52 protein-coding genes, 1 tRNA gene and 1 other RNA gene (1 of these 54 running past the window's edge) are annotated in these 57671 nt (G+C 62.2%); 33 read left to right on the top strand and 21 right to left on the bottom strand.

Annotated features, from left to right (window positions below):
• Positions 1-267 precede the first annotated feature (267 nt).
• The 3 genes from E0H22_RS13890 (at position 268) to E0H22_RS13900 (ending at position 2704) form a co-directional block, all read left to right on the top strand.
• Positions 268-342, top strand: a tRNA-Asn gene (locus E0H22_RS13890).
• Between the two features lie 150 nt (positions 343-492).
• Positions 493-1074: a protein-L-isoaspartate O-methyltransferase family protein gene (locus tag E0H22_RS13895; RefSeq protein ID WP_233021601.1), complete on the top strand. Its 582-nt coding sequence runs from the start codon at positions 493-495 to the stop codon at positions 1072-1074.
• Positions 1075-1312: 238 nt separating this feature from the next.
• Positions 1313-2704, top strand: coding sequence for a TolC family outer membrane protein (locus tag E0H22_RS13900; RefSeq protein ID WP_233021602.1), 1392 nt, complete (start codon positions 1313-1315; stop codon positions 2702-2704).
• Between the two features lie 28 nt (positions 2705-2732).
• Here E0H22_RS13900 and E0H22_RS13905 read toward each other — a convergent pair whose 3' ends face one another.
• On the bottom strand, positions 2733-2957 hold the full coding sequence (locus E0H22_RS13905) for a hypothetical protein (protein WP_233021603.1): 225 nt from the start codon (positions 2955-2957) through the stop codon (positions 2733-2735).
• A gap of 59 nt (positions 2958-3016) precedes the next feature.
• On the opposite strand from E0H22_RS13905, the gene E0H22_RS13910 reads away from it, so the two are divergent.
• Together E0H22_RS13910 and E0H22_RS13915 are read left to right on the top strand one after the other, a co-directional pair.
• Positions 3017-3718 carry a PopZ family protein gene (locus tag E0H22_RS13910; protein WP_233021604.1) on the top strand — a complete coding sequence of 234 codons (702 nt, stop codon included), beginning with the start codon at positions 3017-3019 and terminating at the stop codon, positions 3716-3718.
• Between the two features lie 167 nt (positions 3719-3885).
• Positions 3886-6762: a valine--tRNA ligase gene (locus E0H22_RS13915; RefSeq protein WP_233021605.1), complete on the top strand. Its 2877-nt coding sequence runs from the start codon at positions 3886-3888 to the stop codon at positions 6760-6762.
• 76 nt (positions 6763-6838) lie between these two features.
• Here E0H22_RS13915 and E0H22_RS13920 read toward each other — a convergent pair whose 3' ends face one another.
• Positions 6839-7501: a DNA-3-methyladenine glycosylase gene (locus E0H22_RS13920; protein ID WP_233026367.1), complete on the bottom strand. Its 663-nt coding sequence runs from the start codon at positions 7499-7501 to the stop codon at positions 6839-6841.
• A 101-nt stretch (positions 7502-7602) separates the two neighbouring features.
• Between E0H22_RS13920 and lipA the strand changes: the two genes are divergently transcribed.
• Both lipA and E0H22_RS13930 read left to right on the top strand, forming a co-directional pair.
• Positions 7603-8562 (top strand): lipoyl synthase, encoded by a 960-nt coding sequence (lipA, locus tag E0H22_RS13925; RefSeq protein ID WP_233021606.1) that lies wholly within the window; start codon positions 7603-7605, stop codon positions 8560-8562.
• A gap of 10 nt (positions 8563-8572) precedes the next feature.
• Positions 8573-9034 carry a type II toxin-antitoxin system RatA family toxin gene (locus tag E0H22_RS13930; protein ID WP_233021607.1) on the top strand — a complete coding sequence of 154 codons (462 nt, stop codon included), beginning with the start codon at positions 8573-8575 and terminating at the stop codon, positions 9032-9034.
• A 139-nt stretch (positions 9035-9173) separates the two neighbouring features.
• Here E0H22_RS13930 and E0H22_RS13935 read toward each other — a convergent pair whose 3' ends face one another.
• Positions 9174-9794 carry a CinA family protein gene (locus E0H22_RS13935; RefSeq protein ID WP_233021608.1) on the bottom strand — a complete coding sequence of 207 codons (621 nt, stop codon included), beginning with the start codon at positions 9792-9794 and terminating at the stop codon, positions 9174-9176.
• Position 9795: 1 nt separating this feature from the next.
• Positions 9796-10977, bottom strand: a complete 1182-nt coding sequence (locus E0H22_RS13940; protein ID WP_233021609.1) for a bifunctional 2-C-methyl-D-erythritol 4-phosphate cytidylyltransferase/2-C-methyl-D-erythritol 2,4-cyclodiphosphate synthase — start codon at positions 10975-10977, stop codon at positions 9796-9798.
• Between the two features lie 220 nt (positions 10978-11197).
• Here E0H22_RS13940 and dusB point away from each other — a divergent pair, with 220 nt between their 5' ends.
• The 8 genes from dusB (at position 11198) to hflX (ending at position 21721) form a co-directional block, all read left to right on the top strand.
• The gene (dusB, locus tag E0H22_RS13945; RefSeq protein ID WP_233021610.1) at positions 11198-12241 is read left to right on the top strand and encodes a tRNA dihydrouridine synthase DusB; all 1044 of its coding nucleotides are present in this window, start codon (positions 11198-11200) and stop codon (positions 12239-12241) included.
• On the top strand, positions 12238-13395 hold the full coding sequence (locus E0H22_RS13950) for a two-component system sensor histidine kinase NtrB (RefSeq protein ID WP_233021611.1): 1158 nt from the start codon (positions 12238-12240) through the stop codon (positions 13393-13395). Before dusB ends, E0H22_RS13950 begins: the two co-directional genes overlap by 4 nt.
• A gap of 14 nt (positions 13396-13409) precedes the next feature.
• Positions 13410-14852, top strand: coding sequence for a nitrogen regulation protein NR(I) (gene ntrC, locus E0H22_RS13955; protein WP_233021612.1), 1443 nt, complete (start codon positions 13410-13412; stop codon positions 14850-14852).
• A gap of 341 nt (positions 14853-15193) precedes the next feature.
• Positions 15194-17476 (top strand): sensor histidine kinase NtrY-like, encoded by a 2283-nt coding sequence (locus E0H22_RS13960; protein WP_233021613.1) that lies wholly within the window; start codon positions 15194-15196, stop codon positions 17474-17476.
• A gap of 32 nt (positions 17477-17508) precedes the next feature.
• The gene (gene ntrX / locus E0H22_RS13965) at positions 17509-18879 is read left to right on the top strand and encodes a nitrogen assimilation response regulator NtrX (protein WP_233021614.1); all 1371 of its coding nucleotides are present in this window, start codon (positions 17509-17511) and stop codon (positions 18877-18879) included.
• 142 nt (positions 18880-19021) lie between these two features.
• Entirely contained in the window at positions 19022-19879 is an 858-nt protein-coding gene (locus tag E0H22_RS13970) for a D-amino-acid transaminase (RefSeq protein WP_233021615.1), read from the top strand.
• Between the two features lie 196 nt (positions 19880-20075).
• Complete coding sequence (hfq, locus tag E0H22_RS13975) at positions 20076-20318, top strand: RNA chaperone Hfq (protein ID WP_211908183.1); 243 nt, start codon at positions 20076-20078, stop codon at positions 20316-20318.
• 23 nt (positions 20319-20341) lie between these two features.
• A complete protein-coding gene (gene hflX / locus E0H22_RS13980) occupies positions 20342-21721 on the top strand; it encodes a GTPase HflX (RefSeq protein ID WP_233021616.1) in 1380 nt (459 codons plus the stop codon).
• Positions 21722-21861: 140 nt separating this feature from the next.
• Here the strand turns inward: hflX and mazG are convergent, their stop codons facing one another.
• Positions 21862-22674: a nucleoside triphosphate pyrophosphohydrolase gene (mazG, locus tag E0H22_RS13985; protein WP_233021617.1), complete on the bottom strand. Its 813-nt coding sequence runs from the start codon at positions 22672-22674 to the stop codon at positions 21862-21864.
• Positions 22675-22791: 117 nt separating this feature from the next.
• On the opposite strand from mazG, the gene queC reads away from it, so the two are divergent.
• The gene (queC, locus tag E0H22_RS13990; RefSeq protein ID WP_233021618.1) at positions 22792-23508 is read left to right on the top strand and encodes a 7-cyano-7-deazaguanine synthase QueC; all 717 of its coding nucleotides are present in this window, start codon (positions 22792-22794) and stop codon (positions 23506-23508) included.
• Between the two features lie 141 nt (positions 23509-23649).
• Here the strand turns inward: queC and E0H22_RS13995 are convergent, their stop codons facing one another.
• The gene (locus E0H22_RS13995; protein WP_233021619.1) at positions 23650-24549 is read right to left on the bottom strand and encodes a dihydrodipicolinate synthase family protein; all 900 of its coding nucleotides are present in this window, start codon (positions 24547-24549) and stop codon (positions 23650-23652) included.
• A gap of 256 nt (positions 24550-24805) precedes the next feature.
• Complete coding sequence (locus E0H22_RS14000) at positions 24806-25588, bottom strand: SDR family NAD(P)-dependent oxidoreductase (protein ID WP_430715149.1); 783 nt, start codon at positions 25586-25588, stop codon at positions 24806-24808.
• A 282-nt stretch (positions 25589-25870) separates the two neighbouring features.
• On the opposite strand from E0H22_RS14000, the gene E0H22_RS14005 reads away from it, so the two are divergent.
• The 5 genes from E0H22_RS14005 (at position 25871) to E0H22_RS14025 (ending at position 31754) form a co-directional block, all read left to right on the top strand.
• Entirely contained in the window at positions 25871-26620 is a 750-nt protein-coding gene (locus tag E0H22_RS14005; protein WP_233021621.1) for a FadR/GntR family transcriptional regulator, read from the top strand.
• 14 nt (positions 26621-26634) lie between these two features.
• Positions 26635-28065, top strand: a complete 1431-nt coding sequence (locus tag E0H22_RS14010) for an FAD-binding oxidoreductase (protein WP_233021622.1) — start codon at positions 26635-26637, stop codon at positions 28063-28065.
• 52 nt (positions 28066-28117) lie between these two features.
• Positions 28118-29095, top strand: coding sequence for a Bug family tripartite tricarboxylate transporter substrate binding protein (locus E0H22_RS14015; protein WP_233021623.1), 978 nt, complete (start codon positions 28118-28120; stop codon positions 29093-29095).
• Positions 29096-29320: 225 nt separating this feature from the next.
• On the top strand, positions 29321-30298 hold the full coding sequence (locus tag E0H22_RS14020) for a Bug family tripartite tricarboxylate transporter substrate binding protein (protein WP_233021624.1): 978 nt from the start codon (positions 29321-29323) through the stop codon (positions 30296-30298).
• Between the two features lie 214 nt (positions 30299-30512).
• Entirely contained in the window at positions 30513-31754 is a 1242-nt protein-coding gene (locus tag E0H22_RS14025) for a serine hydrolase domain-containing protein (RefSeq protein WP_233021625.1), read from the top strand.
• Positions 31755-31907: 153 nt separating this feature from the next.
• Here the strand turns inward: E0H22_RS14025 and E0H22_RS14030 are convergent, their stop codons facing one another.
• On the bottom strand, positions 31908-32681 hold the full coding sequence (locus E0H22_RS14030) for an SDR family NAD(P)-dependent oxidoreductase (RefSeq protein WP_233021626.1): 774 nt from the start codon (positions 32679-32681) through the stop codon (positions 31908-31910).
• Positions 32682-32905: 224 nt separating this feature from the next.
• Here E0H22_RS14030 and E0H22_RS14035 point away from each other — a divergent pair, with 224 nt between their 5' ends.
• From E0H22_RS14035 to E0H22_RS14050, 4 genes are all read left to right on the top strand, one after another.
• Entirely contained in the window at positions 32906-33925 is a 1020-nt protein-coding gene (locus E0H22_RS14035; RefSeq protein WP_233021627.1) for a TRAP transporter substrate-binding protein, read from the top strand.
• An 11-nt stretch (positions 33926-33936) separates the two neighbouring features.
• On the top strand, positions 33937-35832 hold the full coding sequence (locus tag E0H22_RS14040) for a TRAP transporter large permease (protein WP_233021628.1): 1896 nt from the start codon (positions 33937-33939) through the stop codon (positions 35830-35832).
• Between the two features lie 227 nt (positions 35833-36059).
• Positions 36060-37709 (top strand): acyl-CoA synthetase, encoded by a 1650-nt coding sequence (locus tag E0H22_RS14045; RefSeq protein ID WP_233021629.1) that lies wholly within the window; start codon positions 36060-36062, stop codon positions 37707-37709.
• 236 nt (positions 37710-37945) lie between these two features.
• Positions 37946-38620 (top strand): Rossmann-fold NAD(P)-binding domain-containing protein, encoded by a 675-nt coding sequence (locus tag E0H22_RS14050; protein ID WP_233021630.1) that lies wholly within the window; start codon positions 37946-37948, stop codon positions 38618-38620.
• Positions 38621-38626: 6 nt separating this feature from the next.
• Here the strand turns inward: E0H22_RS14050 and E0H22_RS14055 are convergent, their stop codons facing one another.
• From E0H22_RS14055 to E0H22_RS14100, 11 genes are all read right to left on the bottom strand, one after another.
• Entirely contained in the window at positions 38627-39010 is a 384-nt protein-coding gene (locus E0H22_RS14055) for a nuclear transport factor 2 family protein (RefSeq protein WP_233021631.1), read from the bottom strand.
• A 4-nt stretch (positions 39011-39014) separates the two neighbouring features.
• The gene (locus E0H22_RS14060; protein WP_233021632.1) at positions 39015-39848 is read right to left on the bottom strand and encodes an MBL fold metallo-hydrolase; all 834 of its coding nucleotides are present in this window, start codon (positions 39846-39848) and stop codon (positions 39015-39017) included.
• Positions 39845-40636, bottom strand: a complete 792-nt coding sequence (locus E0H22_RS14065) for a TatD family hydrolase (RefSeq protein ID WP_233021633.1) — start codon at positions 40634-40636, stop codon at positions 39845-39847. The genes E0H22_RS14060 and E0H22_RS14065 overlap by 4 nt, the downstream gene beginning before the upstream one ends.
• A gap of 6 nt (positions 40637-40642) precedes the next feature.
• The gene (gene metG, locus E0H22_RS14070; protein ID WP_233021634.1) at positions 40643-42190 is read right to left on the bottom strand and encodes a methionine--tRNA ligase; all 1548 of its coding nucleotides are present in this window, start codon (positions 42188-42190) and stop codon (positions 40643-40645) included.
• A gap of 49 nt (positions 42191-42239) precedes the next feature.
• Positions 42240-43280, bottom strand: coding sequence for a DNA polymerase III subunit delta' (locus E0H22_RS14075; protein ID WP_233021635.1), 1041 nt, complete (start codon positions 43278-43280; stop codon positions 42240-42242).
• Complete coding sequence (gene tmk / locus E0H22_RS14080; RefSeq protein ID WP_233021636.1) at positions 43277-43951, bottom strand: dTMP kinase; 675 nt, start codon at positions 43949-43951, stop codon at positions 43277-43279. Before tmk ends, E0H22_RS14075 begins: the two co-directional genes overlap by 4 nt.
• Before the next feature lie 2 nt (positions 43952-43953).
• The gene (locus E0H22_RS14085) at positions 43954-45198 is read right to left on the bottom strand and encodes a D-alanyl-D-alanine carboxypeptidase family protein (RefSeq protein ID WP_430715150.1); all 1245 of its coding nucleotides are present in this window, start codon (positions 45196-45198) and stop codon (positions 43954-43956) included.
• Between the two features lie 104 nt (positions 45199-45302).
• Positions 45303-46220, bottom strand: coding sequence for a septal ring lytic transglycosylase RlpA family protein (locus E0H22_RS14090; protein WP_233026369.1), 918 nt, complete (start codon positions 46218-46220; stop codon positions 45303-45305).
• Between the two features lie 294 nt (positions 46221-46514).
• Complete coding sequence (locus E0H22_RS25940) at positions 46515-46643, bottom strand: hypothetical protein (protein WP_283818725.1); 129 nt, start codon at positions 46641-46643, stop codon at positions 46515-46517.
• A gap of 186 nt (positions 46644-46829) precedes the next feature.
• Positions 46830-47168: a transfer-messenger RNA gene (gene ssrA, locus E0H22_RS14095) on the bottom strand.
• Positions 47169-47212: 44 nt separating this feature from the next.
• Entirely contained in the window at positions 47213-47914 is a 702-nt protein-coding gene (locus E0H22_RS14100; protein ID WP_233021637.1) for a GntR family transcriptional regulator, read from the bottom strand.
• Positions 47915-48023: 109 nt separating this feature from the next.
• Between E0H22_RS14100 and E0H22_RS14105 the strand changes: the two genes are divergently transcribed.
• From E0H22_RS14105 to E0H22_RS14135, 7 genes are all read left to right on the top strand, one after another.
• Complete coding sequence (locus E0H22_RS14105; protein ID WP_233021638.1) at positions 48024-49007, top strand: Bug family tripartite tricarboxylate transporter substrate binding protein; 984 nt, start codon at positions 48024-48026, stop codon at positions 49005-49007.
• Positions 49008-49067: 60 nt separating this feature from the next.
• Complete coding sequence (locus tag E0H22_RS14110; RefSeq protein ID WP_233021639.1) at positions 49068-50207, top strand: mandelate racemase/muconate lactonizing enzyme family protein; 1140 nt, start codon at positions 49068-49070, stop codon at positions 50205-50207.
• A 16-nt stretch (positions 50208-50223) separates the two neighbouring features.
• Positions 50224-51129, top strand: a complete 906-nt coding sequence (locus tag E0H22_RS14115) for a fumarylacetoacetate hydrolase family protein (protein WP_233021640.1) — start codon at positions 50224-50226, stop codon at positions 51127-51129.
• Positions 51122-52084, top strand: coding sequence for a hydroxyacid dehydrogenase (locus tag E0H22_RS14120; protein WP_233021641.1), 963 nt, complete (start codon positions 51122-51124; stop codon positions 52082-52084). Before E0H22_RS14115 ends, E0H22_RS14120 begins: the two co-directional genes overlap by 8 nt.
• 7 nt (positions 52085-52091) lie before the next feature.
• Positions 52092-53231, top strand: coding sequence for a mandelate racemase/muconate lactonizing enzyme family protein (locus E0H22_RS14125; RefSeq protein WP_233021642.1), 1140 nt, complete (start codon positions 52092-52094; stop codon positions 53229-53231).
• A complete protein-coding gene (locus E0H22_RS14130) occupies positions 53224-54252 on the top strand; it encodes a Bug family tripartite tricarboxylate transporter substrate binding protein (RefSeq protein ID WP_233021643.1) in 1029 nt (342 codons plus the stop codon). The genes E0H22_RS14125 and E0H22_RS14130 overlap by 8 nt, the downstream gene beginning before the upstream one ends.
• A 198-nt stretch (positions 54253-54450) precedes the next feature.
• Entirely contained in the window at positions 54451-55914 is a 1464-nt protein-coding gene (locus E0H22_RS14135) for an L-lactate permease (RefSeq protein WP_233021644.1), read from the top strand.
• A 111-nt stretch (positions 55915-56025) separates the two neighbouring features.
• Here the strand turns inward: E0H22_RS14135 and E0H22_RS14140 are convergent, their stop codons facing one another.
• Positions 56026-56385 (bottom strand): hypothetical protein, encoded by a 360-nt coding sequence (locus E0H22_RS14140; RefSeq protein WP_233021645.1) that lies wholly within the window; start codon positions 56383-56385, stop codon positions 56026-56028.
• Positions 56386-56693: 308 nt separating this feature from the next.
• Complete coding sequence (locus tag E0H22_RS14145) at positions 56694-57188, bottom strand: MarR family winged helix-turn-helix transcriptional regulator (RefSeq protein ID WP_430715151.1); 495 nt, start codon at positions 57186-57188, stop codon at positions 56694-56696.
• Between the two features lie 152 nt (positions 57189-57340).
• Between E0H22_RS14145 and E0H22_RS14150 the strand changes: the two genes are divergently transcribed.
• Positions 57341-57671: the beginning of an amidohydrolase/deacetylase family metallohydrolase gene (locus E0H22_RS14150; protein WP_233021646.1), read on the top strand. Its footprint extends 947 nt past the window's final position; the window shows 331 of its 1278 coding nt (coding positions 1-331); the start codon lies at positions 57341-57343; its stop codon lies beyond the right edge, outside the window.

Consider the following 57671-nt stretch of genomic DNA (forward strand, 5'->3'; position numbering starts at 1 on the left):
TTCGATTCTGAATGGATGCCTGTTGTCAGGAACTCGAATTTTGCGATGCAATAGGTCGAAATGGCGACAGAGCGGGCCGATATGGCGGCTCGATCCGTCGTCAATATCGATGCAAGAACGAAGCCAGATTGCAAAAGATTTCGCGATTTCAGTAGTTTCCGAGAGTTTTCCCCGGCGATGACGATGAGATGAAACATTCCGCATTTCCCGCTTTCCAAGCCGGGATCGCTTTGTTATACGCTGCGCCACGCGACACGGTTCGCGTTTTCCCTGGTAGCTCAGCGGTAGAGCATTCGACTGTTAATCGAATGGTCGCTGGTTCGAATCCAGCCCGGGGAGCCATTCATATTCATCCCAGAAATCGATGCTTCCAGGACGATTTGCGAGCCAGTGCTCGCGTGTCATCTGTGCTTTTCCGCACCTTGCCCGCGGCATCGCGTTGCCGTAATTCCTGAACTTCGAGACCTTCCAGACTCACGCCAAGGGATTGCCATGTCCGATTTCTCCGCCGCTCGCCAGAAAATGGTCGATGGCCAGATCCGTCCGAGCGACGTCACCGATCTGCGCATCATCGACGCCATGCTGTCGGTGCCACGGGAGGAGTATGTGCCGGCGCATCTGCGCCCGATGGCCTATCTCGACCTGGATCTCGACATCAGTGCAGCCGGTGAAGCCGGTCGATTCCTGATCAAGCCGGTGGTCCTGGCGAAGATGCTGCAGGCCGCCGAACTCAAGGCCAGCGACAAGGTTCTCGTGGTCGGCTGCACTAGCGGCTATTCCGCGGCCGTGATCGGTAAGATCGTCGGCTCGGTGACCAATGCCGGCGTGGCAGGCAACGCCGCCAGTGGTCCCTATGACGTTATCGTGGTGGCCGGCGCAACGGAAGTCGCTCCGACCGGCCTCTATGGCCAGCTCGCCCCAGGCGGACGCCTGCTCGGCGTGTTCGCCCAGAGCAAGCCGCAGCGCGCCACCTTGGTGACCCATTCCCACGACGATTTCGGCTCCCGGCCGCTTTTCGATGCCGCAGCACCGGTGCTCCCGGGTCTCGAGCGGAAGGCTGAGTTCGTTTTCTGAGCCGACCGCCTGCGCGTTGGATCGTGTGTCCGGCCAAACGCGCATAGGGATGGCAATGGAAACTGCAAGTGTGGCTTGTATGTCCCAGCCGCCAAGTTTCCACCGCCAACTCGCCACGAGAGGTTCCGTCTCGCGCATGCGAGGCATATGGTGAGTGGAGACTCGCTAACGGACCTTACCCCTCCGGCCCCATCATCATGCGGCCGGAAAGGTGAGTGGCAAGAATGGATTACCAAGAATGGGCCGCGTAAAAGTTTCCACCGGCGCTGCTGTTGCGGCCTTGTTGTTGTCGCTCGCCGGCACGACACCGAGCCTCGCCGACACGATCGAGGCGGCACTTGTTCGCGCGTATCAGAACAATCCGCAGCTGAACGCCCAGCGAGCCTCTGTCCGCGCGACCGATGAAAACGTTCCGCAGGCGCTGTCCGGCTATCGTCCGAAGGTCGCGATCACCGCGAGCGGCGGCTACCAATACACGGATGCAGTGAGCTCGCTCGCCGGCCAGGCTGTTCCGCTTCACGGCGTGCAAGTGCCGCGTTCGGTCGGAGCGACGGTGACGCAGAGCCTGTATAACGGCAATCAGACGGCCAACCGCACCCGCGCAGCCGAAGGTCAGGTCTCGGCTGCACGCGAAGGTCTGCGCGTACTCGAGCAGACAGTGCTGCTGTCGGCTGCCACCATCTACATGGACTATCTGCGCGATGCGGCCGCGGTCGAGGTGCAGAAGAGCAACGTTCGCGTGCTCGAGCAGACGCTCAAACAGACCCGCGACCGCTTCAACGTCGGTGAAGTCACGCGCACCGACGTGGCGCAGTCCGAAGCCCAGCTGGCGGCAGGCCGCACGCAGCTACTGACTGCCGAATCGACGCTTACCACGACGCGCTCGAACTTCCGCCGCATCATCGGCAACGATCCGTCCGCATTGCAGGCCGGCTCGCCCGTCGATCGCTTCCTGCCGGCGTCGTTGCCGGCTGCCGTCGATCTGTCGCTGACTGAAAACCCAAACGTGACTTCGGCCATGTACGGCATCGACGTCAGCTTCCTGAACGTCAAGATCAACGAAGGCGCACTGTTCCCGTCGGTGACGCTGCAGGCCAGCGCGCAGCAGGGTTGGGAACAGTCGATCTCGCAGCCGCGCGGCTTCACGGCTGCTGCCATCGCCCAGGTCTCGGTGCCTGTCTATCAGGGCGGCGCAGAATACTCCCTGATCCGCCAATCCAAGGAAACGCTGGCGCAGCAGCGCCTCGCGCTCGAGCAGGTGCGCGACCAGACCCGAGCCAGCGTTGCACAGGCCTGGGGGCAGCTGCTCGCGGGCAGGGCGCAGGTCGCTTCGGCCCAGGCACAGGTGCAGGCTTCGGAAATCGCGCTGAATGGCGTGCGCGAGGAAGCCAAGGCCGGTCAGCGCACCACGCTTGACGTCCTCAACGCGCAGCAGGCGCTGGTGAATGCGCGCATCGCACTCGTCAACGCACAGCATGACCGCGTGGTGGCATCATATTCGGTGCTTAGCGCAGTCGGCCGGCTGTCACCGTCGGTGCTGAAGCTCAACACCAACGTCTATGATCCGAGTGTCCACTATCATCAGGTGCGCGATAGCTGGGCTGGCGTGCGCACGCCGGACGGTCGCTGAGTCGCTCGCGACGCAAATCCTCAGGTATTTACTTCATCCCGCCTGCATCAAGGGCCGCCTCGCGCGGCCCTTTCGCTTTTCGCCTTTGCTTGCAATCATTTGATGCAATGACGTAGCGTTCAACGCAGTAGCGGCGCGATTCGGAATGCATCACGCAGGTTTCGCGAAAGCTGGTGGTCAGGCGTCGCTTGATCTGGGGACAAGTCAGGCTTGCGCGATGAATGGTCAGCCCGATGCAACCGGGCGCCGCCAAATTCAGCCTCGTCTGATGTAGAATATAGTGGCGAGAGCTTTGACGATGCGGAGTCGGACATGACGCAACCTGCAAAGGTCCAGGAACCCTCCATGGAGGAGATTCTGGCGTCGATCCGTCGCATTATCGCCGACGACGAAGCCAAGCCCGCCGAACCGGCCCCGGCGCCCGCTGCTCCGCCGGCGAAACCTGCTGTCGTCACCAGCGCTCCGCCACCAGCTCCCAAGCCGGCCCCGGTACCCAAGGCGCCTGAAAAAGCCCCCGAGCCTGCAGCCACCAACAGCCAGGACGATATCGACGCGATGCTCGCGAGTTTCGACGCCGCGACGCCCGAACCGGAGACTTCTGCAGTGCCGTCGGCTGACGACGTGTTCGAACTCACCGACGAAATGGTGATTGCGGAGGACCCCGAGCCAGCGTTCCGGCGCGTGGAGCCTGCCGACGATCTCGAATTCGCCGAGGCTGCTGCAGCCAACACGCAGCCGCCGCGGTTCGACCCGCCGTCTTACGAGCCGCCGCCGCACGAACAGCCGGTGACGGCGCCGCAGATGATGTCGCCGTCCACTGCCTCGGCGGTGGAATCGGCCTTCCACTCGCTCGCGAATACCGTACTGAGCAACAATGCCCGTACCCTTGAGGATCTGGTCAAGGAGATGCTGCGGCCGATGCTGAAGTCTTGGCTCGACGATAATTTGCCGGGCCTCGTGGAGCGCATCGTGAAGGCCGAGATCGAGCGCGTCTCGCGCGGTGGAGGCCGCTAGGCCCCGTCGTTTGGACGGAAACAGGCCTTCGTTTGGCCCATTCCGGGCTTATATACCTGCCATCTGTTGACTTGCGCGTGCCCTGCGGGTTTTTAGCCCACAGGCATATTGATGGCATTTCCCGCGCCCAGCCTGATCTGCAAACCTCTGACTTGATTGCATCCGTCATGATCGAAAAGACCTATCAGCCCGCCGATATCGAAGCCCGCATCGCGGCTGCGTGGGAGAGCGAAGGCGCCTTCAAGGCCGGCCGGCCGGATCGCGCGAAGGCCGAACCCTATACGATCGTGATTCCGCCGCCGAACGTGACTGGCTCGCTGCATATGGGCCACGCACTCAACAACACGCTGCAGGACGTGCTCTGTCGTTTCGAACGTATGCGCGGCCGCGACGTGCTGTGGCAGCCCGGCACCGATCATGCCGGCATCGCGACGCAGATGGTCGTCGAACGGCAGCTGATGGAACGGCAGGAGCCCGGCCGTCGCGACATGGGGCGTGAGGCGTTCCTTGAGCGTGTCTGGAGGTGGAAGGCCGAGAGTGGCGGCACCATCGTCAACCAGCTGAAGCGCCTCGGTGCCTCCTGCGATTGGTCGCGTGAGCGTTTCACCATGGACGAAGGACTCTCCGAAGCCGTCATCAAGGTGTTCGTTCAGCTCTACCGAGAGGGCCTGATCTACAAGGACAAGCGCCTCGTCAATTGGGACCCGAAACTGCTCACTGCGATCTCCGATCTCGAAGTGCAGCAGGTCGAGGTCAAGGGCCATCTCTGGCATCTGCGCTATCCGATCGAGGGCAAGATCTTCAATCCGGAAGATCCGTCGAGCTTCATCGTTGTTGCGACCACGCGCCCAGAGACAATGTTGGGTGACAGCGGCGTGGCCGTGAATCCGGAAGACGAGCGCTACACCAGGCTGATCGGCAAGAAGGTCGTGCTGCCCCTGGTCGGCCGCCTAATCCCCATCGTCGGCGACGAATATTCCGACCCTGAGAAGGGTTCGGGCGCAGTGAAGATCACGCCGGCGCACGACTTCAACGACTTCGAAGTCGGCAACCGTCACGGCCTCGCGCGCATCAATATCCTCGATATCGAAGGCAAGCTCGCGCTCGCCGACAACGAGGACTATCTGCGCGGACTTCCCGAGGGATCGTCGCAGCTCGTCGAGGAACTGCACGGCATGGAGCGCTTCGCGGCCCGCAAAGCCATCGTGCAGCGGCTCGAAGATTTCGGCTTCCTCGAAAAGATCGAGCCGAACGTCCACATGGTCCCGCATGGCGACCGTTCGAACGTCGTCATCGAGCCATTTCTCACCGATCAATGGTATGTCGACGCCAAGACCATGGCGCAGCCGGCGATCGCCGCAGTGCGCACCGGCGCAACCGAGTTCGTGCCGAAGAACTGGGAAAAGACCTACTACGAATGGATGGAGAACATCCAGCCATGGTGTATCTCGCGCCAGCTGTGGTGGGGCCATCAGATCCCGGCGTGGTACGGTCCGGACGGCAAGGTGTTCGTCGCCGAGACCGAAGAGGAAGCCGTTGCGAATGCGCTCGGCTACTACGTCGAGCAGGAAGTCATTACGGAAGAGCAGGGCCATGACATGGCGCTCGATCCGGATCTGCGCGCCGGCTTCATCACCCGCGATGAGGACGTGCTCGACACCTGGTTCTCGTCGGCGCTGTGGCCGTTCTCGACGCTCGGCTGGCCGCAGACCGACGAAGACGTGAAGCGCTACTATCCGACCAACGTGCTCGTCACCGGTTTCGACATCATCTTCTTCTGGGTCGCCCGCATGATGATGATGGGCATGCACTTCATGAAAGAAGTGCCGTTCCCGACCGTCTACATCCACGCCCTCGTTCGTGACGAGAAGGGTGCCAAGATGTCGAAGTCGAAGGGCAACGTCATCGATCCCTTGAACCTGATCGACCAGTTCGGCGCCGACGCGCTGCGCTTCACGCTGGCGGCGATGGCCGCTCAGGGCCGCGACATCAAGCTCGCAACCTCACGCGTCGAAGGCTATCGCAATTTCGCAACCAAGCTGTGGAACGCCTGCCGCTTCGCAGAAATGAACGAATGCGTGCTGCCGGCCGGCTTCGATCCGACCGCGGCGAAGGAAGTGCTCAACCGCTGGATCGCCCACGAGACCGTGAAGGCGACGCGGGAAGTGACCGAGGCCATCGAGGCCTATCGCTTCAACGATGCGGCCGGCGCTGCCTATCGGTTCGTCTGGAATGTGTATTGCGACTGGTATCTCGAACTCGCAAAGCCCTTTATGATGGGCGAGGACGGACCGGCCAAGGCCGAGACCCGTGCCATGGTCGCCTGGGCGCGGGACGAGATTCTAAAACTGCTGCACCCGTTCATGCCCTTCATCACCGAAGAGCTGTGGGCGGTCACCGCCAAGCGCGACAGCCTGCTGGTGCTGACGCCGTGGTCGCGCAAGGCGCGGGGCATCACCCGCGAGCAGGAAGCTCTGATCGTCGCCACCGCAGCCAGCGATCCGATGGTTGCGCCGATCCTGCTCAGCGATCCCAAGGAAGCCCCGGTCGATTTTGAGGACGATGCCGCCGAAGCGGAGATCGGCTGGGTTGTCGATCTCATCACTGTCGTGCGTTCACTGCGCGCCGAGATGAATATTGCCCCGGCCACGCTGACACCGCTGGTGCTGGTCGCGGCTTCTGCCGAGACGCAGGCTCGCGCGCAGCGCTGGAATGACGTCATCAAGCGCCTCGCTCGCCTTGGCGATATCTCGTTTGCGGACAAGGCACCGGAAGGCACTGTTCAGCTCATCGTCCGCGGTGAAGTCGCCGGTCTGCCGCTCAAGGGCCTGATCGATGTCGTCGCCGAACAGGCGCGGCTGGAAAAGGAACTCACCAAGGCGGAAGGTGACATCAAGCGCGCGGATGCGAAGCTGTCCAACGAGAAGTTCGTGGCCAATGCGGCGGAAGAGGTCGTCGAGGAAGAGCGCGAGAAGCGCGCGGCGGCCGAAGCGCGCAAGGCCAAAGTGCTGGAAGCGATCGAGCGGCTGAAGGTGATGTCGTAACGGTCGTCAAACTCTCAATGTCATCCCCGCGAAAGCGGGGATCCAGTCAACACCGGCGCCTGTGTTCTACGCGCCGTCAGCGTTTACTGGATCGCTCGGTCAAGCCGGGCGATGACAACGGAGAGAAGTGCGCTTCCTGCTTTCCGAATGGCTTGCTCAAATACTTCGACCCCCGCAAGCCATAGCGCCACGGCAGTTCTACAGCTTTGGTAATCCCGATCCTGATCCCCGCGACCACATCCGGCACTTCCGTCCGCGCATGTAGCGCGATCGGTGGTTTGTCCAGCGCCAGACCGTTATGCGCGATGCTGATCCCGAGCGCCTGGCACAGTTTGCCCGGCCCGGAGCACAGCATCCGTTCATCCTCCAGTCCGCGCCGCTTGCGCATCTCGTCCAGTCGGAATGTCGGCCGCAATGCCCGGATCAGCACGGCGCTTGCCGAGCCTTCGGCCTCGCAGACGAAATTCACACACCAGTGGATGCCATAGGAACGATAGACATAGGCATAGCCCGCCGGCCCGAACATGATCCGGTTGCGCGGTGTCGGGCCATTGAATGAATGCGCCGCCGGGTCGGTGTGGTGATAGGCCTCGACCTCGACGATCTCACCGCCGATGCTGTCCACCAGCAGAGTCGCCCCGATCAGGTCCGGTGCGACCTCGTGGACGCTGCGGTCAAAGAACGTACGATTCAGTGCTTTGCCTAGTTTGTGGACGTTTTGGTCGGATTTTCGGGCCATTCTCATGCGATATGCTTGAATGCAGAGCCGGGACGGGCGAGGGCGGGTTGCGGGCACGCGCCCGGCGGATTACCTAGGACATTGTACAGAACGGACAATTCATGGTCGTCGTCCTCGATACCGTATCATCATCCCAGGTTCGCCCGCGCCACCCGGAAAAGGTGAATCGGCCGGATAATTTTTCGCCGCAGAAGCCGGACTGGATCCGCGTGCGCGCGCCGACCAGCCGTGGCTATAGCGATACCCGCAAGATCGTCAAAGAGAACGGTCTCGTCACCGTCTGCGAGGAAGCCGGCTGCCCGAATATCGGCGAGTGCTGGCAGAAGAAGCACGCCACCTTCATGATCATGGGTGACACCTGCACCCGTGCCTGTGCCTTCTGCAACGTCAAGACCGGCATGCCGAATGCGCTCGATGCCAACGAGCCCGCCCATGTCGCCGAAGCCGTGCGCAAGCTCGGCCTCGAGCATGTGGTCATCACCTCGGTGGACCGCGACGATCTCGCCGATGGCGGTGCCGAGCACTTTGCCCAGGTCATCCGCGCCATCCGCGCGGCATGCCCGACCACCACGATCGAGATCCTGACGCCGGACTTCCTCCGCAAGCCGGGCGCGCTCGAAGTCGTCGTCGCGGCAAAACCCGACGTGTTCAACCACAATCTCGAAACCGTGCCGTCGCGCTATCTCACGGTTCGGCCGGGCGCGCGCTACTTCCATTCGCTGCGCCTGCTGCAGCGGGTGAAGGAGCTCGATCCGACCATCTTCACGAAGTCCGGCATCATGGTTGGCCTCGGCGAGGAGCGGCCGGAAGTGCTGCAGGTGATGGACGACATGCGGTCGGCCGAGATCGACTTCCTCACCATCGGCCAATATCTGCAGCCCACGCGAAAACATCATGTGGTGTCGCGCTATGTGACCCCGGATGAATTCGCGGGCTATGAAAAGGTCGCCTACACCAAGGGATTCCTGATGGTATCGGCCAGCCCGCTGACGCGCTCGTCGCATCATGCCGGCGAGGATTTTGCCAAGCTCAAGGCAGCGCGCGAAGCCATCGCGCGCTGAGTGATCGAGAATGCCGAGATTTGCCAATAAGCGCCGGGTGCGCCACAGCGCACCGCAGATGTTCGACCTTGTGGCCGATGTCGAGCGCTACCCGGAATTCGTCCCGCTCTGCAAGGCGCTGAAAATCCGCCAGCGCACGCAAAATGCCGATGGCACCGAAGTCATCGTTGCCGACATGACGGTGTCGTTCAAGCTGGTGCAGGAAAGCTTTACGAGCAAGGTCACGCTCGACCGCGCCAATCTGAAGATCCTGGTCGAATATCTGCGCGGCCCGTTCAGCAATCTCGAGAACCGCTGGACCTTCGAGCCGAAGGGCGAGGCCGAATGCGATGTCGGCTTCTTCATCAGCTACGAATTTAAAAGCCGCATGCTCGCGATGCTGATGGGCTCGATGTTCGACGCGGCGTTCCAGCGCTTTGCTGCGGCGTTTGAGAAGCGGGCGGACGAAGTTTATAAACCGCAGCGCGCTTAACTCCGTCCCTCATGGTGAGGAGGCCTAGCGGCGCAATTGCGCCGCTGACAGCACCGTCTCGAACCATGAGATGTTGGAGCTCCGTTGCCATCCTTCGAGACGCTGCTACGCGGCTCCTCAGGATGAGGGTGGAGTTGGACTATTCTGCTTTCGGTTTCGGCTTAACTGGCTTTTTCACCGGCCTTGTCGCCGCCTTGCGTCGTGGCGAGCGCGCCACGCGCGTACGCACGCTGCTCGCGAGCTCACGTTTCTTCGCTGGCTGCTGCGGCCCGCGGGCCAACTCCATCAGCATGCGCAGCGCTTCCAGCACCGAGCGTTGCCGGACGGCGCTACGACCGATCGCGCCGAACCGGCATTCCTTGTTGACGATCCGTCCGTCGCGCGCAGCCACCGCGAAATGCACGAGACCCACAGGCTTGCCTGGCGTCGCACCGCCGGGACCGGCGATGCCGGTGATCGACACAGCGAGGTCGACATCGGCTTCTTCCAGCGCGCCGACCGCCATCTGGATCGCGGTCTCCTTGCTGACCGCGCCAAAGCTTTCCAGCGTCGTCGCCTTGACGCCAAGCATCTTGCGCTTGGCATCGTTGGAATAGGTGACGAAGCCGCGGTCGATCACATCGGACGAGCCGGGGATTTCCGTTAGTGCGCCAGCGACGAGACCGCCGGTACAGGATTCTGCTGTCGCGATGGTGAGCTTGCGGCTGCGGCAAAGATCGAGCAGCGCGCGGGAGAGGGCTCGTGCGTCGCTGCCGGCCATGTCAATCCACCCAGGGCAAGCGGATCGTAGCAGCAGCGGTCGCTGCGATGCCTTCCTCGCGGCCGGTGAATCCGAGCTTCTCGCTGGTCGTCGCCTTCACGGCCACGCGCGACACCGGCGCGCCGGAGATTTCGCTGATGCGCGTGCGCATCGCGTCGCGCAGCGGACCGATCTTCGGCCGCTCGCAGATCAGCGTCACTTCGAGATTGGCGATCTTGCCGCCACGCGCGGTGACGCGGCCGACAGCGTATTCCAGAAACTTGTCGGACGCTGCCCCCTTCCATTGCGGATCGCTCGGCGGGAAGTGCGAGCCGATATCCCCGTCAGCCAGCGCGCCGAGGATCGCATCCACCAGCGCATGCAGGCCGACATCGCCGTCGGAGTGAGCAAGGAAGCCGCGCGTATGCGGCACGCGGACGCCGCAGATCATCAGGTGATCGCCATCGCCGAACGCGTGCACGTCATAGCCCGTGCCCATGCGTATATCACCGAGCGAGGCGGCAAGGCGGGCTTCTTCGCGGGAAAAATCTTCGGGAGTCGTAAGCTTCATATTTGCAGGATCGCCTTCAAAGGTCGCCACGGTCAATCCCGCCCATTCGGCGAGCGCGGCATCGTCGGTGAAATCGTCACGTCCCTCAGCTGCGGCACGACGATGCGCCGCGAGGATGACATCGAAACGAAAGGCTTGTGGCGTCTGTGCGATGCGCAGCTTCGCACGTTCCGGCGTCGCTTCCACATGGCCGTCGCCGTTTACGACCTTGATCGTATCGACCACCGGCGCTGTGGGTACCGCAGCCCCAGTGATCTGGGCGGCGGCAATCGCGCGTTCGATAACACCGGCGGTGACGAACGGTCGGGCCGCGTCATGAATCAGCACAATGTCCGGCGCCAGGTCGGCCAGCGCTTCGAGGCCAGCATGGACGGATGCCTGGCGAGTCGCGCCGCCATTGGCGGGAGGCCGATACTCAAGACCTGAGACCGCCTCGTTGAACAGGGCGACATCGTCGGGGTTGGTAATCGGTTGTACCGCGAACACCTGTGAATGCCCGCAAAACGGCTCCATGGCGCGGGCAATCACCGGACGACCGCCGATGGTGCGATACTGCTTCGGACCGCCACCTCCGGCGCGCAATCCGCGGCCGGCGGCGACGATGATGGCAGCGGTTTTCGGTGATTTTGTCATCAGACTCAGGTGATTAAGGGGTAAGCGTTTGTCGCACAGCCCTTAGCACCGGCCATGCCGAAAAACAGTAGGTTTGGGTGGGCATGACGCATAAACGTGCATTGCTGCGCTGCACTTGCAAAGTTGTTGGCTTTGGCTAATGTGTAGGCATGACGATTGACTGCACAACAAATGTGCGCATACTGCGCTCGGTCGCCGCAACGCTGCGGGGACGAGCATCATGAGCAGGCCTGTGAAGCCGGACGCATCATACAGCAAGCGATTGAAGATTGGTGAGGTGGAAATCGCCAACCGGGTCGTTCTTGCGCCGATGTCAGGCGTTACGGATGCCCCGTTTCGCCGCCTGACCGCCGAGCTTGGCGCCGGCCTCGTGGTTTCTGAAATGACCGCCAGTGACGATCTGGTCAATGGCCGCCCGATGTCGGTACTCCGCTGCGAGGCCACCGGGATCGGCCCGCATGTGGTCCAGCTCGCCGGATGCGAGGCGCATTGGATGGCTGAAGGGGCCCGCATTGCCGAGGGCGGCGGGGCCGATGTCATCGACATCAATATGGGCTGCCCGGCGCGGCATGTGACCGGTGGTCAGTCCGGTTCGGCGCTGATGCGCGATCTCGATCATGCACTGAAGCTGATCGAAGCCACCATCTCAGCGGTCAAAGTCCCCGTGACGCTGAAGATGCGCCTCGGCTGGGACGATCGCTCGATGAATGCTCCTGAACTCGCGCGCCGTGCGGAGGAGGCGGGTGTACAGCTCATCACCGTGCACGGCCGCACGCGCTGCCAGTTCTACAAGGGGGACGCCAATTGGGACGCCGTGCGTCCGGTGAAGGACGCGGTGAGCGTTCCGGTCGTCGTCAATGGCGACATCACCTCCTACGACAAGGCCGTCTGCGCATTGGAGGCCTCCGGTGCCGATGCGGTGATGGTGGGCCGCGGCGCCTATGGGCAGCCCTGGCTGCCCGGACAGATCGGTCGCCAGCTCCAGACCGGCGTTGCGGAAACAGCGCCGACTCTCCAGCAGCAACTCGGTTACATCTGCGCGCTCTACGATCACATCTGTCGTCACTACGGTTTGCGCATAGGCCTTCGCCATGCGCGGAAACATCTCGGCTGGGCGCTCGATGCAGCCGCCGCCACCTCAGGTGCCTCGGTTGAAAAGCTGAAGCTTTGGCGTCGGGCTATCCTTACCTCTGAAGATCCGATCGGTGTTCAGCGTGCCTTGAACGAGGCTTTCGACGATTTCGCATGGAGTGCCGCCGCATGAGCGCCGCAGAGTATCGCCGCCCGGCTCCGGCCGACAGTGAGGCCATTCTCAATGCACTGCCGCACCCGATCATCGTGATCGCGCCGGACGGCAAGATCGTCGATGCCAACATGGCGGCGGAATCTTTTTTCGACATTTCCGCCCAGTTCCTGCGCCGGCAATCTCTGAAAGAGCTGGTGCCGTTCGGCAGCCCCCTGCTGGCGCTGATCGATCAGGTTCGAACAGCCAATTCGCCGGTGAACGAATACAAGGTCGATCTTGGTACGCCGCGCATCGGTGGCGATCGCCAGGTCGATCTGCATGTGGCTCCGCTCACCGAGCGGCCCGGTCATATCGTTGTCATGCTGCAGGAACGGACCATCGCCGACAAGATGGATCGCCAGCTCACCCATCGCAGCGCCGCACGTTCGGTGATCGCACTTGCCGCCATGCTGGCGCATGAGATCAAAAATCCGCTCTCGGGCATCCGCGGCGCGGCGCAACTGCTTGAACAACAGGCTTCCACCGAAGACCGCATGCTGACGCGACTGATCACCGACGAGGCGGATCGTATCGTCACCTTGGTGGATCGCATGGAAGTGTTCGGTGACGAGCGCCCGGTGGCGCGCGGACCGGTCAACATCCACTCCGTGCTGGATCACGTGAAGCGCCTCGCGCAGTCCGGGTTCGCGCGAAATATTCGTTTCATCGAGGATTACGATCCCTCGTTGCCGCCGGTGCTCGCCAACCAGGATCAACTGATCCAGGTCTTCCTCAACCTGGTGAAGAACGCTGCCGAAGCCATTGTCGATCTCGGCTCCGACGGCGAGATCCAGTTGACCACCGCATTCCGTCCCGGCGTACGCCTCTCGGTGCCCGGCAAGAAGTCACGCGTGTCGTTGCCGCTGGAATTCTGCGTGAAGGACAACGGCCCCGGCGTTCCCGAAGATCTGCTGCCGAATCTGTTCGATCCCTTCGTCACAACCAAACCGACCGGAAGCGGCCTGGGTCTTGCATTGGTGGCGAAGATCATTGGCGATCACGGCGGGATCATCGAGTGTGAATCCCAACCACGAAAGACGACCTTCCGCGTGCTGCTGCCGATGTTCAATCCAGCAAAGACCTTAGACCCGGGCAGTGACGATGAGAGCGCATCGTCCGGCTCGCAGAATTAAGACGAGGACTAACGATGCCTGCAGGAAGTATTCTGGTTGCGGATGACGATACGGCGATCCGCACGGTCCTCAATCAGGCGCTGTCGCGCGCGGGATACGAGGTGCGCCTTACCGGCAACGCCGCCACGCTGTGGCGCTGGGTGAGTCAGGGCGAGGGCGATCTCGTCATCACCGACGTGGTGATGCCGGACGAGAACGCGTTCGATCTGCTCCCGCGTATCAAGAAGATGCGGCCCAATCTGCCCGTCATCGTCATGAGCGCGCAGAATACCTTCATGACCGCCATCCGCGCGTCGGAGCGGGGCGCCTATGAATATCTGCCGAAACCGTTCGACCTGAAGGAACTGATCGCCATCGTCGGCCGCGCGCTCGCCGAACCAAAGGAACGCGTCGCCAGCAATGACGACGATGGCGAGTTCGACTCGATCCCGCTGGTTGGCCGTTCGCCGGCAATGCAGGAAATCTACCGCGTTCTCGCCCGCCTGATGCAGACCGACCTCACGGTGATGATTTCCGGCGAGTCCGGCACCGGCAAGGAGCTTGTCGCCCGCGCGCTGCACGACTACGGCAAGCGTCGCAACGGCCCCTTCGTTGCGGTCAATATGGCGGCGATCCCGCGCGACCTCATCGAGTCCGAGCTGTTCGGTCACGAGCGCGGCGCGTTCACCGGCGCCAATGCCCGTGCTACCGGCCGGTTCGAACAGGCTGAAGGCGGCACGCTGTTTCTCGACGAAATCGGCGACATGCCGATGGAGGCGCAGACGCGTCTTCTCCGCGTGCTGCAGCAGGGCGAATACACCACGGTCGGCGGTCGGACCCCGATCAAGACCGACGTCCGCATCGTTGCCGCGTCGAACAAGGACCTGCGCATCCTGATCCAGCAGGGGCTGTTCCGCGAAGACCTGTTCTTCCGCCTCAACGTCGTGCCGCTGCGTCTGCCGCCGCTGCGCGAGCGCATCGAGGATCTGCCGGACCTGATCCGTCATTTCTTCGCGCTGGCCGAGAAGGATGGCCTGCCGCCCAAGAAGCTCGACGCCCTCGCGCTCGAACGCATGAAGCAGCATCGCTGGCCGGGCAATGTCCGCGAACTCGAGAACCTCGCTCGCCGTCTGGCCGCGCTCTATCCGCAGGACGTCATCACCGGTCCGGTCATCGATGGCGAGCTTGCGCCGCCCGCTGTGGTCTCGGGTGGTAACGCGCCGACCACCGTGGATAACCTGGGTGGAGCCGTGGAGGTCTATCTGTCCTCGCACTTCTCCAGCTTCCCGAACGGCGTGCCGCCACCGGGTCTCTATCACCGCATCCTGCGCGAGATCGAAGTGCCGCTGCTCACTGCCGCGCTGGCGGCCACCCGCGGCAACCAGATCCGCGCCGCCGATCTGCTCGGCCTCAACCGCAACACGCTGCGAAAGAAGATTCGGGATCTCGATATCCAAGTCTATCGGACGGGGGGGTAGCAAAGCTCTCCGGCCCTCATCTTGAGGAGCCGCGCAGCGGCATCTCGAGGATGGCTGCGGGCTCAGGAGCTCGGCCATCTTCATGGCTGGAGACAGCGCTCCGCGCCTCTTCACCATGGGGCGGAGGTTGGTGGCACCAAAATCTGCCGGCGAGACACCCGATCAAACCCATTCTCGACTTTTCACTGCTGAAACGGTGAATTTATCCGACTTGCGCAATCCGCGGCTGTTCTACGCCGCGGATTTGTCGTAATTGGGCAACATTGTTGTATGATTGCATCACTGCGCGGCAGGTACCACCCGAGCCCGTGCAATCGCGGCTTGCTCAGCAAAATCCCGGAATGACGAACGCAGAGACGTCGGCTCCAGTCTTCGAACCATCGGTATTCGAGTCGCGCAGACCTCTGCGCCGGCTGTTCGTGCCCGTGGCCGTGGGAATGGCGCTGCTGTCGGCCTGCCTTACCTTCCTCGTCCTCAACGGCCTGACGCCGATCGCTCCGACCCACCTGGTGGTCGTCTCCTTCCTGCTGATCAACGCCGCCACCGTCTTGCTGCTGGTGCTGATCATCGCTCGGGAAATCTGGAAAGTCGTGCAGGCGCGGCGCCGGGGCAGGGCGGCTGCCCGCCTGCATGTCCAGATCGTCAGCCTGTTCTCGGTCATTGCCGTCCTCCCGGCTGTGCTGGTCTCGATCGTCGCCAATGTCACCCTGGACCGCGGCCTCGACCGGCTGTTCTCCGGCCCGACCAAGGCCGTCATTGGTAATTCCATGACGGTGGCGCGCGCCTATGTGAACGAGCACGCGCAACTCATCGGCGGTGACATTCTCGGCATGGCCGATGATCTCGCCCGCATCCAGCCGCTGTTCTATCAGGACCGCGGTACCTTCCGCTCGCTGATGCTGGCCAATGCCAAGGCGCGCAACCTTCCTGGCGCGATGCTGATTGACAAGGATCGCAACGTCATCGAGCCCGATCTGCCCGGGGTGAGGCCGGAATTCGAGCCGCCGCCCGCAGACTTTCTGGTCAATGTCGGCAATAGCGAGCCGGCGATTACCATCATCCCCGATGGCAATTATGTCGCTGCCGTCATCAAGCTGCGCGCGTTCGAGAACATGTATCTCTATGTCGCGCGCAAACTCGATCCGCGCGTGGTCGCACAGATGGCGCAGACCCAGGCCAGCGTAGCCGACTATACCGAGCTGGAATCCCGTCGCCTCGGCATCCAGATCGCCTTCGGCCTGATGTTCACCGTCATCGCATTGACGGTGCTGATGTCCGCGGTGCTGATCGGCCTCAATTTCTCGAACTGGCTGGTGGCCCCGATCCGCCGTCTGGTCAGCGCGGCCAATATGGTCTCCACGGGCGACCTCCATGTGCAGGTGCCGGTGATCCAGTCGGAAGGCGATCTCGCGCATCTCGGCGAGACGTTCAACAAGATGACCTCCGAGCTGCGCAGCCAGCGCGACGAACTCGTTTCGGCGTCCGATGTCATCGACAGCCGCCGTCGTTTCATCGAGGCGGTGCTGTCTTCCGCCAGTGCCGGCATCATCGGCGTCGATGGCTCAAATGTTATCGGCATTCTCAACCGCTCGGCGGAGAAGCTGGTCGGCCACTCGGAGTCCGAAGTCCTCGGCCATCCCCTGCACGAGATCATTCCCGAGCTCGACGAACTCATGCAGAATGCCCGAGAGAGTTCGCAGCGGCTGGTACAGGGACAGATCACCATCGATCGCGAGGGGCGCGAGCGCAATCTGTCGGTTCGCATCTCGGCCGAACAGACCAGCCAATCACGCGACAGCTACATCATTACCCTCGACGATATCACGGAACTCGTTTCTGCGCAGCGCACCTCGGCCTGGGCCGACGTCGCGCGCCGTATCGCGCATGAGATCAAGAACCCGCTGACGCCGATCCAGCTTTCGGCCGAACGCATCAAGCGCAAGTTCGGCAAGGTCATCACCGATGACAAACAGATCTTCGAGCAGTGCACCGACACCATCGTGCGTCAGGTCGAGGACATTCGTCGCATGGTGGATGAATTCTCGCGCTTTGCCCGTATGCCAAAGCCAGTGATCGAAGGCGAGGACGTTGCCGACACGGTGCGTCAGGCCGTGTTCCTGATGCGCGTCGGTCATCCGGAACTCGATATCAATGCCGAGATCAAGGAAGAGCCGCTGAAGGCACAGTTCGATCGTCGTCTGATCTCGCAAGCTCTTACCAACATCATCAAGAATGCGACCGAGGCTATCGAAGCAGTGCCTTCGGAAGAGCTCGGCAAAGGCCGCATTGATGTCACAGCGTTCAGCGAGAATGGCCAGATCGTGATCGACGTGGTCGATAATGGCATCGGTTTGCCGACCACCAATCGTTCGCGTCTGCTCGAGCCCTATGTAACGACACGCGAGAAAGGCACGGGCCTGGGCCTCGCCATTGTCGGCAAGGTGCTCGAGGACCACGGTGGCGGCATCGAACTTGGCGATGCATCCGCTATCCGGCCTGGCCAGCGCGGCGCCTGGATGCGGCTGCGTTTCGCTATCGCCGGACACAAGCCCGATATGGAGAAGGGCGACGCGAAAGCAGCGCTCGCTAAAGATTCGAAGATCGAAGCCGTCACCGGCAGTTGACCATAAGAAACGTGACCAGGATTTTTTGACCCATGGCAAATGATATTCTGATCGTCGACGACGAAGCCGACATTCGTGATCTCGTTGCAGGCATTCTGGAGGATGAGGGTTTCACGACGCGGACTGCGCGCGACAGCGACAGTGCGCTCAATGAAATCTCCAACCGGCGTCCCAATCTCGTCTTTCTCGACATCTGGCTGCAGGGCAGCAAGCTCGATGGTTTGCAACTGCTCGAGCAGGTGAAGAAGGACAATCCGGATCTGCCGGTGGTGATGATCTCTGGTCACGGCAATATCGAAACCGCCGTCGCTGCCATCAAGCGCGGCGCCTATGACTTCATCGAGAAGCCATTCAAGGCGGATCGCCTGATCCTTGTCGCGACGCGCGCGCTGGAGACTTCGCGTCTCAAACGCGAGGTCCGCGAGCTCAAGCAGATGGCGCCGATCGCCAGCAAGCTCACCGGCCGTTCCGCGGCGATGAACCAGCTCCGCCAGACCATCGACCGCGCCGCCAAGGCCAACAGCCGCATCCTTATCGTCGGTCCCTCCGGCGCCGGCAAGGAGCTCGCAGCACGCACGCTGCACGCCTCGTCGTCCCGCGCCAATGGTCCCTTCGTGGTGATCAATGCTGCGGCCATCACGCCGGAACGCATGGAGCTGGAGCTGTTCGGCACCGAACAGAGCAATGGCGAGCAGCAGCGCAAGGCCGGCGCGCTTGAGGAGGCCCATGGCGGCACGCTGTTTATCGACGAGATCGGCGATCTCCCGCGCGAGACCCAGAACAAGATTCTTCGCGTGCTTGTCGATCAAACCTTTATGCGGGCAGGGGGCACGACCAAAGTCAGCGTCGACGTCCGCATCATTTCGTCGACGGCGCGGAATCTTGAAGAGGAGATCGCTGCCGGCACCTTCCGCGAAGATCTCTATCACCGCCTGTCGGTCGTGCCGATCCGCGTCCCGCCGCTGTCCGAGCATCGCGAGGACATTCCGGAGTTGATCGAGTTCTTCATGGAGCAGATCTCGGCCAATACCGGTTTGCCCAAGCGTCAGATCGGTCAGGACGCCATGGCCGTGCTGCAGTCCCACGTCTGGCCCGGGAATGTCCGCCAGCTCCGCAACAATGTCGAGCGTGTGATGATCCTCGCCGGCGGCGGGCCGGAGGTCATCATCACGGCCGACATGCTTCCGCAGGATGTGGGCTCCATGGTGCCGTCGATGCCGACTTCGAACAACGGCGAGCACATCATGGGCCTGCCGCTGCGCGAGGCCCGCGAGGTGTTCGAACGCGATTACCTGATTGCGCAGATCAGCCGTTTCTCGGGTAACATCTCGCGCACCGCCGAATTCGTCGGCATGGAGCGCTCGGCTCTGCATCGCAAACTGAAAGCGCTCGGCGTGGGGTAAAACGCCGAGCCCATGCTGATCGTCGCCCGTGGCAGGCTCCGCCGAGGGGTTGCTCCGGCGCTTTGCGCCTTCGCTCTACCCATCCTGCGGGATGGTGTTTGTGTTATAGATCCCACGAAACAACAAACCGGAATCCGCCACCATGTCGCGCATCGCCTATGTCAACGGCCTCTACCAGCACCTCAGCGATGCCGCTGTGAACGTCGAGGACCGCGGCTACCAATTCGCCGACGGCGTCTATGAGGTTTGCGAGATCATCGGCGGCAAAATGGTCGATTTTCCCCGCCATATGGCGAGGCTGGAACGCTCGCTGGGCGAACTGCGCATCGCCATGCCGATGGCGCTGACCTCGCTCAAGGTCATCATGCAGGAGGTCGTTCGCCGTAACCGCATCAATTACGGTATCGTCTATCTGCAGGTCACCCGCGGCGTTGCCCATCGCGACCATGGCTTCCCGTCGCCCGAGGTAAAGCCGAGCGTGGTCGTCACCGCCAAGTCGCTGAACTTCGCGAAGAACCAGGCGGCTGCCGAACGCGGCGTAAAAGTCATCACCACGGCCGAGAACCGCTGGCCGCGCGTGGATATCAAGAGCGTCGGTCTGCTGCCCAACGTGCTTGCTCGCCAGGAGGCTCGCGACAAAGGGGCCTATGAGGCCTGGTATGTCGACGCGGACGGCTTCGTGACCGAAGGCGCATCCTGCAATGCCTGGATCATCACCAAGGACGGCAAGGTGGTCACCAAGAGTGCCGAGCGTGGCATCCTGTCTGGCATCACCCGTGCGGTTCTGGTCGAGGTTCTGGCCTCTCTCCAGCTCAAGCTCGAGGAGCGGAACTTTACGCCGGAGGAGGCGGCCAATGCCGCAGAAGCCTTCGTATCCTCGGCGAGTCAGATCGTCATGCCGGTGATCGCCATTGATGGAAAGAGCATTGGCGACGGTAAACCGGGACCGACTGCACTCCGTCTGCGCCAGGAATTCCATAAATTTGCGGACATTGGCTGAGGTTTGCTGCCTTTCTAGGCAGGTTTTCCGTGTGGCGGCTTGCCTTCACACGCCGTCTGCCGTCTAATTGCAGCGCTGTGCGCCCCGAGGGGGATCTTTGGGCGATGCAGCGGCCAGGCAATAACCCGGAAAAGAGGGCAGGCCCGGCGCAATAAAAGCAACAAAACAGACACAACAGACTGCGGGATTAAGAAAAATGGCGGCAGACCGCGCACAAAATCTACAGGACACCTTCCTCAACCACGTTCGCAAGACCAAGACCCCCCTGACGATCTTCCTCGTGAACGGCGTCAAATTGCAGGGTATCGTCACCTGGTTCGACAATTTCTGTCTTCTGCTCCGCCGCGACGGTCACTCGCAGCTGGTGTATAAGCATGCGATCTCGACCATCATGCCGGGCGCGCCGATCCAGTTGTTCGAAGGCGGCGAAGAGGCCTGAGCGAACGCTTAAGAGACGCTTGATTGGAATTTCGTAGCTTCGAAGGCAATGCTGCCGACCGTCCCACGGCCGGCAGCGAATCGACCGGCCGCGTTCTCGTGGTCGGCCCTTATTTGCGCGAGCGCCGCGGTGATGCCGAGGCGGCAGCCTATGCGCACATCCGCGACACCGATGCGCGCCTCGAAGAGGCGGTGGGACTCGCGCGCGCCATCGATCTCGATGTGATCGAGGCCGTCGCCGCGCCGCTCAGCCAGATCCGCCCGGCCACCTATCTCGGCAAGGGCAAGGTCGAGGAGATCGCCGGCCTCATCGCCGCGAACGAGATCGGCATCGTGGTGATGGACTGCGCGCTGTCGCCGATCCAGCAGCGCAATCTGGAAAAGGAGTTGAAGGCCAAGGTGCTCGACCGCACCGGCCTCATTCTCGAAATCTTCGGCCGCCGTGCAAAAACGAAAGAGGGCACGCTGCAGGTCGAGCTCGCGCATCTCAACTATCAGCGCAGTCGTCTGGTGCGGTCGTGGACCCATCTGGAGCGTCAGCGCGGCGGCTTCGGCTTCATGGGCGGTCCCGGCGAAACGCAAATTGAAGCGGACCGCCGCATGATCGGCGAGCGCATCACGCGGCTCGAAAACGATCTCAAGAAAGTGCAGGCGACACGCCGGCTGCATCGCGCCGGCCGCCGGCGCGTGCCGTATCGTGTCGTCGCGCTGGTTGGTTACACCAATGCCGGCAAGTCCACGCTGTTCAATCGCCTGACGCGCGCCGATGTGCAAGCCGAGGACATGCTGTTCGCGACCCTCGATCCGACGTTGCGTGCGCTGACGCTGCCCCATGGCGGCAAGGCGATGCTGTCCGACACTGTCGGCTTCATCTCCAATCTGCCAACCCAGCTCGTGGCAGCGTTTCGCGCCACACTGGAAGAGGTGCTCGAAGCTGATATCATCCTGCACGTGCGCGACATCTCGCATGAAGATGCTGAAGCGCAGCAGAGCGATGTCGACAATGTGTTGCGCCAGCTCGGTATCGACATCGATGCCGGCGCGCGTATCCTCGAAGTCTGGAACAAGATCGACCGTTTTGACGCGGAGCAGCGGGAGAACCTCGCGAACATTGCCGCGCGAAAACCGGCGGACAATCCGGTCTTCATGGTCTCGGCCGTGACGGGCGAGGGCGTCACTGAACTCCTCACCGCCATCGAGGACCGTCTTGCATCGACCCGTGTCACCCTCGACCTCTCCGTCGACGCATCGGACGGTGCCGGCGTCAGCTGGCTGCATCGCAACGCCGAGGTGCTTGCGAAGGAACTGCATGACGGCCATTTCGACATGACCGTCCGCGTGGATGAGACCAAGCGCGATGTGGTGATCAGCAAATTCGGAGCGGTTCTGCACGAGGCGGAGTAAAGCTACGCCCCTCATCCTGAGGAGCCGCGCAGCGGCATCTCGAAGGATGGCGGCAAACTCAGAAGCCCGGCCAATTCATGGTTCGAGACGGCGCTTCGCGCCTCCTCACCATGCGGGATGGAGTTGTTTGAAGGACGGCGTTACTTCCCCTTCGCCTCGTTCCAAAGCGCGTCCATCTCCTCCAGCGATGCCTCCCCCAGCGTACGCCCCTTCGCCCGCAGCGCCTGCTCGATATACGCAAATCGCCTCTCGAATTTCACATTGGTCCCGCGCAGCGCCATTTCTGGATCGGCCTTCACATGCCGTGCGAGGTTCACCAGCGCGAACATCAGGTCGCCGGTCTCTTCCGCGATGTGATCCTGATCGCCGCGCTCCAGCGCCGCCTCAATCTCGTCGGCCTCCTCGCGGATCTTCGCCAGCACCGCGCGCGGATCGTTCCAGTCGAAGCCGACCGTGGAGGCCTTGGCCTGCAGCGCCATAGCCTGCGCCAGCGCCGGTTGGCTAGCCTTGACGCTCGCCAGCAGCGAGAGGGGGGCGGCGGCATCCTCGCCGCGCCGCGCCGCGCGCTCGGCCTTCTCCTCGGCCTTGATGCGGTCCCAGACGCCTTTCACGTGGCTAGAAGTGACGTTTCCATCTGCATCCGCAAAGACATGCGGATGCCGACGGATCATCTTCTTGGTGATCGTCATCACCACATCGCCGAAATCGAAGGCGCCACGTTCGGAGGCCATCTGCGCGTGGAACACCACCTGCAGCAGGAGATCGCCGAGCTCCTCGCAGAGATCGTCGAGATCGTTCCGCGCGATGGCGTCGACGACCTCATAGGCCTCCTCGATCGTATACGGCGCGATCGATGCAAAATCCTGTTCCAGGTCCCAGGGACAGCCCGTCACCGGGGTCCGCAATGCGGCCATGATCTCGAGCAAGCGGACGATGTCGCGGGAAGGGGTCATGCAGGGCTCCGATATCGGCAGGCGGATTACGGCTTCCGCCGTCGCTCTTCGAGCTATGCCGACAAGTCGCCTAACCCGCCCTACAAAACGGTGCAACTTCCGTGCTATTCCGACCGCATGACCGAGACACATTCCACCTCCACAGCCCTTGTCCTGTTCTCCGGCGGCCAGGATTCCGCGACCTGTCTCGCCTGGGCGCTGGACCGTTTCGCCCGCGTCGAAACGATCGGTTTCAGCTATGGCCAGCGCCACGCCGTTGAACTCGATAGCCGTGTCAAACTGATCGACGGCATGAAGGCGATTGATCCCGCCTGGGCCGCGAAAATCGGCGACAGCCACACTCTCGATATCCCGACGCTCTCGGCCATCTCCGAGACCGCGCTGACCCGCGATGTCGCCATCGAGATGGGCGCCGACGGCTTGCCCAACACCTTCGTACCGGGCCGGAATCTCGTTTTCCTGACCTTCGCCGCCGCCTTGGCCTATCGTCGCGGGATCACCGACATTGTCGGCGGTATGTGCGAGACCGACTATTCCGGCTATCCCGACTGCCGCGACGACACCATCAAGGCGCTGCAGCGGGCGCTCAATCTCGGCATGGCGAAGAATTTCAAGCTGCATACCCCGCTGATGTGGCTGGACAAGGCCGCAACCTGGGGTCTCGCCAATCAGCTCGGCGGCGAGGCGCTCACGGACCTCATCCGCGAGCATTCCCACACCTGCTATCTCGGCGAACGCGGTGCATTGCATGACTGGGGTTATGGCTGCGGCAAATGTCCCGCCTGCGAACTACGCGCGAAGGGCTGGCGGGAGTTCAAGGCGACCGCGGTTTAATCGGCCCGTTTCCCGGACGCGATGCGGCATGCTTATGCCGCTTCGCAGGGCCGGGACCGTTACGAACGCCGGCGTGTGATACGGTCCCGGCTCTGCGGAGCAGCGTAAGAACGCTGCACCGCGTCCGGGACAAATAAGGACTTACCCCGCAAACGACTTCCGCACGGCATCCGCCTCCGCGGCGCTCAACCCGACCAACGGCGGGCGGACACGCATCCAGCCGTCATTGCCATATTGCCGCGCCAGCAGCACCTTCAACGACGGCAGCTGCGCATAGGTCGAGACCGCGTTGCGGCCCGAGACGATACGTTCCTGCGCCGCCGCGACTTCGGCCGCTTTGGACGGATCGTTGAAACCGTTGAACACGGTGGCGAGATCGCCGCCGACAAGATTCGATGTCGCGGTGATACAGCCGGCGCCGCCCATCGGCAGCAGCTTGAGCATCAGGGGATCGGCGCCGACCAGTACCGAGAAGCCTGGGAAACGCTCGACGATGGCGCTCATGTTTGAAAAGTCGCCCGACGAGTCCTTGATGCCGACCACGATCTCCGGAAACCGCTTGATCAGGCGATCGATCACGTCGAGCGAGATCGGCACCGCCGACATCTGCGGGATGTGATACAGCACCACGCGCAGGCGCGGATCGTTGATGCGCTCGATGATCGCCGTGTAGGCATCGACGATGCCGTCATCGGACACGCCCTTGTAATAATAGGGCGGCAACATCACCACGGTGTTCACGCCGTTCGCCAGCGCATGCTGGGTCAGCTCCACCGTTTCCATGATCGAGGCGACGCCGGTGCCCGGCAGCAGCTTCTTCGGTGCGATGCCCGATTTCACCACGGCTTCGAGCAGCGACTTGCGCTCGGCCAACGAAAGCGAATTAGCCTCGCCCGTGGTACCGAGCATGGCAATGCCCGTGCAGCCATCGTCCAGCAGCCGCTGGCAATGCGCGGTGAACAGGCCCTGATCGACGCTGAGGTCGGCATTGAACGGCGTGGTCGCGGCGCAGAACACGCCGGTGGGGAAGGTGGCTGTCATGGGCGTCTCTCTCGTATGCATGTTGCAGGCTGTTGTTTCATGCGGCTAGCAGAAGGGCGTCACATCTCATGGTTCGAGACGCGGCCAAGGGGCCGCTCCTCACCATGAGGGCCTTGTTTTATGGCCCTAAAGTCAGCCCTCATCCTGAGGAGCCGCGAAGCGGCGTCTCGAAGGATGGCGGCAGGCTCTGAGCCAGACCAGCTCGTGGTTCCAGACGTGCGCAAAGGCACGCTCCTCACCATGAGGGGCAGAGATCTCACGGCATGATCTGGCCGCCATTCACCTCGATCACTTGACCGGTGATGTAGCCGCTCATGGTTTCGTCGGCGAGGAATTGATAGGCGCCGACACAATCCTCCGGCGTGCCGATGCGGCCGAGCGGAATGCCCTGGCGCGCGCCTTCGAGCTGCTCTTCGGTGGAATAGCGCTGGTGAAACGGCGTCATGATCACGCCCGGTGCCACCGCATTGGCGCGCACGTTGAACGGCGCCAGTTCCTTCGCCAGCACGCGGGTGATGGTGCTCACAAAGCCCTTCGCCGAGCCGTACAGGCCGGCGCCGCCACTGCCGCCATTGCGCGCCGCGACCGAAGTGGTGTTGATGATCGAGCCCGAGCGCTGCGCCTCCATGATCTTGGCGGCCTTGCGACAGGCGAAGAACACCGAGCCGATATTGAGATCGACCACGTCGTCATACTGTTCGTCGGTGGCATTGGCGATCGAGGTGCGGCCGAACATGGCGCCGGCATTGTTGATCAGCACGTCGATACGGCCCAGCTTGGCGTGGGCTTCCTCGATCACCCGCGCAGCTTCCGCACGCTCGGAGACATCGCCGCGCAGCAGCTCAGCCTTGCCGCCGGCAGCCTGGATGCTGGTGACCACGTCCTGCGCGCCTTCGGGATTGCCATTGTAGTGTACGATCAGGTTGGCGCCGAGCGCGCCGAATTTCTTGGCCACGGCAGCGCCGATGCCGGAGCTTGCGCCGATGATAACGATGGCCTTGCCGTTCAGTCCGTTGGTCACGCAGGAGTCCTTTCGCATGCTGCGAGCGTTCGACCACGAATTCTGCAACCTGACAAGTTGTCAGATTTTGTGCGCTGCAATACGACTTATGACCTAATCCAGCAATTTTACTGTTGTAAATCATATAGATGATCGTTCTGTCACGACTTCTGTGTATTCTTGACATGTTGACAAGTTGAATGCGCCCTCGCATGGTCCCCGCAACCTGGCGAGGAAATGTTTCCGAGAGAGCCGATCGGACCGATCGGGGTTCGAATGAAACATCCATGCCGCCCTAATGAGACGCGGTCCGACTTGATCATGAAGCCGATCGATTCCAGCGAACACCCCGATGCTCCGCGTCCGCGTCATGCCGGCGCGTCACTCGTCGACAAGGTCTATGGCGAACTCGCCCAGCGCATCGCCAACGGCGACTACGCCACCGACCAGAAGCTACCCGGCGAGCATGAACTCGCTGCCGTCTTCGACGTTTCGCGTCCGGTGCTCCGCGAAGCGCTCGGCCGCTTGCGCGAGGATGGGCTGATCTATTCTCGCCAGGGCTCCGGCAGTTTCGTGCAGGCGCATGCCAAGGTGCCGCCGCTCGGATTTGCGCGTGTGGAGACCATCGCCGACATTCAGCGCTGCTTCGAATTTCGCATCAGCATGGAAAGCGATGCCGCGCATTTCGCCGCGCTCCGCCGCAGCGACGACAACCTCGTTCAGATCGAAGCCGCGCTCGGCCTGCTGCGCGAGGCAACGAAGAACCGCAAGCATCGTGAGGACGCCGACTACGCGTTCCATCTCGCCATCTCCGAAGCGACCAACAACCATTATTTCGCGACATCGCTGAATGCGCTGAAAGACCATGTCGCCGTCGGCATGAAGTTGCACGGCCAGTCGCTGATGGGACCGCAGCCCGGCCTCGAGGCGGTGTTCGAAGAGCACAGCCGCATTTTTGAAGCGATCCGTGACCGCGACGCCGAGGCTGCGCGCACGGCCATGCGTCTGCACCTCGAGACCTCGCGCGACCGCCTGTTCGAAGGCCGTCTGCTCGATCTCTCATTCCGGTAGATGAGGAGGGCCTCTTGACCGATCACACAACATTCCTCGCAACGCTCATGGGCATTGTCGGCGAGCGCTACATCATCGGCCCCGGCGGGGATTTCGAGCCTTATGTGGTGGACTGGCGCGGTCGCTATCACGGCAAGGCGCTCGCCGTGGTGAAGCCCGGTTCGACGCAGGAAGTTTCCGATGTCGTGAAGGCCTGCGCGGCAGCCGATGTCGCTATTGTCCCGCAAGGCGGCAATACCGGCATGTGCGGCGCTGCAACGCCGCTCGGCGACCGCACCATGATCGTGCTGCGCCTCGATCGCCTCAACAAGATCCGCAGCATCAGCCGGCTGGGCGACTCCATCGCCGTCGATGCCGGCTGCATCCTCGCCGATATCCAGAAGGCTGCCGACGACATCGACCGTCTGTTCCCGCTCAGCCTTGGCGCCGAGGGCTCCTGTCAGATCGGCGGCAATCTCTCCACCAATGCCGGCGGCACCGCTGTGCTGCGCTACGGCACCACGCGCGAACTCTGCCTCGGCCTCGAAGTGGTGATGCCCGATGGCGAAATCCTCGACGGCATGACGGCGCTACGTAAGGATTCCACGAGCTTCGACACCAAGCAGCTCTTCATCGGCGCCGAAGGCACGCTTGGCATCATCACGGGTGCGGTGCTGAAACTGTTCCCGAAGCCGCGGGCGAGGGCAGTGGCCTTCGTCAAGCTGAACAGTATCGATGCGGTGCTCGATCTGCTAGCACAGGCGCGCACCGATCTCGGTGACCGCCTTGGCGCCTTCGAGGTGATGTCGCGCGGCCAGATCGAAGTCATCGCCGAGAACCTGCCGCTGGTGACCATCCCGTTCGCACTGGATACGCCCTGGTATGTGCTGATCGAGCTGGTCGATACGCTGCTCACAGTCGATCTTAATGAAGCCATGGAGGCGATGCTCGGCAATGCCTATGAGCGCGAACTGATCGCCGATGCGCTGGTAGCTTCCAGCGAGACTCAGGCCGTGACCTTCTGGAAAATCCGCCACAGCGTCTCGGAGGGGAGCAAGGCCGCCGGCTATGTCATCTCGCACGACAGCGCCGTACCGCTTTCACAGCAAGCCACCTTCGTGAAGCAGGTCGAAAAACGGATCGCTGAATATCGTCCCGACGCGCGCATCGTGATGCATGGCCATATCGGCGACGGCAACATTCACGTCCTCGCGATCATTCCGGGCTTGAAGCAGGATCAGAAGGACCTGATCGCCGATACCGTGCTCGGCATCAACACCATCGTCGATGAAGAGACGGCCGCACTCGGCGGCAGCATCAGCGCCGAACACGGCATCGGCATCGCGAATCGCGAGCGTCTCGGTCGCGTCGCCAATCCCGTCGAACTCAAACTGCTCCGCAACGTCAAGACGATGCTCGATCCCAAGGCCATCATGAATCCCGGAAAGGTGCTGCCGGCGGAGTAGGGCCGAGCAGCTTCGACCGCTGAATAAAGATCAATACGAGAAGAGGAATCCCATGAAGATCAGATCCATGCTGATGGCGGCCTGCGTCGCGCTTGGCGCCGTCGGCCCGGTTCATGCACAGGACGCGAAGTATCCGAGCAAGCCGATCACCATCGTCGTACCGTTCGCGGCGGGCGGCACCGTGGATATCATCGCTCGCATGGTCGGCGAACATCTGCAGAAGAAGCTCGGCGCCACTGTCGTGGTGGAAAACATGGGCGGCGCCGGCGGCAATATCGGTGTCAACCGTGTCGCCAAGGCAGCACCGGATGGCTACACGATCGGTCTTGCCAGCACCTCGCCGCTGGCGATTGCGCCGTCGCTCTATGGCAGCAAACTCCAGTTCCAACCGGAGAAGGATCTCGTCGCCTTCACGCAGGTCAGCATCGTACCGAACGTGCTGGTCGTGAACCCGGACCGTATCAAGGCCCGCACCGTTCCGGAGCTGATCGCATACATCAAGGCCAACGATGGCAAGGTCACGTTCGGCTCTGCCGGTCCCGGCACCTCGCAACACCTCGCGGGCGAACTGTTCCAGCAGATGACGGGCACCAAGATGGTCCACGTGCCTTATAAAGGGTCTAGCCAGATGGTCACCGACCTGATTTCGGGCCAGATTGATATTGCTTTCGACAATGTGCCGCTGCTGCTGCCGCATGTCGCCGGCGGCAAACTCGCTCTGCTCGCCACTGCAACGCCGAAGCGCGCCGAATTCGATCCGAACGTGCCGGCTGTCGCCGAATTCCTGCCGGGCTTCGAGGCCGTCGCCTGGCATGGCTTCATCGCACCTATCGCGACGCCGAAGCCGATCGTCGACAAGCTGTCGAGCGAAGTGCGTGAATTCATGACATTGCCGGAGACCAAGAAGAAGATGGCCGAACTCGGCGCCACCGCCGTGGCGATCCCGCAGGACGAATTCACGAAGTACATCGCCAGCGAGACTGCGCGCTGGAAGACCGTGATGGAAAAAGCCAACGTCACGATGAACTAAAACTCTCTGCCCCTCATCCCGAGGAGCGCGAAGCGCGTCTCGAAGGATGAGCGCAGGCTCCCACTCCGGCCATTTCATGGTTCGAGACGGCGCTATGCGCCTCCTCACCATGAGGGAGGAGTAGCGGGCCACTAGCACGATGCATCACGCTTCTCCGCGTGGTGCATCAACCTAAATCGAGCACCCGAAAACGGGGCCGATCAAAACCCACTGGAGGAACGACCCATGAGACTGCCTTCAATCCTGACGGCTGCCTGCCTCACGCTTGGCGTGCTGACGCCCGCATCCGCTCAGGATGTGAATTATCCCAACCGTGCCATCACCACCATCGTGCCGTTCTCGGCCGGCGGCACCGCCGACATCCTTGGACGCATGGTGGCAGAACATCTGCAGAAGAAGATGGGCGCGACCATCGTGGTCGAGAATGTCGGCGGTGCCGGCAGCATCATCGGCGTCACCCGTGTCGCTAAGGCGCAGCCCGACGGCTACACGATCGGCGTAGCCAGCACCTCGGCGATGTCGATCAATCCGACCATTTATGGCGCCAAGCTGAGCTACAATCCTGAAAAGGATCTGGTGCCGATCGCCCAGGTCAGCATGGTTCCCAATGTGCTGGTGGTGAACCCGAACAAGATCGCTGCGCGCACCGTGCCTGATCTGATTGCGTATCTCAAAGCCAATCCCGGCAAGGTGACATTCGGTTCGGCCGGGCCGGGGACATCGCAGCACCTCGCCGGCGAGCTGTTCCAGCAGATGACCGGCACCAAGATGGTTCATGTGCCATACAAGGGCTCGAGCCAGATGATGCCGGATCTGCTCAGCGGCCAGATCGATTTGTCGTTCGACAATGTGCCGCTGCTGTTGCCACATGTCACCGGCGGCAAACTCGCGATGCTCGCGACGGCAACGCCGAAGCGCGCCGAGTTCGACCCGAACCTGCCGGCCGTCGCCGAATTCCTGCCAGGCTTCGAGGCGGTCGCGTGGCATGGCTTCATCGCGCCGACGGGAACGCCGAAAGCCGTGACCGACAAGCTGTCGGCTGAGATCCGCGCTTTCATGCGGCAGCCCGAGACCAAAAGGAAGATCTCCGAACTCGGTGCTGTTGCAATGGATGTCGATGGTCCGGACTTCGGCAAATACATCGCCAGCGAGACCCAACGCTGGAAAGGCGTGATCGAGAAGGCGAATATCACGATGAACTGAGGCAGGAGCGGCAAGGCGGGGCCGTTCAAGGACGCGTCTCGCCTTGCCTCCGTATTGCCGCAAGAAACACGGCACTTGTCGCGAAATGCACGACCTCGCGCTCTCGACGTATTTTTACAAGCCGTTGAAATATCTCGGTGTTAGTCTCAGCCTGTCTTGAGACAAAGCAGAGGCGAACTTGCGACGTTCTTGCGAATGGCTGGCCGTCATAACAATGGCTGTAAAGCTTATCTGCCCGGCGACAGCGGCCAGCAACCTTCTCTCTGAAGCGCCCGATCTGACCGGCTTTTCGCAAGCCGGCCTCGATCGCGTGACCGAAATGCTCGACCGCGAAGTCGGGCAAGGCCATCTCGCCGGCGCCATCATGCTGATCCAGCGCCACGGCAAGCCCGTCTACTATCAGGGTTTTGGCGTCCGCAATCCCGAGACCATGGCGCCGATGACTCGGGACACGATCTTCCGCCTGTATTCCATGACCAAGCCGATCACGTCAGCGGCTGCAATGGTGCTGGTGGAGCAGGGCAAACTGAAACTCGATGATCCCATCTCGAAATACATTCCAGCTTTTGGCAGTGCACAGGTCGCGACGGAAAAGACAGATGCGAGCGGCAGAAAATATCTCGATTTTGCGCCGGCCCTGAGGCCTATCACCGTGCTCGATCTGATGCGACAGTCGTCCGGCATCAGTTCGGCCTTTACCGATCTTGGCCTCATCACGCAGCTTTATTTGAAGGCCGGATTGTTCGACGGCGATTTCGACAATCGCGACTTTGCCGATCGCCTCGCAAAATTGCCGCTCGCTTATCAGCCGGCAACGGTCTGGGATTACGGTCATTCCACCGACGTCCTCGGCAGCGTCATCGAGGTCGCATCCGGCATGTCGCTCTACGACTTCGAGAAGCAGTTTCTGTTCGATCCAATCGGCATGGTCGATACCAGCTACACCATTTCCGATCCTTCAAAAGCTGCGCGCATCGCGCAACCGCTGCCCACCGATCGGATCATCGGCAACGAGACGATTAGCGATCCGACCATCAAGCGCAAATGGGAATCCGGAGGAGGCGGCCTCAATGGGACCACGGACGATTACGCGCGCTTCCTGCAAATGCTGCTCAATGGCGGCGAAATCGACGGCAAGCGCATTCTCAGGCCCGAAACCGTCGCCCTTATGCGCAAGAACGAAGTCGCCCCGGCGACCGAGGTGAAGCCATGGGCCTATTACTATCCCGGCGCCGGCTTCGGCTACGGCCTCGGTTTTGGCGTCCGCACAGGCCCCGGCGAAGACGGCGTGCCGGGCTTCCTCGGCGAGATGGCCTGGGGCGGCGCGGCCGGGACTTACTTCTGGACCTATCCGGACCATGACATGGTGATGATCCTGATGGTGCAGACCCCGACCCAGCGCGGCCGCATCCAGCCAATCCTGAAGACGCTGGTCTATGAAGCGATCGCCAAATAGGCGGAGCCTCGAAACCTAGTCGCCGGTCGTCAGTTCAAAGCCCGCGTCGATACCCACGATTCGCATAAGGTATATTATGGAATATATTATCTGATAGCGATATGAGTGGCTTAGCCGCAAGAGCTCTCGGACTTTGCGCCATTGACCGCATCGCTACGGATATTTAGGCAACAATCCATGCGCTGCAAAGCCGCCGTCTACGTTCAGCACATGGCCCGTCACGAAGCTCGATTTGCTCCCGTCCAGCAGGAACAGCGCTGCGCCGGCGATCTCGTCCGGTTCGGCATAGCGCCGCTGCGGCACGACCTGCATCCAGCCTTCGCGCGTCGTCGCCGTGTGCATCTCCTGGACCATCGGCGTCTCGAACGGTCCTGGCGCGATGGCGTTGACACGGATGTTCAGCGGCGCCAGTTCGCAGGCCATGACCTGGGTCAGCGTGATCACGCCGCCCTTGGACGCGCCATAGGCTGATCGCTCGATATTGCCGCGGATGCCGGACACAGACGCAACATTGACGATGGCGCCGCCGCCATGGGCCTTCATCATCCGGGCAGCTTCCTTGGCCACGGCAAAAGTGCCGACCAGATTGATATCCAGGATTTCGCGGAACAGTTTGACGGAAGTCTCGAAGAACGGCACTTGGCGGCCGATTCCAGCTGAATTCACGAGGCCGCGAACCGGGCCGAAACCGGCTTCGCAATCTTTCAACCCCGCAATAACGGCATCCTCATTGGCGACGTCCATCACGACGGTGCGCGTTACGCCGGGTTTGACGGAATCGACGTGAGCCTTGGCGGCGTCCAGAGCAGGCTGGGTGAGGTCGGCGAGGAGGACCTTCCACCCCTCACCTACGGCCGCCTTCGCGATCGCCAGCCCGATTCCCGATGCGCCGCCGGTGATGATGGCGACGCCCTGATCCTTGTTCATGCTTTTCTTCCTCCCGTTTCCTGCAGCATCGCTGCGGCCGCGCAGCGGCATTCTTGCGGCCATGGGTTTTCACGAAAGACCGGGCAAAGTCGAGAGCGTCTGGCTGCTGTCCGCCTTTGGTCTGACGCGGAAATGGCTTGACCGGACTGCTGCGACATGATGACCAAATGACAAGGGGCTTCGCCCTCACAAAACCAAACGACGACGCGGCAGGGAGAAACAAAATGACAATTTCACGCCGGACACTGTTGAAGGCATCGGCTGCAGCGACCGCATTCGGCGGCATCGGTATGCCTTGGGTCGCCCGCGCCCAGCAGGCCGAATATGTCTACAAATACGCAAACAATCTGCCCGACACGCATCCCATGAACATCCGCGCCCGCGAGATGTCGGCGGCGATCAAGACCGAGACCAACGGCAAGGTCGATCTGCAGGTGTTTCCGAACAACCAGCTCGGCTCGGATACGGACATGCTGAGCCAGATCCGCTCGGGCGGCGTCGAGTTCTTCACGCTATCGGGCCTGATACTGGCGACCCTGGTGCCAGCCGCATCGATCAACGGGATCGGCTTTGCGTTCCCGAATTACGACACCGTCTGGAAGGCCATGGACGGCGATCTCGGGGCCTACATCCGGAAGGAAATCACCAAGGCCAATCTCGTGGTCATGGACAAGATCTGGGACAACGGCTTCCGCGAGATCACGTCCTCGACCAGGCCGATCAAGACGCCGGACGACCTCAAGGGCTTCAAGATCCGCGTGCCGGTATCGCCGCTGTGGACCTCGATGTTCAAGGCGTTCGATTCAGCGCCGGCCTCGATCAACATCAGCGAAGTCTATTCGGCCATGCAGACCAAGGTCGTCGAAGGCCAGGAGAATCCGCTGGCGATCATCTCGACCGCCAAATTCTACGAGGTCCAGAAATACTGCTCGCTGACCAACCATATGTGGGACGGCTACTGGTTCCTGGCCAATCGCCGCGCCTGGGAGAAGCTGCCGGCCGATCTACGCGACATCGTGGCGAAGAACATCAATGCCGCCGGCATGAAGGAACGCGAGGACGTCGCCAAGCTCAACGCCAATCTGCGCGGCGAGCTCGAAGCCAAGGGCCTCGCCTTCAATGAACTCGAACCCGGCCCGTTCCGCGACAAGCTGAAATCGGCCGGCTTCTACAAGGAGTGGCAGGGCAAATATGGTGACGAAGCCTGGGCCATTCTGGAAAAATCCGTCGGCAAGCTCGGCTGATCGGATAGGCCATGACAGCGCATGACATCTCCGCTCTGGAAAGCGGTGCCGTCGCGGCGGAGAGGGCGCCCCTCTCCCGCCGCGACGCCATCCTGACCGCCATCGATCGCTTTCTCGGCCATCTCGTCGAGATTCCAGCGGCACTGCTGGTGGTGGCGGAGGTGATCATCCTGTTTGTCGGGGTGGTTGCACGTTATGGCTTCCACCGGCCGCTGGTGTGGTCGGACGAACTCTCGTCGATCCTGTTCCTGTGGCTCGCCATGCTCGGCTCCGCCGTTGCGTTCCGGCGCGGCGAGCATATGCGGATGACGGCGCTGGTGGCGTCCGCCGGCCCGCGACTCTGGGCCTTCCTCGACGTGGTGGCGACCTGCTCCGCGCTGGCGTTCCTCGTGATGATCGTCGCGCCGTCCTACGAATACGCCTATGAGGAAAGCTACATCACGACCCCGGCGCTGCAGATCGCCAACAGTTTTCGCGCCGCGGCGCTGCCGGTCGGCATTTCACTGATGATCATCTTTGCAGTGCTGCGCCTGCTCCGCTACGGTCAGGTCCGCACCGTGCTCACCGCGCTCGGTACAGTCGTCGCGATCATGGGCGTGTTCTGGTTCGCCGAACCGTTTCTGCGCACGCTCGGTAATCTCAACCTGATCATCTTCTTTGTCGGCGTGGTCGCGCTCTGCGTCTTCGCCGGCGTGCCGATCGCCTTTGGATTCGGCCTCGCGATCTTCGGCTATATGGCGCTGACCACGCGCACGCCGATCATGGTGCTGGTCGGCCGCATGGATGAGGGCATGAGCCACCTGATCCTGCTCTCGGTGCCGCTGTTCGTGTTTCTCGGTCTCCTGATCGAGATGACCGGCATGGCCCGTGCCATGGTGGCGTTCCTCGCCAGCCTGCTTGGGCATGTCCGCGGCGGCCTGCATTACGTGCTGATCGGCGCCATGTATCTGGTTTCCGGCATTTCCGGCTCCAAGGCCGCCGACATGGCCGCGGTGGCCCCGGTGCTATTCCCGGAAATGAAAGAACGCGGCGCCAAGCCGGGCGATCTCGTCGCCCTGCTCTCGGCCACCGGCGCGCAGACTGAAACCATTCCACCGAGCCTGGTCCTGATCACCATCGGATCGGTCACCGGCGTCTCGATCTCGGCCCTATTCACTGGCGGTCTGCTGCCTGGCGTGGTGCTGGCCATCACCCTCGGCATTCTCGTCTGGTGGCGCTATCGCGGTGAGGATCTCAGCCATGTGAAGCGAGCAAGCGGTGCCGAGATCGGCAAGGCCTTCATCATCTCGGTGCCGGCTATTGCGCTGCCTTTCGTCATCCGCGCTGCCGTTGTCGAGGGCGTGGCGACGGCCACGGAGGTCTCCACCATCGGCATCGTCTATGCCGTGCTGGCGGGCCTGCTGATCTATCGCCAGTTCGACTGGAACCGGCTGAAGCCGATGCTGGTGGACACCGCCTGCCTGTCCGGCGCCATCCTGCTGATCATCGGAACAGCCACCGGCATGGCCTGGGGCCTGACCCAGTCCGGTTTCTCCCGCTCGCTGGCGGCGGCCATGACTGGCCTGCCCGGTGGCGGCGCCACCTTCATCGCGGTCTCCATCGTCGCCTTCATCATCCTCGGCAGCGTGCTCGAGGGCATCCCAGCCATCGTGTTATTCGGGCCCCTGCTATTCCCGATCGCCCGGCTGGTCGGCGTCCATGAGGTCCACTATGCGATGGTCGTCATCCTTGCTATGGGCATCGGCCTGTTCGCGCCGCCCTTCGGCGTCGGCTACTATGCCGCCTGTGCGATCGGACGCGTCGATCCGGCGGAAGGCATCCGGCCAATCCTGGGATACTTGCTGGCGTTGCTGGTCGGCCTGATCATCGTGGCAATCTTCCCGTGGATTTCGATCGGGTTCCTGTAAGGTGACTGTCATTGCGAGGACGTGGCAACGAAGCAAGCAGCCCTCTTTGTTTTGTGCAGCCGGGAATGGCTTCGCTGCGCTCACAATGACGAGAAAATTCCAAACAAATGAAGTAAAATCAGTATGTTATTAATAACATCTAATCTGATTTTGTAATAAAAATCTGCTGCTGAACTGTTATGTGAGATATCTTCAATATCTCGCTGAAATATAGACAAGAGTGCACGATGATATCTGATCAGGGCGTCTATAGCGTCGGTCTCGACCAGAACGCCGCCAACTTCGTCCCGCTGTCACCCCTCAGCTTCCTCCGGCGCAGCGCGGCGGTCTATCCGAATCTGACTAGCGCCGTCTACGAGGGGCGCCGTTTCACCTGGGGCGAGACCTATGAGCGCTGCCGGCGCTTCGCCTCCTACCTCACTGGCCGCGGCATCGGGCGTGGCGATACGGTCGCCGCCATGCTTCCAAACATTCCGGCGATGAACGAGGTCCACTTCGCGGTCCCGATGGCGGGCGCCGTGCTCAATGCCCTCAACATCCGCCTCGACGCCGCGGCGATCGCGTTTCAGCTCGACCATGGCGGCGCGAGGGTGCTGCTGGTGGATCCGGAATTCTCCGTCGTCATCAGCGAGGCGCTCGGCCTCATGAGCGGGCCAAAGCCCCTCATCATCGATGTGGACGACGCCGCCTTCACAGGCGGCAGCCGGATCGGCGAACTCGAATATGAGGAGGCGCTGGCCTCCGGCAGCCCGGACTTCGAGTCGGTCTTCCCGCTCGACGAATGGGACGCCATCGCCCTCGGCTACACCTCGGGCACCACGGGCAATCCCAAAGGCGTCGTCACCCATCACCGCGGCGCCTATCTGAACGCGGTGTCGAACATCCTCGCCGCCGGCCTCGGCCAGCATCCGGTCTATCTGTGGACCCTGCCGATGTTCCACTGCAACGGCTGGTGCTTTCCCTGGACTGTGGCCGCCAGCGCGGGCGTCAATGTCTGCCTGCGCAAGGTGGACCCGACCAAGATCTTCGCGCTGACCAAGGAGCACGGCGTCACGCATATGTCGGGCGCGCCGATCGTCTACAACACGCTGATCAATGCTCCGGATGCGCCGACCTATTCCGGTGGTCCGCTGATCCAGGGCTCCATCGCCGGGGCACCGCCGCCGATGGCGGTGCTCGCGGGCGCCGAGAAGATCGGCATCAAGCTCACGCATGTTTACGGCTTGACCGAAGTCTACGGCCCCGCCTCGGTCTGCGCCGAGCAACCCGGATGGGATGTCCTCCCCGCCGACGAACGCGCCAAGCTCAAGCGCCGCCAGGGCGTGCCATATCACCTGCAGGAAAGCGTCACGGTGATTGATCCCGCGACCATGCAGGAGGTTCCGCGCGATGGCGAGACCATCGGCGAGGTCATGTTCCGCGGCAATATCGTGATGAAGGGCTATCTCAAGAACGAGAAAGCCACGCGGGAGGCCTTTGAAGGCGGCTGGTTTCACACCGGCGATCTCGGCGTGCTCGACGCCGAAGGCTATGTGACCATCAAGGACCGCTCCAAGGACATCATCATCTCCGGCGGCGAGAACATCTCGTCGGTGGAGGTGGAGGACGTGCTGTATACGCATCCCGCGGTGCTATTCGCCTCGGTGGTGGCGAAGCCCGATGCGAAATGGGGCGAAGTCCCGTGCGCCTTCGTGGAGCTGAAGGACAAGGCGCAGGCGACCGAAGCCGAGATCATCGCCCATTGCCGCGCGACGCTGCCGGGTTTCAAGACGCCGAAAGCGGTTGTGTTCGGACCGATCCCGAAAACCTCCACGGGCAAGATCCAGAAATTCATGCTGCGCGACCGGGTGAAATCGACGGGGTCGTTCGAGAGCTGAGTGGGGAGCGCCCGCCCCCTCATCCCAAGGAGCCCCACGCAGCGGGCGTCTAAGGATCGCTGCAGACGCCGAGCCCAAACCAGCTCATGGTTCGGGATACGCGAAGGCGCGCTCCTCGCCGTGAGAAACAGGGAGATGCCCGATCACCGGCCCCATGGATTGAAGGACCTGACGATCGGCCATACTTTCCAGTATCGGAACGGCGAGGTGATCCGCTTCGACACCGGGAGCGCTTCATGACAGAGAACTTCGCCGCCATCGTGCTCGGCGGGACCGGACAAGTCGGCGGCGCCGCCGTCGCCGCCCTGCTCGCGATACCGGACTGCCGCGAAGTGGTGATGATCACCCGCAAACCCATCCCCCCGATGCCACGACTGCGTAACGTGGTTTGCGATACCGGCGCAGCGGATTTTGCCGAACGGGTGGCAACGGTTGCACGCGAGGTGCTGAGCCAGGGGCCAGCGAGCGCGGTGAGTTGTGTGGGTGTCGGTTCGGGGGCGATGCGCTGGAGCGAGGAGGAGCTGAAACGGCTCGAGCTCGGCGTGGTCGGCGCGTTTGCGCGCGGCTGCCATCAGGCGGGAATTGCGCAGTTCTGCCTGCTTTCGGCCGTCGGCAGCACGGCACGTAGCCGGTTTCGCTATGTCCGCGTCATGGGCATGAAGGAAGACAATCTGCGCAGCGTCGGCTTTCGCCGTCTCACAATCTTTCGCCCCGGCATCATTGTCGGCAATGCGCATACCCCGGCCTATGTAGAATGGCTGGGGCGGCTCGTGCCCGGCCGGTTCGGCAATATCGATCAGCGCGACATCGGCCGCGCCATAGCCGCGGAAATCGCATTGCATGGCCGTGAGAGCGGCGAAGTGATTCTGGAAAATGCCGCCATGAAGGCGCTGGCGGCACTGCGGCCGTAGGGCGGATCAGCCGTTGGCTCCCGCGGGATTATCGATCTTGCTCGGATAGGTGCCGTGTCCCTGACGCACCAGACCCGCGTCGAACACGAGCACTTCGGACACGTCGACGCCCTTCTGGTTCCGATACTGGATCACAAGCGTATCGATCCCGGCAAACACGGCTGCGACGGTGAAATGCAGGTCGGGGATACGGCGAAGGCCCTCCTCCCAATAAGCGCGCAGAGCAGCCTTGCCGCGGATCACGCCACCCGTTTCGGGCAGGAGGCTCGCCGCAATGGGAGACGTGAAGATTACGTCGTCGTGGAAGTGCGCCAGAACACGATCGAGATCATGCGCGTTCCATGCGGCACACCACTCTGCAGCGAACAGGGAAGGATCGAAGTTCATCATGCTTTCACTCCGTCTTCCCTGCAGATTCGGGACGCACAAACTGTGCGATCTCGAGCCTCATGCCGTCGTAACCCGGCACCACGCCGTCCGGCACCGCCTGCCGCACGGCCTCGTAATCGAGGTCCGCATGCATGTTGGTGATCACTGCGCGTTTCGGCTTGAAGCGCTCGATCCACGACAGCGCGTCACTCAGGCTGAAATGGCTAGAATGCTGCGTGTAGCGCAGACCGTCCACGATCCACAGGTCGAGGCCTTCGAGCGCCGGCCAGCTCTCTTTCGGGATGTCATTGAGGTCCGGCGAATAGGCGGTGTCGTCGATGCGATAACCAAGCGCGGGGATGTTGCCATGCTGGACCAGGAACGGCGTCAGCGTGAGGTCGCCGCCCTTCCCCCTGATGGTGCGGCTCTCGCCGGCCTCGATGCCGAGGCGGTCGAGGATCGGCGGGTAGTCGCTGCCAGCGGGCGACTGGAAGCAGTAGCCGAAGCGCAGCATGATGTCCGATGCCGTCGAGGCGTTCATATAGACGGGAATACGCTTGCGACGCTTCAGCACCACGGAGCGCAGGTCGTCCATGCCATGGGTCTGATCGGCGTGTTCGTGGGTCAGGAACACCGCGTCGATGTCATCGACATCGGCGTCGATCAGTTGCTCACGCAGGTCCGGCGAGGTGTCGATGATGACGCGCGTAACTCCGTCCGGCCCGATGCGCTCGGCCATCATGGAGCAGCGGCGACGGCGGTTCTTCGGGTTATTGGGATCGCAGGCGCCCCAGCCCAGTGCCGGGCGCGGCACGCCCGCGGACGATCCGGAGCCGAGAATGGTGAGCGCCAGCGTCATGCGGCGCTGCCTTCGCGAGAGGCCTTGCTGAACAGGCGGAAGAAGTTATCCGTGGTCTGTTTCGCCAGCTCTTCGTAGGAGACACCGCGCGTTTCGGCGAGCACCTTGGCCGTCTCCACGACGTAAGACGGCTCGTTGCGCTTGCCGCGCCATTTGCCGGGGGCGAGATACGGCGCGTCGGTCTCGACCATGATGCGGTCGGCCGGGAGTTCAGCGGCGAGATCGCGCAGCTCCTGCGACTTCTTGAAGGTGATGATGCCGGTGAAAGAGATCGACAGGCCCATGGCAATGGCCTTCATCGCAAGCTCACGGCCGCCGGTGTAGCAATGCAGCACAGCCTTGAACGCGCCCTTCTTCATCTCGTCTTCGAGAATGGCGCTGCATGGTTCATCCGCCTCGCGGGTATGGATCACCAGCGGCAGGCCGGTCGCGCGCGCCGCGGCGATATGGGCGCGGAAGCCCCTCTCCTGCGCCGCGCTGGAGCCGTGTTCGTAGAAGTTGTCGAGGCCGGCTTCGCCGAGCGCTATGACCTTCGGATGTTTGGTAAGTTCGATCAGCTCGTCCGCGGAGATGCCGTCTTCTTCGTCGGCATTGTGCGGATGGGTGCCGACCGAGCAATAGACATTGGGAAAACGCTCGGCGATCGCCAGCAGCGCCGGCAAGCGGCGCACGCGGGTCGAGATCGTCACCAGCTTTCCGACGCCCGCAGCTTCCGCGCGAGCGACAATGCCGTCGAGATCGTCGGCGAAATCCGGGAAATCGAGATGGCAGTGGCTATCGACGAGCATTCCGGATCACTCAGGCTTCGGCTCGGCATAGCGCGGGAAGATGCCGGTCGGGATCGGCAGCTGCGTACCCGGCTTGATGCGGCTCGGGATCGCCGCGAAGTCGCGCGCGTCGGCGGGAATGCCGAGCACGTCCAGCAGTTTCGCGCAAGAGGCCGGCATGACCGGCTGCGCCAGGATCGCGACCTGACGCACGACTTCCGCGGTGGTGTAGAGCACCGTCGCCTGCTTGGCGGGGTCGGTTTTGGCCAGCGCCCATGGCGCCTCGCCGGCGAAATAACGGTTGGCCTCCGCGACCACGGCCCAGATCGCATTCAGCGCCTGATGAATCTGTTGTGTCGCCATGGCGCTGCGCGCCTGTTCGAGCATCGCGTCGGCCTGAGCGAGGATCGCCTTGTCGTTATCGCTGAACGCGCCCGGCTCCGGCAGCGCGCCGCCATATTGCTTGGCGATCATCGACAGCGAACGCTGGGCGAGATTGCCGAGGTCGTTGGCGAGATCGGCATTGGTGCGGTTGACGATGGCCTCGTGGCTGTAGCTGCCGTCCTGCCCGAACGAAACTTCGCGCAGCAGGAAATAGCGCAGCTGATCGACGCCGTACTGCTCGGCGAGATTGAAGGGGTCGACTACATTGCCGACCGACTTTGACATCTTCTCGCCCCTGTTGAACAGGAAGCCGTGGGCATAGACGCGCTTTGGCAGCGGGATGCCGGCGGACATCAGGAAGGCCGGCCAGTACACCGCGTGAAAACGAATGATGTCCTTGCCGATGATATGCACATCGGCCGGCCAATATTTCCAGTTGCCGTCGCCCTCATCGGGGAAGCCGACACCGGTGATGTAGTTGGTCAGCGCATCGACCCAGACATACATCACATGCTTGTCGTCGCCGGGCACCTTGATGCCCCAGTCGAAGGTGGTGCGCGAGATCGACAGATCCTTCAAGCCGGATTTCACGAAGCTCACGACTTCGTTCTTGCGGGATTCCGGACCGATGAAATCGGTGGACTCGTAAAGCGCCAGCAGCTTGTCCTGATAGGCGGACAGCTTGAAGAAGTAGCTGCTCTCCTCGACCCACTCGACCGGTGTGCCCTGCGGGCCGCGGCGGACCTTGTCCTCGCCGACGGTCGTTTCGTCCTCCGCGTAATAGGCCTCGTCGCGGACGGAATACCAGCCGGCATAGGAATCGAGATAGATATCGCCGCTCGCCTGCATGCGCTTCCACAACTCTTGCGAGGAGCGATGGTGCTGCTCTTCCGTGGTGCGGATGAAGCGGTCGAACGAGATGTTGAGGGCTTCGTCCATCGCCTTGAAGCGGGCGGCGTTGCGGGTCGCGAGATCGGCCACCGGCATATTCTCGCGCTGCGCCGTCTGCACCATCTTCTGGCCGTGTTCGTCAGTGCCGGTCAGGAAAAACACGTCCTTGCCGTCGAGCCGCGCGAAACGCGCGAGTGCATCGGTGGCGATGGCCTCATAGGCATGGCCGACATGGGGCACGCCGTTCGGATAGGCGATGGCGGTGGTGATGTAAAAGGTATTGTTCGACGCATTCGCCATCGGCGCGAAAGCCTTTCAGTTATCCGGTCCTGCCGCGTGAAAAATGGTGTCAGCGCGTCGCTTCTGCGAGCAGGCTAAATACCGAGAAAACCAGAGGTTTTCGCTCGAGATTGTAGGATTCGGTCTCGCGCGCGGCTTTGCCAATCTTTTCCCATACCTCCGCGAGGCGTGCAAGGCGGGGCAGATTGGCGTTCAGGCCCCCCTCGTCCGCGCGCAGCCGCTCGCCGATCCAGCGATCGACGCTGTCAGTGAAAGCCGCAAGCGCAACGCGGTCGCTGGTGCCGAGGGCATCGCCGAGCGCGTGCAATTCACGGGGGTCCACATGGGGCAACGTATTCAGCAGCGATGCCGTGCGTTGATGCAGTTTCAGCGCACCGCCGCCGAGCAGATTGACGGCGCGGGAGACGCTGCCTTCGGAAGCGTCCGCGACCTCACGCAGTTCGGGATCGCTCTCGTCACGCCCCGTGGCCAACGCAGCGGCGGAGAGCACGTCCGCGGCCGCGAGCGCGCGGAGCGGCAGCTTGCGACAGCGCGACTGGATGGTCGGCAACACGCGTGCCTGGGCGTGGGTGACAAGCAGAAACAGCGACCGCAGCGGCGGCTCTTCCAGCACCTTCAGCAGCGCATTGGCGGCGTTGGTGTTGAGCTCGTCCACGGTATCGACGATGCAGACACGCCAGCCATCGACAGCGGCCGTGGAGCCGTAGAAGCCGACGGTCTCGCGCACGTCGTCCACGGTGATGACGGTGCGCAGGACACCCTTGTCGTTGGCGGTGCGATGGATTTCCAGCAGCCCGCCATGCGCCTCGGCCGCAACCTGGTGGACGACGGAATGTTCGGGATCGAGATCGAGCGTCTCTGCGGATTGTACCTGCGTTGACGCGGGATCGCGGTGCGCGAGCACGAAGCGCGCCATGCGATAGGCGAGAGTCGCTTTGCCGATGCCCTGCGGGCCGGAGATCAGCCAGGCATGCGGAATGCGGCCGCCGCTATAGGCGCCCAATAGCGTCTGCTCGGCGTCGTGATGGCCGAACAGCGCGGTGGTCTCGCGCGGATGCGGAACGGTGATCTCGGGCTCGGCCTTGCTCATGCGTGCGCAGCCTCCCGCAACAGGCGTTTGCGCAGCACACGCCAGATATTGTTGGCGACGGCTTTGGGCGACAGCGTCGCGTCCAGCAACACGCAGCGTTGCGGCTCATCCATGGCGATCTGCCGGAACGCATCGCGCAAACCCTGATGAAAGGCGATACCTTCGGCCTCGAAGCGATCCGGCATGCCAGTGCCGCGGCGGGCGGCAGCTCGCGCCATGCCGACTTCCACGGGGAGATCGAGGATCACCGTGAGATCAGGCTTCAACCCACCAATGGTGACGCGCTCCAGCGCCGTCAACAGTTCCGGCGCGACGTTGCTCTGCTGGCCCTGATAGGCGCGGGTGGAGTCCGAGAAGCGGTCGCACAACACCCAGATGCCCTGGTCGAGCGCCGGTTTGATGACCGCATGGACATGGTCGTCCCGCGCGGCGGCGAACAGCAGCGTTTCGGCTTCGGCGCCGAGCAGCTTGCCCATACCGGACAGCACCACATGGCGGATGATCTCGGCGCCGGGCGAGCCGCCGGGCTCGCGGGTGACGATGGCGCGGATGCCGGCTTCGTTGAGGCGATCGGCGAGCAGCTTGATCTGCGTCGACTTGCCGGCGCCCTCTCCGCCTTCGAATGTGATGAAGCGTCCACGCTGGGGCGCTATGGGATGCGTCTCCGTCATGGTCACAGCTTTGCGGCGCCGGCGCGGAACAGGCCGATCATCAGCTCGCCGGCGCCATCGACGGCGCGCTGCAAAGTGGTGCCGGTGCCGACCGCGTCGGCGGCATAGACCGGCGCTTCCACGGCGACCTGCTGGCCGCGCCAGACCTTCACCATACCGACCGGCTGGCCGGCGCGGACGGGCGCCTGCACCGGCCCGTTATAGACGATGCGCGCGATCAGCTTGTCGTTGCCGTTCTTCTGCACCATGACCTTGACCGGGTCCCTGCTGACCAGCGCCACCGAGCCCCTGTTCCCGCCGAACACTTTTGCGTAACCGACCGCCTGGTCGCCGGCAAAGACGCTGCGGACCTCGAAATTCTTGAAACCCCATTCGAGCAGCTTTTTGGCAGCCGCAGCGCGATCATCGGAACTCTCGAGACCGTTCACAACCACGATCAGTCGCGTATCGTTCTGCACGGCCGAGCCAACCATGCCGTAGCCGCCATCCTTGGTGTAACCCGTCTTAAAACCGTCGGCACCTTCCAGCGTCGCAAGCAGCGGATTGCGGTTCTGCTGACGGATCTTGTTCCAGGTGAATTCCCGCTCGCCGAAGATCTTGTAGAATTCGGGATAGGCGCGAATGATGTGACGCGCGAGCGTTGCGAGCTCGCGTACAGTCATCTTGTTGCCGGCATCCGGTAACCCGCTCGAATTGGCGAAGGTGGATTTCGGCATGCCGAGCGCGCGGGCGCGTCTGGTCATTCGCTCGGCAAATGCCGCTTCGTTACCCTCAATAGCCTCGGCCATGATCATGCAGCTGTCATTGCCGCTCTGGATGATGGCTCCGCGCAGGAGATCGGCAACCGGAACGCGGCTGTTCAGCGCAGCGAACATGGTAGACGCACCGGCAGGCGCGCCACCCTTGCGCCAAGAATTCTCGCTGACGCGGTACTCGTCGGTCAGCTTGATGTCGCCTCGGGTGAGGGCGTCGAACACGACCTCAACGGTCATCAATTTCATCATGCTGGACGGGGCGCGCAGCTCGTCGGCGTTCTTCTCGAACAGCACAGCGCCCGAGCTTGCCTCGATCAGGATCGCGGTCGGCGCGTCGGTGTCGTAGCCCCCCTCCTCAACCGCCTTCTTGGCGCCCTGCACGCTCTGATTGGCGGCATGAGCCAACGGCTGCAGCGCAAAAGCCGCCATGAGCAGGCCGGCGACAAGCTGTCGCCAAAGCGAGGATTTTGGTGTGAGGAAGCCAGATGTCATGCCGTGTCCCGAGTGATCAGGTCTTAACAGCAACACCCTGCCTGAACAACGCGGGCCCCGCCTGGCGAGGCGGCTAACAAGCGGAAATCCCGATCAAATCTTGCTCAATAAAGGCCGCGACCGGACAGAATCGCAGCAGCGCCGCGGGCATCCACGGTACCGTCATTACGCGCAGCTGGCTCGGCGTAATCGGCATTCCCCTCATAGGAAACGACCCGCGGGTTAGCGGCGGGATAAGCGGAAGCCGAACGATAGCGGCTGGACGACGACATCTCCGACGTCTGGCGATCCGCAGCAGTGTTGCCCAGCGAATATGGCCGCCCTTCCGGCATCGGAACGTCGCGCGAAACGACCCGGCCGCCCTGCATATCCGGCACGAAGGAGCGTGCGGAGGCGACACGCACAACCGACGGCGATGGCGCAGGTTCGCCGGTACGCAGTGTTGCCATCAGCTGACGATCGTCGGAACCTTCCAGCGGCGCACGTCCGACATACTCAACACGCACACGCGCAGTGCCGTTACTCTTGAATTCGAGAAGTTCGGCCGCCCTGTTCGACACGTCGATCAGGCGATTGCCGTGATAGGGACCGCGATCGTTGACACGCACGATCAGCGACTTGCCGTTGCGCACATTGGTGACGCGGACATAGCTCGGAATCGGCAGCGTCGGATGTGCCGCCGTGAGTGACGCCATGTCGAACACTTCGCCATTGGCTGTCAGGCGACCGTGGAAGGCGTCGCCGTACCAAGACGCGATCCCTTCGGCGCGGTAATTTTCGTCCTCTTCAGGAACATAGGTACGGCCGCCAACCACATAAGGCTTGCCAACGCGATAGGTACCGCCACCTTTTGGAACCGGCTCGCCCATGCCCACCACGCGCGGGCTGCTGGAGACACCATACTTCGGATCGACACGGCTGAAGCCGGTTGTTTGGGAGCAGTTGGCCAGCGCCAGACAGGCGCTCATGGCCGCTGCTGCGCTTGCAGCACGACCGATGCGGTGTGACCGAAGAATCCCCATGCGCCCCAATACCATTCCGGCGACCATCTGCCCATCGGGCAACACGCGACCGCAAAATTACGATGTTCCCCACTTCCACATCGCGTGGTGAATATATCGTAGCCGGATCAGGGCGAAAATGAGGAGAGGCAGGTTATGGTAAACACAAAACTGCCGCTCTCGGGCAGCGCAACTCCCGTAGATCTGAAACATAGCCGTGCTGGAAAGCGCACTGCCCGGATTTTCGTTACGGCAGATGTTTCTGTTGGGACATGTAATGACGAGGCGGAATTGCGTCGCCTCGCCACGCCGTCTCTAACGGGGCGGTAAAAAGGTCGCCGCGTTGATCACGGCAACCGCCGCGAGTGTCACCATCCATAGCGGCCACACCGGGGCATCGGCCGAATGGTTGAACCGCCGGTGAACGCCGAAATTCCGCGCCATGGGTTGCTCCTCCTCATGTCCGATCGAGAATGCGCAACAACTTGCATTGCAAAGTGATCGAATTGCGTCACGCCCTTGGCAACAGCTTGCAATTGCACAATCGCACGCGCGACAGGTCGACACATCTCGCGGGAGGCTCGACGGCGCGGCGCCAAAAATAAAACCGCGCCATCCCGAAGGATGACGCGGCCGGCCGTTCTGTTGCTAGGTGGACCAACCCCGAACGGTTACGCCGCGAGGCGCACTTCGTTCATGCTAACGTTGTCGTTGGCATTTAGGTTTTTGACCCGATAACGGCGGTATCATGCCGAGCACAATTCGCGACTTCTTCGCAGCCATCGATCCTGTTTCGCCCCCGCCTGAGCAGCCCTGCGACCGACTTCTTGAAGAGAAATCCAATCAGAAGCTGCTGAGGTGGAGGCGCCGGGTACTGCCCCCGGGTCTGCCTGCGGTCCATCGTGAGGTTCAGCGCCATCGTCTTGCGACAGAAGCAATATAGGCGGAGCGCGGTTTAAAATCTAGGTGCCTGCCCGCAGCTGTGGATGCGGCAATCTTGCCGGTAACCAAACTCAGCCGGCTGCAATCTCGGGCAGTGGGCGCCGCAACTGTCCGCCCGTATCGGCCAGACCGCTCAGATACTGGGCCGCTTCCATGATATCGGCAACGATCTCACGCTCGGCCGCTTCACCGTCGCCGGCGATAATCGCCTTCAGGGCGGCGGTGTGATGGTCCCAGCCCTTCAGCAGCACCACATATTCGGGGATCACGAAGGACAGAACGGGGCCGCAGCGCAGCCACATGTTTTCGATGGTCTCGACGAGAATCGGAACACCGGACATCGCATAGATCTCGAAGTGAAACTTGCGATGATGCTCGAGATAGCTTTCGAGCGACCGAGACGCGATCAGCGACTGCATCTTCGCAAGCAGCGCCTGAAGCCGTTCGAGTGATGCTGCCTGCGGCCTCTTCGCAGCCTCACGTGCCGCGCGCCCTTCGAGGGCGCAGCGCACGACGGTGAGATCGCTGAGTTCGTTGCGCGTGAGATGAGGAACGATCGCCGCGTTGCGCGGTCCCTGCTGCAACACCCCCTGCGCCACCAGACGCGTAACCGCGTCGCGGACAGGCGTGATCGACGTTCCAAACGTCTCAGCCAGAGATCGCAGTGTCAGCACCGTTCCCGGCGCAAAGCGGCCAGCCAGCAGCGCGTCGCGGAGCTGCGCATGAGCCAAATCCCATAACGGTTCACGTTCAATGCGCTTAAGCGATGTCATTCCCTGCTCGCTAGCCTACCCCGCCCCGATTCCGCAATCGGGGATGCAGATATCGCGTTGACCCACCAGATTGGTTGTTATAACAAACAACAAAAATGGGAGGAAAACAATGTCGATCATCGCGTCCTTCGGGCGTGCAGCGCTATGCGCCGCTGGAATTGCTGTTTCTGCCGTCTCGCCATCCTCGGCTCAGTCCGGGTTCCCGCAAAAGGACATCACCTTTATCGTGCCGTGGAACGCTGGCGGCTCGAACGACGTGGCCGCGCGTGCGCTCGATCCGATTCTGCGCGAGCACGGCATCAAGCTGGTCATCGAAAACGTTCCCGGCGCGACCGGTGTCATCGGCATGAAGCGTGTCGCGAGTTCTGCGCCTGACGGCTATGTTATCGGCATGGGCACCAGCTCGACGCTGGCGCTGATCGCCCAGAACAAGGCGAGCGGCCTCACCAATGCGAACTTTACGCATATTGCGCGGGTCTCCACCGATCCGCTGATGCTGTTGGTGCCTTCCACCAGCGCGATCAAATCCCTGTCCGATTATATCGCCAATATGAAATCCAGGCCCGGCAAGGTCACCATCGGCACGCCCGGCAGCTACAATCTCAACCACATCTTCGCATCGATGACGGCGCGCGCCGCCGGCGTTGAATATGTGAACGTGCCCTATACCGGCGGCTCGAAAGTCGTGGCCGACCTCATCGGCCAGCATGTCGACTCCGGTGTGCTGAAACCTTCCGAGACCCTTGGCCAGATCCAGGAAAAGCTGCTCACGCCGATCGGCATCTTCGCCAATGAGCGGCTGGAGATGTTCCCAGAGGTGCCGACCTTCAAGGAACGCGGCTTCGACGTCTTCCCTTACGGTCCTGTGGTGCAGATGGCCTATGTGGTCGGCCCCGCAGAACTTCCGAACGATGTGCGCACCAAGCTGGTGACCGCTTTCCGTGCCGCGATCCAGGATCCGCGCTTCAAGGAATTCGCCAAGAAGAACGTCTTCCTGGTGGACGACCTCACCGGCGACGCACTGACGAAGGAAGTCGACAGCGTTGCCGTCGCTATCGGCAAGGTCGCCGCACAAACCTTCCCGAAGGAATAACCGCAGCCGGCGATGCGTCGCCGGCCGCATTCATCTGCCGTACTCGTCGAGGACCTCACATTGAAAATCAAGAAGATCACCTGCCACGTTGTCGCCGCTCCCGTGCAGCGCCCGTTCACGTCGTCACGCGGTTGGCTCTACAAGACACGTGGCACCTGCCTCGTCGAAATCGAAACCGATGACGGCATCGTCGGCTGGGGCGAGTGCTACGGCCCCTCCGCTGTCGCAAAGTCCTTCATCGATACGCAACTCGCGCCCCGCGTCATCGGCCGCGACCCGTTCGATATCGAGGTGATCTGGGAGGACCTCTACAATCGCATCAAGGACTACGGCCCCAAGGGCATGTCGATCGCCGCCATCAGCGGCATCGACATCGCGCTGTGGGATATCATCGGTAAAGTCTGCAACAAGCCGGTGCACAAGCTGATCGGCGGCGCCTTCCGCACCGAAGTCGACTGCTACGCGACGGGACTCTATTTCACCGATATGGAGCGCCTGGTCGATGAAGCCGTGGAGGAAGCTGTCGGCTACAAGAAGGCCGGCTTCAAGGCGATCAAGATGAAGATCGGCCTCGGCTCCATCAAGCGCGACTATGAGCGCGTCAAGGCCGTGCGCGAGGCGATCGGCTCCGACATCAAGCTGATGGTCGATGCTAATCACTGCCTCACCGTGCCCGCCGCGATCAAGCTTGGCCGCAAGCTGGAAGAGCTGGACATCGAATGGTTCGAAGAGCCGATCTCGCCGGAGGATATCGACGGCTATATCGAAGTGACACGGTCGCTCGACATGGCGGTGGCCGGCGGCGAGAACGAATTCACCCGCTGGGGCTTTCGCGATGCCATCGTGCGCAAGGCGATGGACATCGTGCAGCCTGACGTCTGCGCGGCTGGCGGCATCACCGAATGCAAGAAGATCGCAGCGCTTGCCAGCACCCATGGCGTCGAATGCGTGCCGCATGCCTGGGGGTCGGTGGTTGGCCTTTCCGCCACCATCCATTTCCTCGCTTCGATCCCGAACCAGCCGCCGAGCCTGTTTCCGATGCCACCAATGCTCGAATTCGAACAGGAGGAAAACCCGTTCCGCGATCATCTCGCGGTCAAGCCGATCGAACAGGTGAATGGCGTCATCGCGGTGCCGACCGGAGCCGGCCTCGGCATCGAGGTCGATCGCTCCGTCATCGACAAATATCGCGTCGCGTGATGGCGGGATCGCAATCATGAAATTTGTGACTTTTGTCGAATCTGGCTCGACGCGGGCCGGCGTTCTGCAAGGCGACGGCACGAAGCCGAGCGATATAATTTTCGATCTGGCACATGCATCGATGCGGACATGCCTGAACGGCACCGCACCGCAGTTGCAGTCGTTTCTCGATGCCGGCCTCGGCAAGATCGTCAGCATCATCGCCGCGCATGGTCTGGCCGAAGCCGCGCAACTCACCCTCGACAAGGTGACGCTGCTGGCGCCGCTGCCAGCGCCGCCGCGCATCTTTGGCATCGCGCATAATTATCGCGATGCCGTCGCCGAACGCGGCATCGCGCCGCCGTCAGAGCCGGTGCTGTTTATGAAGGCGCCGAGGACGGTGATTGCGACGGGACGCATGATCGTGTTGCCAGCGGGAATCGGCGGCTGCACATATGAAGCGGAGCTTGCGGCCGTGATGGGCAAGCGCGCAGTGAATGTCTCGAAGGAACAAGCACTCGAATATGTCGCAGCTTACGGCTGCTTCAACGATGTCAGCGCCAGTGAAATGATCAAGGCCGACGGCAATTTCGTCCGCGGCAAGAATATTTCGACCTTCGGTCCGTTTGGCCCGTTCCTCGCTTCAGCGGACGAGATCGGCGATCCGCATGCGCTGAGCGTCACCCTGACCGTGGACGGCGAGGTGCTGCAGCGGGGATCGACCAAGGACATGATCTTCGACGTCCCCGAGCTGGTGTCGTGGCTTTCACACCGCGGTCCTCTCGAACCCGGCGACGTCATTGCCACGGGAACCCCCGCCGGCGTTGCCGCAATGCACAGACCGCCCGCATGGCTGAAGCCGGGATCAAGCGTGATCGCAGCCGTCGAAGGTCTGGGTGAGCTTGCAAATCCCATCACGGAAGGACCGGCCTTCGATGCCTGAACTGCCCACCATCCTCCTCACTAATTCAATGCATGCCGATGGCGAGGCGATCCTCAAGCCACATGCAAACTTGATCACCGCACCCGACACCAAACCGGAAACGTTGCGCGCATGGGCGAAAGAGGCTGATGGCATCATCGTGCGTGCAAAACTGCCGGACGACATCGTCGATCATGCACCGCGTCTGAAAGGCATGGTTCGCCATGGCGTCGGGCTCGATTTCATTCCGGTCGATACGGCCACGGCACGCGGCATCGCCGTCGCCAACCTGCCCGGCAGCAACACGTCGGCGGTCGCTGAATACATCATGTCAGCCCTCCTGCATCTGCGTCGCCCCATCCATGTGATGAACGCACTGTTGCGGGACAGGGGTTGGAGCGCTGCGCGCGCAACAACCGACAGTTTTACCGAGCTGAATGGCGCCACGCTCGGGATTCTCGGCGTTGGCACGATCGGTCGCCGTGTCGCGCAAATCGCCAAGCACGGGTTCTGCATGAAGGTGATCGGAACGTCACGTCGCAAGGGCGCGCTGCCCGCCGATGTCGAGGAAGTCTCGCTCGACCAGCTGTTCGCACGCAGCAACGCGCTGGTGATCTGCTGTTCGCTGACGAACGAGACACGAGGGCTCGTCAATGCGGCACGCATCGCACAGATGAAGCCCGACGCCGTGCTGATCAACGTCTCGCGCGGCGCCGTGGTGGAGAATGCGCCGCTGATCGCTGCACTCAAAACCGGCAAGCTCGGTGGTGCAGCGCTGGATGTATTCGACATCCAGCCCCTGCCCGCCGATGACGCGCTGTTCGATTGCCCGAACCTGCTGCTGACGCCGCATGCGGCGGCGCTCACCGCCAGCAGCAGCCGTGGCATGGCCGTCGGCGCCGCCGAAGAAATGCTTCGTATCCTGCGCGGCGAACAGCCGCGCAATCTCGTCAATCCCGGTCACAAGGCAGCATGAGGCTCCCATGAAGATTACTGCGATCAAAGCCGTTCCAATCTCCTACCGCGTGCCGCAGGGCCAGAATGTGCGTCTCGGCATCGGCCGCGCTGTCAAGCGCGACGCCGTGCTGGTGAAGGTCACGACCGACGAAGGCCTCACCGGATGGGGTGAAGCCCATCACGGCCGCTGCCCCGGCGCCATCGCCAAGCTGATCGACACAACGATTGCTGAATTGGTCACCGGCATGGACGCCATGAACGTCATCGGCGTCTGGCACCGCGTCTATCAGATGCAGCTGTCGAGCCACGGCATGGGCTATGCCGCCGCCATGGCACTGAGTGGCCTCGACCTCGCTTTGTGGGATATCCGCGCCAAGGCGGCAGGCTGGCCGCTCTACAAACTGCTGGGCGGTGCGTCGAAGCCGATCAAGGCCTATGCCGGCGGCATCTCGCTTGGCTGGCAGGCGCCGGAGTCGCTCGCAGAAGAAGCACAGGGTTATGTGGCTCAGGGCTATCGCGCGGTGAAACTGCGCGTCGGCGATAATCCGCGTGACGACGTGGCGCGCGCCACTGCGGTGCGTAAGGCTGTCGGCGACAGCATCGAGATCCTGGTCGATGCCAATACCGGCTATACGCTCGACGATGTCCGCCGGGTGATGCCGGCTTATGACGACCTGCAGATCGGCTGGCTCGAAGAGCCCTTCCCGGCTCTCGATTATCGCTCATATCAGGCCGCTGCCGCGATGGGCTCGACGCCACTTGCGGCTGGCGAGAACCATTTCACCCGCTACGAATTCAACCGCCTCATCGAGGATCGCGCCGTCAGTTTCGTGCAGCCCGACCTGTCGAAGACCGGTGGCGTCACCGAGTCAATGCGCATCGCCGGCATGACCCAGGCCTGGAAGCTGTCGTTCAATCCGCACACTTCGGCGACGGGCATCAACATGGCTGCGACCATCAATGTGCTCACTGCTGTCGAGGACCCCGGTTACTTCGAGGGGGACGTCGCCAAGCACAATCCGTTCCGCGATGAAGTTGGAGGTATTCCCTACAAGCTAGATGCCAATGGCTGCGTCGCGCCGTCGGAAATTCCCGGCCTCGGCGTCGAGATCGACGAAGCCTTCATCAACGCCCACCCGCTGATCGAAGGACCATGCTATGTCTGACACGCGTCAGGTGGAAGTCGTACTGCGCGCCCAGCGTTTCGTTCACTTCGCCTGTCGCGCGCTCGTCCTCCTGCTGGTCGGGACCGCCTGCGCACACGCGCAGGCCACCCCGCCGGCGAACGAAGTCTATCCCAGCAAGACGATCAAATATATCGTCCCCTATCCGCCCGGCGGCTTCAACGACACGCTCGGGCGAATTTTCTCGCAGAAACTTCAGGAGTCTCTGGGCGTCCCTGTGGTGGTCGAAAACCGGCCCGGCGGCGGGACCCTGATCGGCACCGAGGCCGTCGCCAAGGCAGCGCCCGACGGCTACACTTTGCTCGGCGTTGCCTTTCCGTTCGGCGCCAATCCCAGCATCTACAAGAACCTGCCCTATGACACGGTGAAGGATTTCACGCCGATCATCTTCGCCGGACAGACACCAAATCTCTTGGTGGTGAAGCCGTCGCTGCCCATCAATTCCGTCAAGGAGCTGATCGACTATACACGCCAGAACCCGGGCAAGGTGACCTACGGTTCAACGGGGATCGGCTCATCCAATCACCTGTCCATGGAGCTGTTCAAAAGTATGGCGGGTGTCGACATCGTCCACGTGCCCTACAAAGGCAGCGCGCCGATGGTGAACGACATGCTCGGCGGCCATATCGACGTCGCTTTCGACAATACTCCGAATGTGCTGCCACAGGTGAATGGCGGCAAGCTGCGCGCTCTCGGCGTCAGCAGCAGGGAACGCACCGCACTTGCGCCGGAGATCTCACCTGTCTCAGATGCCGGCGTCCCCGGTTATGAGGTCAATGTCTGGTTCGGCGTCGTCGGCCCGGCGGGAATGCCTGAGGACATCGTCCGGAAACTCAATACAAAAATGAATGCAATCCTCGAGCAGGAGGATGTCCGACGCCGCTTCCTCGATCAGGGTGTCGAGCCCGTTGGCGGAAGGCCCGCCGCCTTCTCGCAGCAGATCAAGACCGAGATCGACAAATGGGCGAAGGTCGTCAAGGACGCCGGAATCAAACCGGAATAGACCGTTAGATGATGTCATCCTTCAACAGCGAATGGCTGCTCTTCCGCTGGCGTCGCACAGCTTGACCTGAAGGCGCTGGCGCGGCGACCCGCGCCGGGGCATTGTGCCCCAGCAGGGATGGCGTTGCGATGCCATGGGCGCGTTGTGCCTTGTTCGTATGTCTTCAGTCCTCCTGAGCAAAGTTAGGGAGGCTGACAATTGCTGTACCTCGCCTGGTCATTGCCAGCGCTCGCGGTCATTGGCGCAATCGCCAGCGGATGGGCTGGAACGCTTCCCGCATCGTTGATCGGTCTCGCCACAGCATTTGCCGTGGCAATGACGACCGCGCCGCATCTATTCTCTCTCGTTGACGCCGCCACTGCCTTGTTGCGTGGCGCATGGATCGGCTGGATCGTCGTCCCCTATATTCTCGGTGGCCTGCTGTTCTGGCAGATGGCGATCAGGACCGGCAACGCAACGATGCCTGTCGAGGAGACGTTGCGGGATGACCGCGCACGACGACGCCTGTTGTTTACAGCCTGCTATCTCATCGGCCCGTTCGCGGAATCCGCCACGGGCTTCGGTATAGGCATCATGGGCACGATGGTGCTGATCCGCCGGCTCGGTCTCAAACCCATTGAATTACTTGCCTTCTCGCTGATCAGCCAGACCATGATCGTTTGGGGCGCCATGGGCAGCGGTGCGGTGGTCGGCGCCGCTTTCGCACGCATGGATCCGACCGCGCTCGCGCTGCGCACCAGCGGGATCTACATGATCTTCAATGTGCTCTGGCTGCCGATCTATTGGCGGATGGCCGATCGCGCCGGGATCGGTGCCGACTGGCGCGAACGTATCAGCGAAATGCTATGGCTCGTCGGCAGCCTGGGACTGGCCATCGTTGCAACCGCCTATCTCGGGCCGGAACCTGCGATGCTGGCGGCTTTCGGTCCGGCGATCGTGCTGCGCTACCTGATCGATGAACAGCCAGATCGCACCAAGCTCATCGTTGCAACACGGCGCATGCTGCCTTTCACGCTTCTCATCGGTTGGCTGGCAGCGACGCGGCTGTTGCCGCCGCTCAGTCAGAGCCTCCGAACCACATGGAGCATCGAGCCATTTGCCGGCGCCCCGATATGGGCACCGCTATTCCATGCCGGGACGTGGCTCCTCGTCGCGGCCATCCTGACTGGTGTTTTGCGCGGCCATCGGCGTGCCCTTTCAAGCGAGATCGGCGCGGCCTGGAAGACCGGTCGTCTCGCGGTCCTAACCATTGTCATCTTCTCGATGATGGCCGAGCTGCTGTCGAGCTCGGGGATCGCTGACGGGCTGGCGCGCGGTATGTTCAGCACATTTGGCGTCTGGTCGGTGACGGTGACGCCGATGATCTCAGCGATCTTCGGCGCACTTGCCAATAGCGGCAATGCCGCCAATGGACTATTCATGCCTTCCCAACTCAGCCTGGCGACCGAGGCAGGACTCGACATCGCCGCCGTCGTTGCGCTCCAGCATGCCGCAGCGCTGTCCCTCAACATGGTCTCGCCGGTGCGGATGTCGATCGTCTGCAATCTCGCCGGCACGCCCGGCCACGAGCGCGACGCCTATCGCGCGATGCTGCCCTTCATTGTGGTGATCATCGCGGTGCTGTTGTCGCTCTCGATCCTGATCGCGACCAGGATCATCTGATCAGTGGAAGTGGGTCGCGCCATTGATGTCGAAAATCGCGTACGATCTCTTCCGCCTTGGCGATGCGCTGGAGCGGATAGAGCGACACGCAAGCGGTAGCAGGCCGGCCCGTCAGCTGCCGCCGATCAGTCGCCACGACAGACGCCCGTCTCCATACGCCTCGATCAAGCGATTCACGGGATGCTGATCGGCTGCAACGCTTGCCTGAATGGCTCTGCGATGGGCCGCAGGACTTTTGCCCTCACGACTGCAGTTACAGAATTTGCACGCCATTGCCTTGGTCGCGCTGTCGATCGTGGCAACGTGCTGATTCAGATGCTTGCCAGCACCTGAAACGCCGACTTCGATACGAAGGCGGCGGCGCGCAGAATCCTTGGTCTCGCGATCAAGAACGAATGTGGGGCCATCGCAATAGAAGCAGGCCCCGCCCTGCTCGCGCCATAGCCCGTAGAGCTTGTCGTTACGATCCATAATCTGCTCGTTGATGCCGCGCGGTATCCGGTATTGCACTCCAGTTCATTCTCATCTTTATTCAGCAACTTCAATACGTTGGATCGTCAAACTGCCGAAATAAGCCAAGCTCCCCATCTTGCGGCTGATGGAGTTGAACTTGTTGCATCTCCAAGCAAATCAGGCCGTGCGGTTGCGGCACCAAACAGAAGTGTCTGCAAATACGTTCCGGCCGCATCGGCCTGATGCGCGAGCTCCGCCAAAGCGCTTGTGTGCACGAATTCGCGACAGCCGCGATCAATTTTTAATCATTCCAATCAACCTCGCCTTCAAATCGGTGCCTCGGAATCACGCGTCCGCTCGGCATGATCAGCCACGATGCGCTGCATCATCGCGAGAAAGAGGTCCTGTTCCGTTCGGCTGAGCGGAGTCAGCGTCTCGCGATGGGCGTCACGTGCCGCCCCCTCGATCTTGTTCAGCAACGACGCGCCCGCCGACGTCAACTTGCAAACGCGCGCACGCCGGTCATCATCGCTTATCGGCCGCTCGACCAGTTTGCGGGCTTCCAGGCGCTTCAGCGCGCCCGTGGTCGTGGTCCGATCCAAAGCAATATCAGCGGCTAAACTGGTCTGATCGGCAGTTCCTCGCGCCGCGAGCGCCGACAGCAAACTGTATTGCAGCGGCGTCATTTCGAAGTCGGCGCAGGCTTCCTGAAAGAGAGCCACGTGGATCTGATGCAGCCGCCGGATCAGATAGCCCGGCCGCTGTTCGAGTGGCCAGGGTTTGTGCGCCGCACCGCCGCGCGTCGTTTTCTTTGCAGACAACCGCATCTCCCGCGACCGGCCAGCGCCGGCAAAATTACGTTCAGTCAATAATGGCACGCCCCTTGCTTTAGTCAAATACGAAGCATGCTTCGTATTTTCCGGTGTGTGAGAAAGCCCGGGAGAAACAAGTGCAAGAATTCTGGAGACCGATCATGTCCGTTACTGCCTCTTACGACATCCTGCTGCGCGGTGGCCGGGTCATCGATCCGGCCGCCGGGATCGACGGCATGAAGGATGTCGCCATTCGGGGCGGCAAGATCGCCGCAGTGCAGTCCGACATTCTGCCCACCAGCGCACGAGAGGTCATCGATGTCACCGGCAAGCTGGTGCTGCCAGGCCTGATCGATACCCATGGTCACGTCTTTCAATATGTCTCTGGCCGCTTCGGCATGAATCCCGACATGGTCGGTGTGCAGTCGGGTGTTACAACGCTGATCGATCAGGGCGGTCCGTCCTGCATGACGCTGCCGGGCTTCCGACACT

Origin of the sequence: Rhodopseudomonas boonkerdii, assembly GCF_021184025.1 — a bacterium.
Classification (GTDB): domain Bacteria; phylum Pseudomonadota; class Alphaproteobacteria; order Rhizobiales; family Xanthobacteraceae; genus Tardiphaga; species Tardiphaga boonkerdii.

What these genes read in the sequence shown, in the direction of transcription:
- E0H22_RS13895 (WP_233021601.1), top strand. Translation starts at nt 493, where the DNA reads ATGTCCGATTTCTCCGCCGCTCGCCAGAAAATGGTCGATGGCCAGATC.
- E0H22_RS13900 (WP_233021602.1), top strand. Translation starts at nt 1,313, where the DNA reads ATGGGCCGCGTAAAAGTTTCCACCGGCGCTGCTGTTGCGGCCTTGTTG.
- E0H22_RS13910 (WP_233021604.1), top strand. Translation starts at nt 3,017, where the DNA reads ATGACGCAACCTGCAAAGGTCCAGGAACCCTCCATGGAGGAGATTCTG.
- E0H22_RS13915 (WP_233021605.1), top strand. Translation starts at nt 3,886, where the DNA reads ATGATCGAAAAGACCTATCAGCCCGCCGATATCGAAGCCCGCATCGCG.
- E0H22_RS13920 (WP_233026367.1), bottom strand. Translation starts at nt 7,501, where the DNA reads ATGGCCCGAAAATCCGACCAAAACGTCCACAAACTAGGCAAAGCACTG.
- lipA (WP_233021606.1), top strand. Translation starts at nt 7,603, where the DNA reads ATGGTCGTCGTCCTCGATACCGTATCATCATCCCAGGTTCGCCCGCGC.
- E0H22_RS13930 (WP_233021607.1), top strand. Translation starts at nt 8,573, where the DNA reads ATGCCGAGATTTGCCAATAAGCGCCGGGTGCGCCACAGCGCACCGCAG.
- E0H22_RS13935 (WP_233021608.1), bottom strand. Translation starts at nt 9,794, where the DNA reads ATGGCCGGCAGCGACGCACGAGCCCTCTCCCGCGCGCTGCTCGATCTT.
- E0H22_RS13940 (WP_233021609.1), bottom strand. Translation starts at nt 10,977, where the DNA reads ATGACAAAATCACCGAAAACCGCTGCCATCATCGTCGCCGCCGGCCGC.
- dusB (WP_233021610.1), top strand. Translation starts at nt 11,198, where the DNA reads ATGAGCAGGCCTGTGAAGCCGGACGCATCATACAGCAAGCGATTGAAG.
- E0H22_RS13950 (WP_233021611.1), top strand. Translation starts at nt 12,238, where the DNA reads ATGAGCGCCGCAGAGTATCGCCGCCCGGCTCCGGCCGACAGTGAGGCC.
- ntrC (WP_233021612.1), top strand. Translation starts at nt 13,410, where the DNA reads ATGCCTGCAGGAAGTATTCTGGTTGCGGATGACGATACGGCGATCCGC.
- E0H22_RS13960 (WP_233021613.1), top strand. Translation starts at nt 15,194, where the DNA reads ATGACGAACGCAGAGACGTCGGCTCCAGTCTTCGAACCATCGGTATTC.
- ntrX (WP_233021614.1), top strand. Translation starts at nt 17,509, where the DNA reads ATGGCAAATGATATTCTGATCGTCGACGACGAAGCCGACATTCGTGAT.
- E0H22_RS13970 (WP_233021615.1), top strand. Translation starts at nt 19,022, where the DNA reads ATGTCGCGCATCGCCTATGTCAACGGCCTCTACCAGCACCTCAGCGAT.
- hfq (WP_211908183.1), top strand. Translation starts at nt 20,076, where the DNA reads ATGGCGGCAGACCGCGCACAAAATCTACAGGACACCTTCCTCAACCAC.
- mazG (WP_233021617.1), bottom strand. Translation starts at nt 22,674, where the DNA reads ATGACCCCTTCCCGCGACATCGTCCGCTTGCTCGAGATCATGGCCGCA.
- queC (WP_233021618.1), top strand. Translation starts at nt 22,792, where the DNA reads ATGACCGAGACACATTCCACCTCCACAGCCCTTGTCCTGTTCTCCGGC.
- E0H22_RS13995 (WP_233021619.1), bottom strand. Translation starts at nt 24,549, where the DNA reads ATGACAGCCACCTTCCCCACCGGCGTGTTCTGCGCCGCGACCACGCCG.
- E0H22_RS14000 (WP_430715149.1), bottom strand. Translation starts at nt 25,588, where the DNA reads ATGCGAAAGGACTCCTGCGTGACCAACGGACTGAACGGCAAGGCCATC.
- E0H22_RS14005 (WP_233021621.1), top strand. Translation starts at nt 25,871, where the DNA reads ATGAAGCCGATCGATTCCAGCGAACACCCCGATGCTCCGCGTCCGCGT.
- E0H22_RS14015 (WP_233021623.1), top strand. Translation starts at nt 28,118, where the DNA reads ATGAAGATCAGATCCATGCTGATGGCGGCCTGCGTCGCGCTTGGCGCC.
- E0H22_RS14020 (WP_233021624.1), top strand. Translation starts at nt 29,321, where the DNA reads ATGAGACTGCCTTCAATCCTGACGGCTGCCTGCCTCACGCTTGGCGTG.
- E0H22_RS14025 (WP_233021625.1), top strand. Translation starts at nt 30,513, where the DNA reads ATGGCTGTAAAGCTTATCTGCCCGGCGACAGCGGCCAGCAACCTTCTC.
- E0H22_RS14030 (WP_233021626.1), bottom strand. Translation starts at nt 32,681, where the DNA reads ATGAACAAGGATCAGGGCGTCGCCATCATCACCGGCGGCGCATCGGGA.
- E0H22_RS14035 (WP_233021627.1), top strand. Translation starts at nt 32,906, where the DNA reads ATGACAATTTCACGCCGGACACTGTTGAAGGCATCGGCTGCAGCGACC.
- E0H22_RS14040 (WP_233021628.1), top strand. Translation starts at nt 33,937, where the DNA reads ATGACAGCGCATGACATCTCCGCTCTGGAAAGCGGTGCCGTCGCGGCG.
- E0H22_RS14045 (WP_233021629.1), top strand. Translation starts at nt 36,060, where the DNA reads ATGATATCTGATCAGGGCGTCTATAGCGTCGGTCTCGACCAGAACGCC.
- E0H22_RS14050 (WP_233021630.1), top strand. Translation starts at nt 37,946, where the DNA reads ATGACAGAGAACTTCGCCGCCATCGTGCTCGGCGGGACCGGACAAGTC.
- E0H22_RS14055 (WP_233021631.1), bottom strand. Translation starts at nt 39,010, where the DNA reads ATGATGAACTTCGATCCTTCCCTGTTCGCTGCAGAGTGGTGTGCCGCA.
- E0H22_RS14060 (WP_233021632.1), bottom strand. Translation starts at nt 39,848, where the DNA reads ATGACGCTGGCGCTCACCATTCTCGGCTCCGGATCGTCCGCGGGCGTG.
- E0H22_RS14065 (WP_233021633.1), bottom strand. Translation starts at nt 40,636, where the DNA reads ATGCTCGTCGATAGCCACTGCCATCTCGATTTCCCGGATTTCGCCGAC.
- metG (WP_233021634.1), bottom strand. Translation starts at nt 42,190, where the DNA reads ATGGCGAATGCGTCGAACAATACCTTTTACATCACCACCGCCATCGCC.
- E0H22_RS14075 (WP_233021635.1), bottom strand. Translation starts at nt 43,280, where the DNA reads ATGAGCAAGGCCGAGCCCGAGATCACCGTTCCGCATCCGCGCGAGACC.
- tmk (WP_233021636.1), bottom strand. Translation starts at nt 43,951, where the DNA reads ATGACGGAGACGCATCCCATAGCGCCCCAGCGTGGACGCTTCATCACA.
- E0H22_RS14085 (WP_430715150.1), bottom strand. Translation starts at nt 45,198, where the DNA reads ATGACATCTGGCTTCCTCACACCAAAATCCTCGCTTTGGCGACAGCTT.
- E0H22_RS14090 (WP_233026369.1), bottom strand. Translation starts at nt 46,220, where the DNA reads ATGGGGATTCTTCGGTCACACCGCATCGGTCGTGCTGCAAGCGCAGCA.
- E0H22_RS25940 (WP_283818725.1), bottom strand. Translation starts at nt 46,643, where the DNA reads ATGGCGCGGAATTTCGGCGTTCACCGGCGGTTCAACCATTCGGCCGAT.
- E0H22_RS14100 (WP_233021637.1), bottom strand. Translation starts at nt 47,914, where the DNA reads ATGACATCGCTTAAGCGCATTGAACGTGAACCGTTATGGGATTTGGCT.
- E0H22_RS14105 (WP_233021638.1), top strand. Translation starts at nt 48,024, where the DNA reads ATGTCGATCATCGCGTCCTTCGGGCGTGCAGCGCTATGCGCCGCTGGA.
- E0H22_RS14115 (WP_233021640.1), top strand. Translation starts at nt 50,224, where the DNA reads ATGAAATTTGTGACTTTTGTCGAATCTGGCTCGACGCGGGCCGGCGTT.
- E0H22_RS14120 (WP_233021641.1), top strand. Translation starts at nt 51,122, where the DNA reads ATGCCTGAACTGCCCACCATCCTCCTCACTAATTCAATGCATGCCGAT.
- E0H22_RS14125 (WP_233021642.1), top strand. Translation starts at nt 52,092, where the DNA reads ATGAAGATTACTGCGATCAAAGCCGTTCCAATCTCCTACCGCGTGCCG.
- E0H22_RS14130 (WP_233021643.1), top strand. Translation starts at nt 53,224, where the DNA reads ATGTCTGACACGCGTCAGGTGGAAGTCGTACTGCGCGCCCAGCGTTTC.
- E0H22_RS14140 (WP_233021645.1), bottom strand. Translation starts at nt 56,385, where the DNA reads ATGGATCGTAACGACAAGCTCTACGGGCTATGGCGCGAGCAGGGCGGG.